This window comes from Kamptonema sp. UHCC 0994, assembly GCF_029167235.1.
Lineage (GTDB): Bacteria > Cyanobacteriota > Cyanobacteriia > Cyanobacteriales > Microcoleaceae > Kamptonema.
This window is the reverse complement of the sequence record NZ_JARFTR010000080.1, coordinates 5144-50505: the sequence shown is the minus strand read 5'-3', so window position 1 is coordinate 50505 and position 45362 is coordinate 5144. Positions and strand designations below refer to the sequence as shown.

Genomic DNA, 45362 nt, shown 5'->3' with positions numbered 1-45362 from the left:
CGAATTGATGTGTCTCCTTGTTCATAGGCTTTAACTATTTTTTGGCGAAACTCGATCAAATAAGGTTTCATTTTTTCTGCGATCGCTACTGAACATAGTGTACCACAGATACATGGAATTTGCTATATAGCTGGGAAGAGGGGCTAGGGGCTAGGGGATAGAATTAATGGTTTCAGCCATAAGCAAGTTTCCTAACTGTCTTGACGGTTTCTATATATGCCTTAATTGGCGAAAGCAGTTGTTATATTTACCAAGGACTGCCAATCATCACAAATGCCGACCAATAAAAAGGATGCGATAAACTCCGATCTCCAAGTTTTCGCAACGACTCCGGCAAATCAATACTCGTACCATTAGAACCCCGCAACTTACCTCCCTCCAAACGCACATCCCCCCGCATCATCGCAATTTGGGCCTGACGCAAAGCCGCTGCCTTAATCGGTGCGCCCCTCAACTGGCCATAAAACTCAGTCATTAGCCCCAAAGTACCCTCATCGCTGACATACCAGAGACTAGCCAACGCCGTCTTCACCCCCGCCTGTACTGCCAAACCCCCAAAACCCAACTCAGCATCCCCATCCCCCACCGCAGTCTTGCAAGCACTCAACACCAATAATTCCACAGCCGGGTTATTCAACCTTAGCTGCTGTAGTTGATCGAGCTGTAGCTTACTATCCCACAGTTGAATGAAAGAATTGCTGGGTATTCCTGGTTGAAATTCCCCATGAGTGGCCAGGTGAATAATCCCAAAAGGCTGAGTTTCCCGTTGTCGTTTCAAATTCTCCAGAGTAAAACCCTCATTGAGAAAACCCACTCCCGGCCATTCTGAGATAATCGTGGCTATCTCAATTGGAACTGCTGGTAAAGGGTTTAAATCAGTAAATTGTGAAGCTCCCATTGCCAAAACAGGGGAATTTTTAACATTCACATAGCGAGTATCTGTCAAATTAATACTGGGAATCAGACTGAGATTGTACTTTTCCATCAAAAACTTTTGCCCATCGTGCAAAGCAGCAATGGGGATACCTCGCAGGCCCCTGTCCATAGTAAATGCGATCGTATCAATGCCGCGCTCTTGCAGAGTTGGCTCTAAAGGTGCAACTATCCATTTGTAAAGTAGCTGTGCAGAGGCTCGGTAAATTGTGGTATTGCGGAAACGGGGATTAGTAATATCATTCCTGAACTCTGTAAGCACTTTTACTAACTCTTCCCGTTTAGCTTCTGGGACACTCTGGTGAACTATAGACCCCGATGATGTTACTAGCACTAATTCTAGTTGTTCTGTTCGGGAGAAAACATAAATTAAGCTCGGTTTTGTACCAGTTCGCTGTTCAATTATTTTCAAACTTTTCTGGATATCGCTGAGAGAAGAGAACCCCACAGTTAAGTTAAGTCCGAGGTATTCGCCAAATTCTTGAGTGAAGGATTTTTCGATCTGTCCTAATGCCTGAACGATATCACCTGAATTGAAACTTCGGTCGATATTGGCACGGAAAGTTGAGTTAAAGACAGGTTCTCTGGCGTTTTCGCTTGTCAGGTTGCGGAGGTTATTTCCTAACTCAATTAAATTGGGTTGTAAAGCAATTGAGGGTCTTTGTAGGTTGATGGAGATGTTGAGTGGGTTTTGACTTTGTTGCAGTATAGCCGATGGGTTCGCAATCGGTATTGAGGGAGGATTTGGTCGGCTCGGAGTTGGTGATATTGGAGTTAGCGGTATTGGAGTGGGAGTAAAAATTGGTATCGGAGTGGGAGTAAAAATTGGTGTAGGTGTGGGAATTGGTATGGGAATTGGTATGGGAATTGGTATGGGAATTGGTGTGGGAATTGGTATGGGAATTGGTGTGGGAATTGGTGTGGGAATTGGTGTGGGAATTGGTGTGGGAATTGGTGTGGGAATTGGTGTGGGAATTGGTGTGGGAATTGGTGTGGGAATTGGTGTGGGAATTGGCGTTGGAGTGGGAGTAGGAATTACTTGGTCAGTAGTAATAATTTGAATATTTCCCTGACTGTAAGAGTTGCTGAAAGATTGGCGGGGTCGAATGATATTATCACGACTGCTAGCGATCGCACCCGCAGTACCATTTACCGTCGCATCTCCCACCACAAAAGGCGTTACTGAGTCAGTATCTCCTCCACCATGCCTAATTACTATTGAGCCACCGCCATCTCCGCCAACAGTTGAAATACTTGCCTCTGTAACATTTTCGTCTGTAAAAGTACCAAAAGCTCGGAAAAAACCCGGAGTTCTGATATCAATGCTACCTCCAGGTGCATTAATAAATTCAAGGCTGATATCATTCTCAGCACTTAAGCTCACATTGTTGCCACCGCCCGTAGCATTTATGCTACCAAGTGAGAGCTTTTCCCCGGCCGAAATGCTCACATTGCCATTCACATCTATCCTGCCAATACTAACAGTACCCGTATTAGTGGTGACATCAACTGCATTACCTCGTAACGAGTCTACGGCCAAGTTTCCAGAAGCAGTCAAAGCGATCGCACTTCCAGCACTAACATTGATTCCACCCGCTTGAATATTTCCGCCGCTACTTGTCAGACGCACATCGCCGCCGTTACCAACACTGGAAATGTCATTAGTTAAAATATCCCCTGCTGCTTCCAGAGCGATCGCACCATTCGACTGTAGCAGACCCGCAGTTGTAATCGAGCCACCCGTTGCGATCGCCACTTCCCCACCGCTAATATCGCTGGTGACAATATCACCCCCCGCTGACAAAATCACCTGTCCATCTGCTGAGATTGTCCCTACTGTGATTGAGCTGGATGAAGATGGAAAAGAGGTAAAATTTGTATCGCCAATCGCAGCATCGGGAGGAAGATTAGGAGGATTTGCCAAACTTACCACCCCCGATCGCAAAATCAACGCCGGGCCACCCGTTAAGATTGAAATATCTGGATCGGAACCAGAAACCGTAACATCGGGCCCTGTAATCTCGATATTGCCTGCAATAATGCTCCCTTTCGCCTCCACTTTCAGCGAAACCCCTGTATAATCGCCAAAGACGACATCTCCCTCAGAACTGAATATCGGGTCGTATCTACTCACAAAGTTACCAGGCCCGCCTGACAAATTCCGAATCGAGAAACTACCGCCAGCCGCAAAGTGAGAATCACCGGAAATATTACCACCACTGACTAAACTCAAGTCTCCCCCGCTTTGGAATTGCGGCTCTGGCGCGATACCTGGAATCGGATTTAAGGCTAGGATATCAATACTGCGATCGCCCTGAATGTAAAGATTCCCTCCCGCTCTAGCAACAAAGGGATTAGCTATACTATCCCTAACTATCACCCCGTTTCGCGCTTGCAAAGTTAGGTTGCCAGTCGTGTATAATTGACTGCTTAACAAAGTGAGATTATTCGCACCATAAAGTATAGCCGATTGACCTTGAAGTGAGTTAGCGTCCCCCGCCGCAGGCATTGCAGAATTTGGTGCAATTACCACATCTCCACTTTCTACCTTCAAACCCGAACCGATCAAAACCACTTCCCCAGCACTATTAACAGCGAGTCCCGTAGCGTGACTACTACCAGTACCCGTTAATAACTGAGGTAAAGAAACAGGTGCGATTGCAGATTCTCCCTCTTGCGGAACCCTCACCTCTAAACTCAGCAATAGTCCTTGTTGACTGATGCGAACCACATTCTCACCAGAGACAGCAGCAACAATAATTTGACCCCCTGGTGCGGCTAGACTACCAGTATTGACAACAGTACCACCAAGCAAGGTTAAATTTTGTCCCGGCAAAACTGCTAACTGACCAGCATTAACTATACTTCCCGATCGCGCTCTACTAAAATCAAAACTACTAGGCGTTCCTACCAATGTAGCATAATTATTAACACCAACAGCATTAAACCAATTACTTCCAAACCCGATACCATTAGCAGTAGTAACAGTAAAACTACCCGGCACATTTAGACTCGCATTAGCACCGAAAACAATCCCCGCCGGATTGATTAAAAAAAGATTAGAATTCCCACCACTAACAGAGATTAAACCATTAATAATCGAAGCATCGCCACCCACAACACGAGCCAAAATATTTCTAATAGCTGGATTCGATAAAAAATTAGCAACTTGACCTTCACTCAAACCAAACTGTTGAAAACTGTGAAAAAGATTTGCTCCATCTTTTGAGATAGTACCGCCGTCAATATTGTAGCGGTTGCCTTCGGGAGTGACTAAAGTTCCCGTGCCATCCATCGCGGGTTTAATCGGCTGTGCTTCGGCAAAAGAATCAAAGATAAAAAAATAAAAAGGGAAAACCAAAAGCCCACATTTTTTAATATCTAACTTTAGATTCTTTATCATAAAATACACCTAAATACTAATTAGAACACAGATTTCAAAAAACGTTATAATTTCTAGAGTGGCGTTCGTCAACAAGCATCTCTAGCTATAAAAAACATTACTTTTTGCAGGAATCGCCCACTCTACGTTTAATTATATCCATCTACTTAAAGCCTAAGTTGGCAAGACAGATAGATCCTTCTAAAGTTCCCTAGAATAGGAGGACAGAATTTTTAAGAGGACTTACGCATGGGTACGATTTTCTGTCATTATGAGAGCCAAGCGCAGTGCAGTCAATTGCAGCGCAGTCAAGCGTAGCGCGTCAAGCGCAGCGCAGTTGCGAGGCGCGAAGCGTTGCGAGGCGCGAAGCGTTGCGAGGCGCGAAGCGTTGCGAGGTACGAAGCAATCTGAAGCAATAGTCAAGCAATCTGAGGAAAGAAGCAATCTGAGGAAAGAAGCAATCTGAGGAAAGAAGCAATCTAAGGAACAAAGCAATCCCAAGGCAATCTTAAACCTTGATTACTCATTATTAGTACACAACTCCTATTTTAATTACTGACCATCCTCAGTTCCTCTTAAGATAGAAGCTAAAACCAACTATAGGGAAAACCTCGCTCATGGTAGTCATTAACGGCACACTTGATGATGATAATTTAACTGGAACCTCACAGCGAGATGTCATCTACGGCAGAGCCGGTAGTGACTTGCTCAATGGTGCAGAGGGAGATGACTTGCTGTATGGTGGCAAAGGCAGCGACACAGGCAGCGGTAGCTTAGGTAACGACTATCTCTTTGGAAACTTAGACAATGATAGCTTGGATGGTGCAGACGGTCGCGATGTCATTTTTGGGGGTAAAGGCGAGGATACATTGCGGGGAGGAGAAGGTAGCGACTTGCTGTTTGGCAATCAGGGAAATGACTTAATTCAAAGCGATAGCGGGGGAGATACGAGCACAGGGGGTGAGGGAGCCGATACTTTTTCCTTTGGGCCCTCAAGTGGGAGTCTGAATCTAGTCAATGCACCAGTTATTACCGACTTTGGCAATGGCGAAGATGTCATTCGCCTAGCTAATGGCAGTGAAATATTCAGTCAAGGCAGAAGTATTATTGATTTAACAACGTTTAGCACTGCTACGAGTAAGGTTAATATTTTTCAAGGAACTGGCGAGAATGTTAAAAATGCAATCGTTCAAGACATTATAACACAAGAGTTTTTGGCAGTATTAAAGAATGTTTTAGTCCTTTCTTCGCCTTCAGGAACCCCTACACCTACACCTACTCCTACGCCGACACCTATTCCTACACCTACACCTACTCCTACGCCGACACCTATTCCTACACCTACACCTACTCCGCCGATAGCTGTGGCTGATAATTTGACAACATTTGCTGTGGTATCAGGTACTAATGGTCAGGATATAATTTTTACTACTCAAACAGGCAGCTATACTAGCGTTCTAAATATTCCAATTGTTGATTTACTACAAAATGATAGCCCTATAGGTGTTACAGTTAGTAATGTGAGCAATCCTATTAATGGCACTGCAAATTATAACCCCGGCGACACAAGTTTATTATTTACCTCCCAGGTTGGAATCACTACAGTTAGTTTTGAATACGCAGTTAGCGATGGCACTTTAACGAGTACAACTGTCCCAGTAACAGTCAATATCGAAGCATTTCAAGTTAGCGGGTTTGAAGGCGATGACACCATAGTAGGATCTTCTGGTAATGACTCTCTTGATGGTGGCAGTGAAAACGACCGAGTGCAAGGCGGTGATGGTGATGATAGTCTAGTTGGCGGATTGGGAAACGATACCATGATTGGCGACTTCGGCAGCGATACCCTAATTGGCGGAGAGGGTGATGACTGTCTCTCTGGTGGTGCAGGTGCTGGTTTGGTTGCGGATGGTAATGATGCGATCGCAGGGGGTAATGGTAACGATACCCTGGTTGGGGACTTTGGCAACGATACCATTACTGGCGGGACTGGTAATGACTTGATTCAGGGAGATGCAGGAGACGATTTTCTCTTTGGTGACACTGAAAACGACTTTCTGCTTGGCGGGGATGGCAATGATAGTCTCAATGGTGGTACTGGTGATGACACCCTTAGCGCTGGGATCGGCAATGACACTCTTATTGGTGATGGCGGTAGCGATCTGTTAGCCGGCGGTATCGGCAATGATTACTTTCAATTAAACTCTCCAGGTGACGGAATTGACTTCCTGAATGATTTCACTACTGGTAGCGATCGCATTCTCATCTCTGCTACGGATTTCGGCGGTGGTTTAACGGCGGGTACGCTTGCTGCTAGTCAGTTCGTTTTAGGTGTTACTGCATCTGACTTAATTCAAAGATTAATTTATGATAGTGGTTCTGCGAATTTGTTCTTCGATGCCGATGGTATTGGCCCAGCGCCGCAAGTTTTGATAGCTACGTTAGCTGCTGCACCTCCGTTGAGTGCATCTGATATTTTGATTATTTGAGTTAACTTAGGACTTACCCACACTAACACAATTCTGTCATTGCGACCGCAGGGAAGCCGAAGTTGCGAGGGTACAAAGCAAACCAAACCCAAACCTTAGATTTTTGGTAGAGCAAACAACTAACTACTAACAACTAACCACTAACTATTAACTACTAACAATTACCAACTTACTTGCGATCGCTCTTCAACAACCCGCTTATAAACCCACTCAGTATCATTCGCCAACTTCGGCCAGTTAAATCGCCGTTCCAAATCTTCATAAGCATTGTCAACCAACCACTTTGCATAGCCCGGATTTTTTAACACTTCCAAAATCCCCCAGGCCAAAGAATGCGGATTATTAGCGTGAGTAACCACCCCCGTTTTAGTGTGCTGCACCACTTCTGGCAGTCCCCCTGTATCTGAAACCACCACGGGCACCCGCGCCGCAAAACTTTCTAGAGCCACAATGCCAAAAGGTTCGTATAAACTGGGAAAAACCGCACAGTCAGCCACAGTTTGGAATTTATCGAGATATTCCTCAAACATAAATCCCGTAAACAAACACTTGTGCCAAATCCCCAATTCCCAAGCTTGATGTTTCAAGTGTTCCGTATGGCCGCCACCAATAATTATAAACTTGGTATTGCTCCCCGTCGCCCGCAGTACCATCGGAGCCGCATTCAGTAATACCGAAACACCCTTTTCATACGTCATCCGACCGACATAATAAACTATTTTCTCATGGTCGTGAGCAAATTTACGGCGGAAATTTAAAGCATCAAAATCACTCCAGCGAGGCTTTTTCTCTGGACGAATCCCATTGTAAATAACTTCTATTTTATTCCAAGGAGTAGCTAATACCCGTTCTACTTCCCGTCGCATATATTCGCTACAGACAATTACGCGCCAAGCGTTGTAGGCTAAATCATTTTCTTTACCGCTGATGTAGCGGTGTTCGTTGGAGTGGAGACCATTGTAACGTCCGTATTCCGTTGCGTGTATAGTCGTAATCAGCGGCACTTTAAAAGTGTGCTTTAGTGCTATCCCCGCATCTCCCACCAGCCAGTCATGAGCATGGATTAGATCGAATGGCCCTTCTTCCAGCACGATCTTACCACCGTGATGTCCCATGCTTTGATTCATGTTAACAACCCAGTGGAAAAAGTTATGGGCTGGTGACACAGGAACCCGATGCACTCGTATTCCCTCCACTACTTCATACATGGGGGCTTGGCCAAACTCTACAGTAATCAAGTGAACTTCATGCCCTAACTTGACTAGCTCAGGATATAATTCCGCTACATGACGAGCTATACCCCCTACAATTCGGGGCGGAAACTCCCATGCCAGTACCAAAATCTTCATCTGTACAACTCCCAGAAGTTTATATATCTCAAACTTTAGTGATTATTTACTGTATTATATAGTTATTAAACGTTAACATATTTATCTGGAAGGGCAGAAGAATTTAGTTATCTGGAATGGCAGAAGGCAGAAGAGAAAATATCTATCGAGCCTACTTTTCGTCATCGGTCTTTGATATTTTAGGTTTAATTATTTCCTCTTATTTAGCTTACACGCTTAACTTCTGTGAGCGAGTTTTCTATTTTAGTCAGAATCAAATTCAGTTTTATAGTAACCGCCAGGGCGGTTAGGGGCTAGGGGCTAGGGGCTAGGGGCTAGGGGCTAGGGAAAGAAGGGGCTAACCGCTGAAAGCGGTTGCGATATGCGATCTTAGCTGCCACTGAGAAGCAAATTTTATCCTAACTTAGTAAGAAAGGAAGAGTTCCGCTTCCAAATAACAGGGTTGGTTGCAGTAGCCAAAATACCTAGATTTACCTAGTATTGAATTAACGAATTGTGGGTATTGGGTGAAGATCGGTGAGTTGTTTTAGCGGAATTAAGTTATAATAAACTTGCGCTTGGTCAATGCGAGTTATTAAGGCTCAAGTAACTTGAGTGTTACTAAAACACCTGATCCGAATTGACTACACCAACTGAATATACAAACACCCAAAGGTTTCAAGCTCTAACAGAGGAGTAGTGGACAAGCTTATAAAAGCAAGCAGTAATGCAATATTACTTACCTTTGGTTAAGTTACACCGTAGACTTAGGCTTTTGCTCCTCTATTAGCGATAGTAGATTTGCATAGGTTTTTATAAGCGGTCAGAAACTACGCCATCACCTCAAAACTCAGTCAAGGCTGAAAGTTAATCATATAGGACTTACGCAAAAAAACGGTTTCTAGATAGGGCTTATGCACAGTTTACGTAACGCCGCCCTCTGGGCGGTATTTTTACCGCCCAGAGGGCGGCGTGACAAACAATTTTGCATAAGTCCTGTTCAAATTAAAGAACCCTCTAAACTTCGTAAATTTCCGATATAATAAACATCATGGAAAACCGAGTTCTCTACGTTCGTCTCCCTTGCAATCCCATTTTCCCAATTGGAGTTGTCTACCTCTCAGATCACGTTCACAAGCTCTTTCCAAGCGTTGAACAGCGGATTTTCGATCTGGGTGCGGTGCCTCCTTTAGATTTTAATAGCGCTTTAGATGCTTGTGTAGATGAATTTCAGCCAACCTTGCTAGTTTTCTCTTGGCGAGATATTCAGATTTACGCACCAGTTGGCGGTAGAGGCGGGAACCCGCTTCAGAATGCCTTTGAGTTTTATTATGCTAAAAATCCTTTGATTAAAATGCGAGGCGCATTAGGGGGACTGCGGTTAGCGACTTCCTACTATGCGGAACTCTGGCGTAATTTGGGTTTAATTAAACGGGGGTTGAAACGAGCCCAAAAATATCATTCCGATGCGCGTTTAGTGGTAGGTGGTGGTGCTGTCAGCGTGTTTTACGAGCAATTGGGCCGCAGTTTACCTGCGGGAACGATTGTCTCCGTAGGTGAGGGAGAGGCGCTGTTAGAAAAATTGCTGCGGGGTGAGGATCTTAGTAACGAACGGTGTTATGTTGTTGGCGAAACTACGCCGCGCGATCGCTTGATTCACGAAAAGCCAGCCAACATTGAAAAAACCGCTTGTAATTACGATTATATTGAAACCATTTGGCCGGAATTACAGTATTACTTTCAAGACCAAGATTTCTACGTTGGCGTACAAACTAAACGCGGTTGTCCTCATAATTGTTGCTACTGCATTTATACAGTAATTGAAGGTAAGCAAGTGCGGATTAATCCTGCGGATGAAGTAGTTGCAGAAATGCGGCAACTTTACGATAGAGGTATTCGCAATTTCTGGTTTACTGACGCTCAATTTATCCCCGCGCGTAAATACATCGATGATGCTGTTGAGTTATTACAGAAAATCCTTGATGCTGGGATGACTGATATTCACTGGGCCGCTTATATTCGCGCAGATAACTTAACGCCGCAGTTGTGCGAATTAATGGCGAAAACGGGGATGAATTACTTTGAAATTGGCATTACTAGCGGTTCTCAGGAACTCGTCAGGAAGATGCGAATGGGTTATAATTTGCGCGTAGTTTTGGAAAATTGCCGCGATTTGAAGGCGGCTGGTTTTAACGATTTGGTTTCGGTGAATTACTCGTTTAATGTGATTGATGAAACCTTTGATACGATTCGTCAAACTATTGCCTATCATCGCGAATTAGAACGAATTTTTGGCGCTGATAAGGTGGAACCTGCTATTTTCTTTATTGGGTTGCAGCCTCATACTATTTTAGAAGAGTATGCGTTTAAGAAAGATATTCTCAAACCTGGTTACGATCCAATGAGTTTAATGCCTTGGAATGCTAGGAAGTTGTTGTGGAATCCTGAACCTTTTGGTTCGTTTTTTGGGCAAGTTTGTTTAGATGCTTGGCAAAGAAATTCTAATGATTTCGGCCGGGAAGTGATGGCAATTTTGGAGGAAAAATTAGGATGTGCTGATTTGGAAGAAGCCTTAAGTGCGCCGGTGGAAGTGAAGGAGAAAAAGTTAGTAACGGTTGTTTAATCCTAACTGTCATTGCTACTTAATCCTACACTGTCATTGCGAGCGCAGCGAAGCAATCGCGAAGACTAGAGATTGCTTCACTACGTTCGCAATGACGGATGGGATGACGGATGGGATGACGGATGCAATTACAGATGCGATGACGGATGGGATGACAGATGCGATCGCAAAGACTAGAGATTGCTTCACTACGTTCGCAATGACGGATGGGATAGTTAACAACTAACAACTAACAACTAACAACTAACAACTAACAATTAAGCAGTTTCGTGCTGTTTTCGCCAAGCGGGATGCCAGAGTAATTCCGCAGTCGATCGCTTCTCCACCATTTCCTTAGTGATAGTACATCGAGCCACATCCTTACGGGAAGGTAACTCGTACATCACATCCAGCATCAACTCTTCCAAGATGCTGCGGAGAGCCCGCGCACCAGTTTTGCGACGATAGGCTTCCTGTGCGATCGCCTTCAGCGCATCCCCCTGAAAATCTAACTGCACATTGTCCATCTTCAGCAGCTTTTGATATTGCTTAACCAGCGCATTTTTGGGTTCCGTTAATATCTCCATCAACGCCGCCTCATCCAACGGTGAAATCACCGTTACAACAGGCATCCGTCCCACAAACTCAGGAATTAAGCCAAACTTCACTAAGTCGTCAGGTTGTGCGTGTTGCAAAATATCTGCTGCACGTTTATCCTTTGCCGGAATACCATTAGCTATACCTTCCGCTTCTTGGGGCTGAATAAAGCCCAAAGATTTCTTACCAAGACGCTGTTCAACTATTTTTTCCAAACCAACAAAAGCACCGCCACAAATAAATAGAATTTTGCTAGTGTCAAGTTGAATGAAATCCTGGTAAGGATGCTTGCGGCCACCTTGAGGGGGGACATTTACTACCGTTCCTTCTAATATTTTCAGCAAAGCTTGCTGTACGCCTTCGCCGGAAACATCGCGCGTGATCGAAGTGTTTTCGCTTTTACGGGCAATCTTGTCAATTTCATCAATGTAAATGATGCCACGTTGGGCGGTTTCTACATCGAAGTCTGCCACTTGTAGCAGCCTGAGTAAGATATTTTCCACATCATCACCGACATAGCCAGCTTCAGTCAGCGTCGTTGCATCCGCTACTGCAAAGGGAACATCCAGCATTTGCGCCAAACTTTGAGCAAGGAGGGTTTTGCCGCAACCTGTAGGCCCAACGAGTAAGATATTGGATTTTTGGAGTTCTACGGCATCATCAGGCGCAGACTTGGTAGCCTTATCTCGATCGACACTCAAACGCTTGTAGTGGTTGTAAACGGCCACTGAAAGCACTTTTTTCGCCGAGTGTTGACCGATTACATGGTTGTCCAAATGTTGCTTGATTTCTACTGGTTTGAGAATGGCAGTTGTAGAGGTTTTGGACTTACCGGGTTTGCGTGGTTGCGATCGCGTGGGGTTTGAGAGAGATTCTCGCATTTCTGAGTTGGACGTTCCCACAGCAGCTTTGCTTGAGTCAAAAAACTCCTCTTCTAAAATTTCGTTGCACAGTTCCACGCACTCATCGCAAATGTACACGCCGGGCCCGGCAATTAACTTACGGACATACTCCTGCGACTTGCCACAAAAGGAGCATCTTAATTGGGAGTCATATTTAGACATATCTGCCTCTTACATTACTGTTGCGGTTGTTTGTCCCGATGAGGGGAGCTCCGGCTGGATCGACTTTGCTGTGTCCCTTGGGAGTTAGGCTTTTCGCTCTCTACTTCTAAACTAGCACTGACTGCTATTTATTTGAGGAAAGAAAGTATTTACGGCTGCTGGGCTTGTTGTCTAGGAGGTACGTTGGCGAAGTCTGCTTTAGGCTCGCTGCTATTTCCTGGTAGAAAGGTGCGATCGCGTCTCAGTTAGCAAAACTCATATAATCTAAGTAGGAAAAGATCGAAAGGTAATTTTATATGAAAGAATTAAATAAATTAGAACTAGATGGAATTAAGAAAATGGGGGCAGTTTACACTCAGGTTAAGCTGACAAATGCAATAGATGAAGCTCTAGTCAGTAGGGGTTTGCTCGCACCTCGGCTATTGCGTGAGTGTGAAACGGAAGGTCTAGTAGATACAGGCTCAGTTTACCTAGTAATTTCAGCAAAGATAGTAGAGCAGCTAGGTTTACGAATTATAGCACAGCAGCTTGTCAAGTATGCTGATGGTCGTCAGGAAACTGTAGGAGTAACGGAGGCTATATTAATTGAAGTTGAGGGGCGTAGGACTACGGAGGATGCACTGGTGACAGGTGATGAGGTATTGATTGGTCAGGTGGTTTTAGAGAAGTTAGATTTGCTTGTGGATTGTAAAAATCAGCGGTTGATGGGGAATCCCGCTAATCCTGATTATCCTGTAACTTATATCAAGTGAAAAAAAGGGACTAGGGGCTAGGGACTAGGGACTAGGGAAAGAGGGGAGCCGGGGAGCAGGGGAGCCGGGGTAATTAGCGATTAGCGATTAGCGATTACCAATTACCAATTACCAATTACCAATTACCAATTAGAAATTTATCGCAAATTAACTTTAACTGATGTTTGTATTGATTTACTGGCCACTATCAGAATGCGGTAGACTCCAGACTGAGGCAATTTAGCTAAGGCTTCGCCGTCGCCTTGATCGAGCAGTTCTCCTGATGGAGATTCGATCGCTAGGTCTACATCTTTGGCAGTGACTGTCATTGTTTGCCCGACTTTCGCCTGAATTGTTAAAGGCTGGATTTCGTAGGCAGATAATTTAAGTTCAATGCTAGTATCTTTTGCTCCTCGCGCCATCGGGAGTTGGCGCTCTGGTTTATATGACCATATTGCTTTAAAATCACGTTCTAAAACAAAGCTAGTTCTCTGTTTTTTGGGCGTGATTCGCACTCGATAAAGACCAGACTCCGGTAATACCCCTACCCATTGGCTTACCTCTGTTTGAATGATGCCTAATCTTTGACCGCTGGGGCTAAACAGTTCTGCTGTCAGGCTTCCCGCCCACAGAGATAAGGTTAGTTCTCGCCCTTTAATTCCCTCAAAAATGTAGGTAGTAGGTTGAGCGATCGTCTCTCGAATTTCGGGGCTTGACATTCGCCGAATTGGTTCAATAGTCGAGGTTGTGGTATTGCCAAGTGCAGTTGTTGCCACAAATACGGCCAGTAGCCCTGACAGTATTAGTTTTTTCATGTGATGTCCCAGTTCTGATGGCATGAGGTGCTGTAGGACATTACTTAGGTTTGTCTGGCTACGCCGGAAAAAATGTGGCGATCGCGAACTGGGATAATGATGAGTTCTAGATGTAGGTTGAGCCGCTCAATTTGTCTCTTAGAAATAAAAACTTTAGGGCGGAGATTAACCGCCCTATGTTTAACCGCCTAGTTTAACCGCCTAGTTGCTGATGGTGCTGGGTTAGATCATTTTGCTAAGAGTTTTATCTTCAGCAGCCACCATAAAGACAGAATTATTGACGCTAATTTGGGAGGGGTCAGCGCTCATAATTACGCCGACTATATCGCCACAGGAACAAAGGATAGCGGTATCAGTAACTCCGTCTTTGTTGACATCTACAGCAGCGAAGCTAATTTGCTCCATACCTTCTACACCTTTAAGATTAGCAATTTTTATGCGATCGCCTTCAGCAGGATTGAAATCAAGAATTCGATCTGCATAAGCTGCTTCAAAGGAATTAAAATCACCTCGCAAAATAAAGTCATCAGCACCTTCTCCACCGCTGAGAAAGTCAGAGCCAATATCACCAATGAGGGTATCATTGCCAGCATTTCCATACAGAAAATCATGGCCTGCACCACCCCGAATTATATCATCTCCGCCTCCGCCAATCAGAGTATCTTCGCCTCGATTGCCATCAATTATGTCGTTTGCTTGACCGCCATTAATCAAATCAGCGCCATTACCGCCGCGCAGTAAATCTTCTCCACCTGCGCCAATGATTGTATCGTTACCGCTGTTGCCGTTGGCAGAATCATTGCTCTGAGTTCCGATTACACTATCGTTACCGCCATTCGCACGCAAAACTCCTTGCTGCTGCGAATCTTGGGAAGTAATTTCTACCAAGTTATCGGCATCATCTGCATCAACAAAACGACCTACCTGCTGCCCTTTAGTAAACCGATCCATTGTTGCATCGGTAATAATTTTGGCTTCGCTCAGAGTGCTAACATCAATGGTAAAGGGTATAGATTGAATGTTCTCGAAGTCAATAGCGTCTGTCACTCCTAGTATGGGAGAGTTTGCTATTAGACTATTGACGTTAATGTTAGTAACGTCTTTTTCAAGCTCACTCTGGAGGGTGCGGGTAAAGTGGGTGCTAATCTTATTTAGATCGACATCAGGATCTACACTTTGACCGCTTGGCGTTTGAATAGTCCCGCCTACACCCACAGTTAAATAATTGGCTCCTGTCACATTGGAAGACCCGCTCTTATTAGGGTCTACTTGTCCGCGCAAATCATCAGGAATCATATCTCCGATATGCAAACTGCGGATAGTTCCCTCAATTGGAGTTTGTTTTTTAGTCATTTTTAGGTTTTATTTGTGTGACTATGTAGTTGAATTTAGCATAAGTCTAAAATCATATTTATTTCCTGTACTTAGGTAAATTCTATGTATATCGATCGTAGATATAAGTTTTACGCTTTGTCTTTTGACAAAGGTGATATTATGGTAAAAAACAAGTTTTACAGTCTGTCTTTTGACATCGATATATACTTAATTTAAAATTAGAAACTTTGACAAAATATATTTATGTATTTTTGAGTATAAATATTTAGTTAAATTAATTAGTAGTAGTTGATTCAAGTTTGAAATTCAATATCCATTCGCCAGAATTAATTCCTAAAATTAATAAGTCCCCTTCAGATGATCTGAAGAGGACTTTGTGAAGAGTGGAGCGATCGCGCTTTGTGGAGGGCGATCGCGCGTAATCTAGTATCTAGGGGTAATGGATTACATCAAGCCCAACTGGGACAAAATACCTTGACCAGTCAGGAACTCAGTAGCAAGGCCAATCGCGAAGCCGAGCATGGCCAGACGACCATTCCAGGTTTCAGCGAAATCGGTAAAGCCCAATTTGGTTGTTTCTTTAGTTTCCATGATCGCGAACCTCGTTTAAATTCAACCTTGTTAAGTAATGTAACACAAGGATAGAAACAATGCAACATTTTTTTACATTTTTTGTCAAAGGCTTGCTATGAAAGGATCGGGGGAGTGGTCGGCTGGTTTCAACCTCTCCCCCAACTCATCTTCTAGAAGCAGAGGGGCTTAAATTCCCCTTCTTGAGCTATAAAGACAAATAAGGCATCTGGCGGTAAATCTGATGAAACTGATTAAACAAACTACTCTTCATTTCCAGGAAGCAGGTTCCGATAAGGTTTATGAAGTGGATCTGTGCCAGGTGGGGGAAGACCTTTATCTGGTAAACTTCCGCTACGGTCGCCGAGGTACGAACCTCAAAGAAGGGACAAAAACTGATAAAGCTGTACCTTTGGCACAAGCTCAAAAAGTATTTGATAAGTTGGTTGGGGAAAAGACGAAAAAAGGCTATCGCGACGTTACGAGTACAGGGATAAATGTTGCGCCTGCTGCACCGCAAACCGCCACAGTTGCAGAGATTTCAGTTGGAGATCCGCGTAAACAAGCTATTATCAATCGTCTCGCTGGTGGTAGCAATAGTAAATGGCCATTGGAACGTGCTATCTGGCGTGCGGGGGAATTGAAGATCCGGGAAGCTGCGCCGTTGTTAATTCAATTATTTCGTAGTGGCGATCGCTTAAGAGATTATTGCATTGCTTGGGCCTTGGGTTGGTGTGGCGATGAGAGTGCAATTCCGGCACTTCAAAGAATTGTAAACGGCGATTTGCTACCTAAAGAAGCAGCAATGCCCGAATTTGTTTGCCGCATTGCTTGGGAAGCAATTGTTAAATTATCCGATGAAGAAACCAAGGCAAAATTGCGCTCAGAAAAAATCGCGCAACTGCCATTAGAATTGCGAGAAATAGCACAAAATGGTTCAGCAGAGTCATTTTCAACAGCCTTAATTAGTTATCTTAATAACAGTGAAACTCAGCGTTTGTCCGTACTCGATACTATCTATCAAATTGATAACAGTTCAGTGCGTCCTGCCCTACTTAATATTTTATCGACTGCACCGCTAAAACCAAACTATTTTAAACAAATTCGTCACATCTTCAAGATGGCTGAATATCGCCATGATGCCGAAGTTTTTGCTATTCTTGCCCGTCGATTTGAAAAAGAATCGGCAATGTTTCGCAGCGATGGTAATTATATCGGACTCCCAGAAGGCGGGTACTTGACAAAATACGAATATCATTATAATCCCCAAACCCGCAAGCATGAAAGAGTTAAACTTAATGAATTTGTCCAGGAAATGGAGAGCGATAATGGGAGAATTGCCTACAGCAATAAAACTCGCGAATATCTACAACGGCGGGTTTGGCGAACTCTTAAACAATTAGGTGAAGAAAGTGATTATGATTATATAAAAATGGCTGTCACCCTTCTCCTTCAATATACAGATGCTGATGCTGGGGAAGTCAAAACAAGCAATTTTTATGTCTGGGATCGATCTAACTGGACTCAGATTCATTACAGTTATGATTGGGATGTCTATGCTAAAGATTTAACATTTAACCACATTTTATATGAGAATAGTCCCCGCTATGTTTTATTGCCAAATAACAAAGCATGGCGTTGTCAGGAAACCTATAAACCTGGAGATCCAGAACCAGAAGTTCGAGAAGAAGCATTTCCTCAACTGTGGCAGCAAAACCCAGAAGCACTACTACAATTGTTATTAGAAAGCAATTGTTTTCCTGTTCATAAATTTGCTGTTAAAGCCTTAAACTTTTGTCCCCTGTTTTTCCCTAGCATAGAAGTTGATACAATTATCAAACTTCTGAGTAAACCTTACGAAGTCACCGCCAAATTAGCTTTTGATTTGGTAATAAATGGTGGCTATCATCGACATCCAGCTAACAAACAATTAGTTTTAGCTGTAACTAACTGCGTATTTCAAGAGTCGCGAACATCAGCTTACCGCTGGATAGAAGAACAGCGCGAATATTTCTTAGAAGACAGCCAATTTATCGCAGCATTAGTTACTAGCGCACAAACAGATACTCGCCAATTTGTTCGTCGATTGTTGAGTTCATCCATTATTAATGATAACACTGCCAGAGTATTAATCGCACGAATTATTGCTGAATTGTTAGCTTTCCCAGGAGAAACAACCGAATTAGGGGAAATAGCGAAAGAAATTGCCGAAACTTTGCTAATTAGCTTTACGCCGCAATTGCGAAATTTAGGATTAGGAATTATCCTTGATTTACTCAGACACCCCCTACCTGAAATTCAAGAATTAGGGGCGCGGATTTTACTAAATCACGAAATCAACGCTGCTAATTTACCGCCAAATTTGATAGAATCTCTCTTAGAATCGCCCTATGAACAAGTGCGAGTAGTTGGAGTTAGATTATTTGGGCAATTACCAGATGAAACTTTGATCGGTTCTCAGAGTATTTTGATAATAGCAATGGCTGTTAATCCTGTGGCTGAAATTCGCAATGCGATTAGACCAGTCATTCGGCGTTTAAGCAGAGAATATCCAGCTTTTGCTACTCAGTTAGTGTCTGAGTTTATTGATGTGTTAATGATTCCAGAAAGACATCAAGGCGTTCACAGCTATTTAGTGAGTTTACTGCGAGAAGACATTCCAGAATGGATGTCTAGTATCGATCGAGATACCGCTTTGCGACTGCTTAAAGCTAAATCCTCTGCGACTCAAGAATTAGGAGGTTTTATCCTCGGAGTAAATTACCCAACTTGGGCAGCAGAATTTGATATAATAGACATAGTTAAACTGGCTAGTCACGAAATTTTGTCAGTGCGAGAGGCGGCGCGAAAAATGTTTGTAGCAAATTTAGATCGCATTCGCAGCAATTCCCAGGAAATGTTAGCGGCAGTGCGCCTACTTGAGTCAAAATGGGATGATTCGCGGGAATTTGCCCATCAAACTTTTAAGACAGAATTTTCTAGCGAAGAATGGACTCCAGAGGTGATGGTTAGCATCTGCGATAGCATTCGGGAAGATGTGCGCCAATTTGGACGAGACTTAGTGAGTCGCAATTTTCAAGCAGCTTACGGACAAGATTATCTGCTAAAATTTAGCGAACATCCTTCGGGAGATATGCAGTTATTTGCTACTAATTATCTAGAAAGTTATGCCGTCGATCGTCCCGATCGATTGAGAGAGTTAATGCCTTATTTTATCACCGTATTATCGCGCGTAAATCGGGGTAGAGTTGCTAAACAGAGAATTTTTGCCTTTCTGGATGCAGAAGCGCAAAAAAGTGAAGCAGCGGCGATGGTTGTAGCCGAGATTTTAACTCGACAATCTGCTACAATTGCTATTGGGGATAAGGCCGCTGCGATTCAAACTATGTTAAAAATTCACAAGGTTTATCCGCAGCTTAATTTACCTATTCAGGTGAAGGAAGTTGTCGAAGTTAGAAGTTAGTGTTTATTTTGATTCGGAATTGTACCATAATAATTTTTGTAGGGGCGGGTTCGCCCAAATCCATGCTAGAAGCCAAAATATTAAATAACCCGCCCCGAATACTGTTGCACAACTTTGGAGAATTGATATAACAGAGAAGAAGAGGAAAAATAAAATGATTTGTCACTATAGTATAATTATTCAATGGTCAGATGAAGATCGGTGTTTTGTTGTCAGCCTCCCTGAGTGGGGAAAATTTTGTCACACGCACGGAGATACATATCAAGAAGCGCTTAAAAATGCCCAAGAAGTCTTAGAACTTCTGATTGAGTCATCATTAGAAGACGGTAAACCTTTACCAAAACCTAAGATATTTGGAAAATCCCTTCAGGCAGTGGGAGAATGAATTATGAAAGATTATCACATTAATATTTTCTACAGCGAAGAAGATAAAGGTTATATCGCCGATATTCCCGACCTAAAATACTGTTGTGCTTTTGGTTTAACACCAGAAGAAGCACTTCTTGAGGTAATAATTGCTAAATCTGCTTGGCTTGAGGCCGCTATGGCCGAGAGTAAGCCTATTCCTAACCCCAAATATCGACCCGCAATTTACCAAGCTAGTTGAGGAAAAACAATGGAATTTAACTACTCTTACAAAGGCAACTCAGGTGTTAGTGAAAGTGGTGGAAATACCCAGATGTCTTTCTCCCCAGACACCAAACGCCCACCCACTTATTTTATCGGAGAATTGCGTCAAAATGTCGCATTTCGCGAGGCGATTAGTGCCTTACACGATGTCGTAGTCTCCGATATGCGATTCCAGCCCAAAGATAAAACTGCTTATAAAGAATGGCGGGCCAAACAGGAAAAAATTGACTGGCAAATTGTTGCCAATCAGCGTCAAGAATTAGCTGCAAAAATCCAGCCATTGCAGGCAGAATTAAACCAATTTTACCAGCGCCGTTCTGAACGTTTAAAACCTTATTATAGGGCGCGAGAAGCCTTCCGCCAGTATGTTTGGCAAAAAGAATTAGACTTTTATTTTGTCTTTGACCCAGTAATTACCGTCCATCCAGATGAAGTATTCTTTGAATGTTTCAGCGTAGATGAATCAAGCTATGGCCGTTTGGGTGCAAGCTACGAAGTGTTTAAAAACATCAATGAATTTGCTTGCGGCACTACCAATGTTGATTACTCAGCGGCCCTTTATGATGAATTTCAAAAAGTTCGTAGTTACAAAACCACCCTGCTACAAGTTGACCCCTCTGGCTTTGAAGTTCAGACTACTAATGAAGAGGTATTTAAAGAAGTTAAAATTGATTTACCTGACAGTTGGGTAAGAGGTTTTCTACAAGTTAGTTCAGCTATGTCCTTACCCGCGACGCAATTTGATTTGCATCCGATGGATATTCATAATATGTGTTTTATCCTGCGCCGCCATAAAGAGAAAAAAGGGCCACGCAGTCTGCGTTACCATCTGAAACCAGGGGAACCTGTGCGGATAATTTTTGAACCTTGGGGGACAGAAATAGTTTGTCACCGTTCGATTTATCATGGTTTGCAAGCACAAGAAGTTCGGGTTTGGGGCCGTCGCCGCCTGCACATTTTAGAGCGTTTAATTCCTGTAGCTAAAAAGTTTACCGTACATTTATTAGGTACGGGAATGCCGTCCTTTTATGTAGCTGATTTAGGCGATATGTCCTTTACCTTGGGATTATCAGGATGGAGTGCGAATGATTGGTCAAAATCTGGTAACTTTGATTTAATGGCTCCCCGTGCTGATGTTGATAGTTGGACACAACAACTTATTTTTGATGCTTTGCGGGAAAATTGGCGAGAAACTCCTGATAGTTTGGCCCAGCGACTTAAGTTAAGTCGGGCCGCAGTTTTAGGCGCTTTAAGTGCTTACACTCAGGCTGGAAGAGCTATTTACGATCTGAATAAACAGGTTTATCGGGTACGGGAATTAAGCCGAGAACCTTTGCCAATGGAAAGGTTACGTTTTGCTAATGAGCGAGAGGAGAAAGCTACTCGCTTTCTGAGTCAAAATGCAGTCCAGGTAACTGGGTCAAATATTGATGCGGCTGGTGCATTTACTTTACATGGAAATGTCAGGGACAAAGAAAAAAGTTTTGATCCCTGCTTGACAGTTGACGTAGATGAGCGTATAATTCAAGGAGAATGTAATTGCAATTGGCATCAGCAAAATAAGCTGTACAAGGGCCCTTGCGAACACATTTTGGCTCTGCGGATGCAATACAGCCGCCAAAGTCAATAAGTTAATAGTAAGTTAGTGAATTACGCGCCGTAAGTACCCGGTATTCCGTATCCTTACAAATGGTAAACAGCCTTGCAATCCGGGCGGTGGATCGCCGTCCTTGCGCTTAGTTCTAGCACGCATCACTAGCCTGCTCTTGACTGTGCGGGCTTTCAGTGCTACCTGCTATTCCGGTTTAAATTCTGTGAATTGAATGAGGCAGGTAGCACTGAGCCCGCTGGAGTTGAGCAGTCTAGTTCTGAGGTTTTACGAAGGGGCAACCAATTGGCGGCGCGTGATTTTTTTTATAGTAATAAAACGGAAATGATATTAGTTGCGATCTGTCATTGCGAAAAGCCGAAGCCGCGAGCGAAGCGTGGCGGGAAGCGAAGCATAAGCCCTTCGGGCAGGCTACGCCAACGCAAGGTGTTGGGATTGCTTCGCTTCGCTCGCAATGACAAGTGCTTCGCTCGCAATGACAAGTGCTTCGCTCGCAATGACAAGTGCTTCGCTCGCAATGACAAGTGCTTCGCTCGCAATGACAAGTATTTATTCGGACATGATTATGACTTCTAACGACACTGAACAACAAACTCCTACTGATACCTTACCTGCCGATGGTAATACTCGGATACGGCCCTGGGGTAAAGTTACAATCTTAGAAGAAGGCGAACGTTATCGGATTAATCGCATTGAAGTAAAACCAGGTCATCACATGAGTGCTCAGATGCACTATCACCGTAGCGAACACTGGGTAGTTGTCTCCGGTACTGCTAAAGTTATCTGCGACGGAAAAGAGAAATTTTTGATGCAAAAACAATCAACTTATGTACCGATGAACACACCTCACCGCTTGGAAAATCCAGGGGTAATTCCCTTAGTAATGATTGAAGTTCAAAATGGTGAATATCTAGGTGAGGATGACATCATCCGATTTCCAGAAGATCCTGAAGACGAATAAAAAATTAATCTCAAATCATAGCAAGGTGGGCATTGCCCACCTTGTATTTCTAATAACTTATAACTTAGGAACGCAGTTTTCCATCCGGCATTCTGGTATCTTGCATCGCTGCATCTCTAAGATTCACATTCGCGATGTTAGCATCTTTTAAATTAGCGCCTGTCAAATCTGAACTAACCAGATTTGCACCGCTGAGATTAGCACCAGTTAAATCTGCATCCCGTAGGTTAACTCCCATCACTTCCATCCCCAGTAAACTCCCACCCTTGAGACTGACATTAGTTAAATTCGCCATAGACTGGCGAGTATTCCTGAGATTTGCACCCACCAGATTTGCACTTTCCAAATTTGCACCCAGCAAATTTGCATAGCTGAGATTAGCACGATCCAGATTAGCAATCACCATGCCAGCCAGAGTCAGATTAGCACGGCTCAAGTTCGCCCGCTCCAAATTTGCACCGTGCAGTCTAGCTCCAATCAGAGTCGCACTCTGTAAGTTAGCCTTACTCAAATTTGCCTGATTCAGCTTCGCTTCATTAAGATTAACCCCTGTAAGGTTTGCACCGCTGAGGTTTGCACCGCTGAGGTTTGCACCGCTGAGGTCAACTCTTGCAAGTTTTGCTCCCGTCAAGTCGCATCCCGGACAATTTTTGGTTTCAAGTAACTGCTTGAGATGCTCCGCATTTTCCGCTTTCACTGGAGCATTTAAACCGAGTGTCAATAACAATCCTGCTGTTGCCAAAATACCAACTCTCATCTCCCCAACCTCACCAATGTCTCCTTATTTTAAATATGCACTATTTTTTGAGGCTTAGGGGTGATTGTAATCTTTGGGGAGTGTGACAGTAATCACTTATTGATAATTGTTAGTAGTTAATAGTTAGTTGTTTTAATTGGATAGGGAAATACTCCTGCTATCCGCGATCGTCTCACTTGTTTCTATGATTGTAACAGGTTAAGTAAGAATGGTTGGGGGCGGGTTGTCACTTCCCCACCTCTAGTTTAAGTCCTAAAAGTGTTAAAATTGCCGTTGTCCGCCTTACTCAACCAACTTTGAGATTTTACCATGCTGAAGCTTTATCACCAGGCGATTTCTTTCAACTCGCGCCGCGTTTGGATTACACTGCTGGAGAAAGGCATTGAGTTTGAACTGGTAGAGGTAAAATTAGATGGGGATCAGTTTAAACCAGAGTTTTTGGCGATTAATCCCTTCCATCACATTCCAGTTTTGGTAGATGACGGCTTTAATGTAGTTGAATCTTTGGCAATGCTGGATTATGTAGAGGCAAAATATCGCACGCCTGCGATGTTACCAAAAGATGCAAAGGAAGTCGCGATCGTGCGGATGGTGCAAATGGTGACAGTAAATGAGTTGTCTCCTGCTGTGATGGTACTGTCTCCAAAGATGTTAGGTTTGCCAGCAGGAGATGCGGAAAAAATTGAGCTAGCATTGCAGAAAATTTCTACAGTGCTAAAGTTTTTTGAGAGTTTATTAGGCGATCGCTCTTTCTTTGGTAGTGAAAACTTAACTCTAGCCGATGTTGTTGCGGGTACTGTTATACCTTGGCTACCGAGAGGCGGTGTTTCTTTGAGTGACTATCCGAAATTGAATGCTTGGTGCGATCGCTTAATCGCACGTCCGACGTGGAAAGCTACTGAACCGACACCAGCAGCTATAGAATGGATAAAATCTCGCATAGCAGCTCGAATGGCGCAGTAGAATTGAGTTTAAAGGATTATGGCGATCGCATTAACTCAATTTCCTTAGCTTTTTCTGGTAGTTTCGCTTCCCTTTGTCCCCGCGATCGGGCCCAAACGTTGCACAAACCAATGGGAGTATTGAATAATTCTGCCAGATTTGCTTTGCCCGCGATCGCTTTGGGAGATGCGATCGGCAATTCCTTCAACAACCACCGCGCTACTCGATAAATATATTCCCCTACCGTCAATTCTCGCATCAAATCAACACCGTACAGTTGGTGCAAATATCTATTTGACTCACCATAACGCCGCCATTGACTTTGTAATTGCTGGAAGCTAGATCGGTGTCGATGATGAACGATCGCACCTTCGGCAAATTCCAATTTATAGGATGTCTCTCGCAGAATTCGCCAACACAAATCAGCGTCCCCACCAGTGGTAAGATAAGGGCGAAATAATCCTACTTCTATTAATATTTCTCTGCGGATAGCTAAGTTTGCCGTTTGACCGTAGGGACAGAAAGAATGAGCTAAAGTATGTTTCTGGGAAAGAGTATTCTCAATGGCGGCGTGTTGTTCCCAGAGGGTTTTACCCGGAATAGGAAGAATTTCACCAGCAACAATTCCCACATCGCGATCGGCAAATGGTCTAATTAAAGTTTCTAACCATTCTGGTTGTGGCCGACAGTCGGCATCGGTAAAAGCAATTATATCGCCTTTGGAGGCACGAATGCCTGTATTTCTGGCAGCGTAGGAACTTTGAATTTTGTTTTCTGTAAGCAATTTAATTATAATTGTAGAGCAGGTATCATGCCTGCTTTCTTCTTCTACTGCTTGAATAATAGCCAAAGTTCGATCGCTACTTTTATTATCAACCAGTAAATACTCTACTTCCTCGGCTGGATAAGTTTGAGCTTTCAGGCAATTAATTAAATCTGGCAAATCCGTCTCGCCATTATAAATAGGAACTACCACCGAAATCATTAACCAAACCTCCATATTAGTCCGCGTAGGCGGACTTTGTTTGTGTAGGCGCGATTTCAATCGCCAGGACATTTTTGCTTAATCAATAGGAATAGTAATTATAAACTCCGTTCCTTTACCAAATTCTGATTCACAGGTCAAACTCCCCTGATGTTTTTCTACCACAATTTGATAGCTAATAGATAAACCCAAACCCGTCCCTTTCCCTACAGCTTTTGTAGTAAACAAATAATCAAAAACTTTCTCTCTAACCGTTGGCGGCATTCCAACTCCATTATCTCTGATGCGAATTTCAACGCAATTACCTTCATTAATAATGGCTGTGTGAATTGTAATTTGATTAGGATTTACTTTAATATCTGAGAGTGTACGACTTATATTCTGTTCTTCTAAGGCATCAATCGCGTTAGTCAAAATATTCATAAATACCTGATTTAATTGTCCTGCGTAGCACTTAACTAATGGTAAATTTCCATACTCCTTAATTAATTTAATTTCTGGACGATCTGGATTAGCTTTGAGGCGGTGTGCTAGAAGCATCAACGTACTGTCTAATCCCTCATGAATATCAACCTTTTTAACATCAGATTCATCTAATCTCGAAAAAACTCGTAAAGACATCACAATCCCTCGGATACGTTCTGCTCCGACCTTCATGGATAAGAGTATTTTTAGTAAATCTTCTTGAAGAAATTCCAGTTCCATTTCTTCAATTTTATCTTGGATTTGAGGACTTACTTGTGGGAACTCAGTTTGATAAATTGCAATTAAATCTAGTAAATCTTGAACATATATTCTAATATATTCTAAATTGCCATAAATAAAGTTAACAGGATTATTAATTTCGTGGGCAATTCCTGCTACAAGTTGGCCTAAACTGGACATCTTTTCAGTCTGAACTAACTGCGCTTGAGCGTATTTTAAATTGCTCAGAGCTTCTGACAATTCAGCGGTGCGTTCCTCCACGCGGCTTTCTAGATCGCGAGTGAGTTGTTGCAAGGCTGTTTCTGCTCGCAGTCGCTCTCTAATTTCCTGCTGAAGTTGCAGGTTTTGTTTGTCTAGTCCTGCTTCCGCTAACTCCCGACTCTCTTCGCTTAGCACTAACCACCAAGTACCAATACCAGCTAATACTAATAACAAACCATATTGTAATACAAAAACTCCGATTAATGCCTCAGCAGTCGTTGTCGGAATTTCAGGAGAGCGGACAACTCCCAGATAGTAAACCAGACCAAAGATTGCCCCGGTCAAAGAAGATATTAACAGAAAAATTTCTAGAAATTTTGCAAGCCGAAGACCTAACTTAGGGGAAAACTTTTCTTTAAAAATAGATTGCCCAATGGCTATAGTCATAGTTTCTATTGTCGCATTTGAGGTCTTGCATTTATCTCCACAACGAGCATCTAGACTACAGCATAGGGAACAAATTGCCCCGTCATAAACGGGACAAAATGCCATATCTGCTGGCTCATATTTCTGCTCGCAAATGCAGCAAGAGATTAAAGAATCAGGACTTATGGAGAGTTCCCCCGCACCCCTCTTAAAAATGGGGGTTAAGATTCCTCCCTTAAAAAGGCGGGTTAGAGCTGATTGAGATTTAAGACTCTTAGTTCGTAAGTGCTGAGAGTCAAAAACAGAGTCAAACTTCGCTCCTTGGCGATAAATGTTTTCTCTAGCAAGATAATACTTGCTTTTAGTAATTATCGCTATAATAGGAGAGAGAATAAAGGCTACTCCTAAAGCAATAAAAGGTGCATAAGCTTGGGCATAAATGCCAAAAGCTCCGACAAAAGCGATGATTGAAATAATTGAGGCGATGGTCATCGAGCCAAATCCTACAGGATTAAAATTGTAGAGATAAGCTCGTTTAAATTCAATGTATGATGGACTTAAGCCTAGGGGTTTATTAATTACTAAATCGGCGACTAAAGCTCCAATCCAAGCAATCGCGACATTCGAGTATAGTCCCAAAACTGCTTGTAGGGTTTCAAAGACTCCCATCTCCATCAATAATAACGCAATCGCGACATTAAAAACCAGCCAAACAACTCTCCCCGGATGGCTGTGAGTAAGTCGAGAAAAAAAGTTTGACCAAGCTAACGATCCTGCATAGGCATTGGTAACATTAATTTTGATTTGGCAAATAATCACAAACAGTGTTGCAATAGATAAAACCACGCTGGGGTTAGAAAATATATAGGCAAATCCGGCCGAATACATTTGAATTGGCTGTTTAGCACTGGCAATCGCCACGCCATGACTAATTGCCAAAGATGCTAAAAATGCTCCTCCTAACTGTTTTGCTACTCCCAAAACTATCCAGCCTGGGCCAGCTACTATTACTGCTATCCACCATCGAAAACGATTATTTTTTTCCTGATTAGGTAGAAAACGTAGATAGTCAACCTGCTCTCCTAATTGAGCAATTAAAGAAAAAGATACCGTTGCTGCCGAACCAAATAATAAGGGGTCAAATGCCGCTCCGCTAGGTGATTCTCCGGCAAATTTAAACCAATTTGTAAGAGCATTAGGCTCTTTGTAAAGCACAAAAATATAGGGAACAATCATTAATATTAGCCATATGGGTTGAGTCCACAACTGCAACCGGTTAATTAATGTCACTCCGTAAAAAACTAAGGGAATAATAATTAGGGAACAAAGTACATAGCCAATTGGTAAAGATAGGTGAAAATATAGTTCCAATGCCTGAGCCATAATCGCCGCTTCTAAGGCAAAGAAAATAAATGTAAAGGAAGCATAAATCAGCGAGGTGATTGTAGAGCCGATGTAACCAAATCCTGCTCCTCTTGTTAATAAATCTATATCAATATTGTATTTTGAAGCATAGTAGGCAATTGGCAACCCTGCAAGAAAAATAATTGCACCTACAGTAATAATTGCCCAAAACGAGTTAGCAAAACCATAACTAATCATCAGGGAACCGCCAATTGCCTCTAGAGCAAGAAAAGAAATGCCTCCTATAGCAGTGTTGGCAACTAGAAACTCTGACCATTTCCTGAAGGATTTGGGAGCGTAGCGGAGGGAATAATCTTCTAGGGTTTCATTCGCTACCCAAGTGTTGTAGTCTCGCCGCTCTTTAACAATCTTGCGGTTTGGTGCAGCCATAATTAATGATAAGTTTACTCACTTAAAAAATATGAACTCTGCTGTCAATAAGTTTAACGATATGCTGGAAAATGCAGAGGTTTTAGTTATTAGTTAGCACCCTGAATTTAAGCATATATCTATAATGTTATATATTGCAGTATCCTGCAACACAAATCATAGTAAATCCGATCGGAAAACTATACTTTTCCTGGCGATTATAAATCGCTGCTATACAAAAAATTCGGCCTACGCGGACTCAAATCATACTTAGCTTATTGCAGAGCATGGCAACAGATCGTGTAACAAATTTAACTGATTTTATTATACCAATTCTGAAAAGTATTGCTACAATCTTGATGTTGGGTTTCACTTCGTTACAACCAACCTACGGCTATTATTATTGCATAACTTTTCAGAATTGGTATTACCAGTTAACTGTTAACTGTTAACTGTTAGAGGTTTAATGACTGATAACTAAGCTGATGATAACTAGAATCACATTAATTGCGTAAAAGCTCCCAACAACTTGAGTTTCTGACCATCCAGATAGCTCTAAATGATGGTGTAACGGAGCCATTTTTAACAAGCGTTTACCCACACCGTCAGGCCCTTTCGTAGCTTTGTAATACCCAACTTGGGCGATTACTGACATCGTTTCCACAAATAGAATGCCGCTGATAATTAAGAGTAGCCAGAGAGTATTAGTTAATAGCGCAATCGCCGCTAAAGCGCCTCCTAAAGCTAAGGCTCCTGTATCACCCATGAACACGCGGGCAGGGTTGCGGTTCTGAGTAACAAAGCCTAAGCAACTGCCGCTAATACAGGCGCAAAAAATCATTAATTCTGGCGAAATCTCTGCGACAGATGCACCTAAACCTAGGAAAGCGATCGCACCTAAACCGCCCATTAATCCGTCAATACCGTCCGTAATATTTGTAGCATTACTCTCAGCTACTAATACAAATGTAGCTAGCGGCCAAAACAATAAACCCAAAGGTAATGCTAGACCAAAAGGCAAGGAAACAGTTGTGAGAATTGCAGGTTGGCGAAATGCTAGCCACAGACAAAATAAGACAGCGAAACTAATTTGTAATGCCAATTTCATCTGCGGTGAAATACCTTTATTAGACTTGCGGCGTAGGATTTGCCAGTCATCTAGCCAGCCGATGAAAGCATAAGCTAAGGTTACAACTGATACAGCAATAACATCGGAGTTAAATTTAGACCATAAAAGAGCGATCGCTACCCCCGTTGGCACGAAAAATATGCCGCCCATTGTTGGCGTTCCTGCTTTTTGCAAGTGAGCTTGCGGGCCGTCTTCACGAATAATTTGCCCTGCTTTGAGTTGCTGGAGTAAAGGCACTATCCAGTAGCCCAAAATAGCTACAGTGACAGCAGAAATAGCTAAGGGTAGAAAGATCGATCGCTCTATATCTAAAAATCTCCCAGCAGTCCAATCTAAACCGATGGCGGAAGCGCTTAAGCACAGCCCCAGCAACAATAATAGATTTGTTCCTGAAAGATTAAAAGGCTTGCTCAATGATAGTTTTTCGTCCACAAAATCTTCCTCACCGCTCCATAATACATATTCATTGGGAAATCAAAAAATTAGGAATTGGGAATTGGGAAATAGAAGGAAAGGAAAAATTAATTAGTTAAATCTAATCTTCCTTCTTCCTTCTTCCTTCTTCCTTTTTCCTTCGTTCTTACATATCGTCGTCTACTTCAATCGCGTCCTCAACATCATCATCCATATCATCGTAAGGACTATCATCACCGCCCATCAAATCTGTGATTTCTGGTTCTGCATCGAGCACATAATCCGGTTCTTGATTATCCCGCGCCAACAGACGACCTGTTGCTTCCAACCACTCTAAAAGCGAAGATTCTTGCTTTAGTGGAATGACCTCAGCCGGTTCATGGCGAGGTATTTGACGCAGAGAAGGGTTATACATGATTATTTGTCCAAAAAACGCGATAGGGTAGAAGGCATCTAGCTTATGGTGTGGGTCTTAGGAATTGGGATTGTTGAATATCCGCGCATCCGCGTCGTGCGGTCAGTCCCTAGTCTCCCTCAGCCGATTTGCCCCTAGATATTTTAATCTAACACTATCCTATCGGACAATAAATTAAAAAATGACTATTAGTGCGGCTATTTGGTACACAAAGGACGGTTACGACACCAGCGGAACTAGACTTCTCGGCCGCCATTCCGCAGGAGAAGGGTTTCTCAAAAGCTTAGTGCAATACGGAACTGGTGAATCTTTGTACTGTTACACCGAAAATCAAGGAACATTTAGCGAGTTTTGCGAACGCATCCGTCCTTGGCTACAACAACCTCGAAAAGTGCGTTGGATTCCAACCATAGAATCCCAATTGTTAGCTCAACCTGGTATACTTTATCGACCCGATCCAACCCTCTCAGAAATGGCATGGGCACGTCGATTTGCAGACCAAAGAGCTTACAGTATTTGCGGCGTTACTCACACGATAGCAACTAAGTATGTGATGGAAAGAATTGGCGATTTACTAATAGCACCAGTTCAACCTTGGGATGCTTTAATCTGTACTTCTGTAGCTGTTAAGATGGCAGTAGAAGCAGTGTTAGAAAATTGGGCAGAATATTTAGCAAATCGCACTGGTGGCAAACCCCAAAATTTAGTAAAATTACCGATTATCCCCCTCGGAGTTAATTATAGTTCTTTTCCGCAGGGGGTTGAAGCAATCAATGCTCGTAATCAGCAGCGGCAAGCACTTGGAATTGCTGATAATGATATTGTGGTGCTGTTTGTGGGGCGATTAACCTTCTCTGCAAAAGCTCATCCAGTACCGATGTATATGGCTCTAGAAAGAGCTGCCAAAAAGGCAAATACTAAAATTCATTTAATCCAGGCTGGTTGGATTGAAGATCCCAGAGAAGAGCCAGAATTTAAAAGTAGTGCTCAGGCTTTTTGTCCCTCTGTAAATCATATTTTTGTGGACGGACGCAAACCGGAAATTAGAGTAAATATCTGGTCGGCGGCTGATATTTTTATCTCGCTTTCTGACAATATTCAAGAAAGTTTTGGGCTAACGCCAATTGAAGCAATGGCAAATGGATTGCCAGCGGTTGTTTCAGATTGGAATGGATACAAAGAATCTGTCAGGCATGAAATAGATGGTTTCAGGATTCCCACACTGAGTCCCGCAGCAAATTCTTGCTTAGATTTGACGGTAAATTATCTCGACAGTAGCTTAAATTGGCCAACTTATATGGGGCATACTTCGATGGCGACAGCAGTTAATATTGATGCCTGTACGGAGGCATTGAGCAAATTAATTGCTAGTAGTGAATTAAGGCGTAGAATGGGAGAAAATGGGCGGCAACGGGTGAAGGAGATTTATGATTGGAAAGTGGTAATTGCTGCTTATGAACAGTTGTGGAAGGAATTAGCTGAAATAAGGGCTACTATGCCGGAATCTGTGCCTTTAAAACCAGAGATATCACCTTATCCGCTTTGCGACGATCCATTTAAGGCATTCAGCCACTATCCGACTAAAACGCTAAGCAATGAAATGGTAATTAGTTGGGGGAAAATGGCGACACCGGAACGTTTGAAAGAAATTCATAATATGTGGATAACTAGCTTTGGTTCAGAAAGGAGAATACCTATTAGTATTCAGATAGATATTGTGGATGCAATCAAGCAAGAGGGTGGTATGAGTGTGGGAGAAATTCTCAGACGCTATGCTAAAAATGAGAAAGAATTAGCCTATCTTCGTCGGACTTTGCTTTATCTGATGAAATTTGATATCTTAGTTACTAACAACTAACAACTAACAAAAATTTATGATTGGAAAAGCTGCACTATTAGAGGCGATCGCGGGTAAGAATCGTGGTTTGCTGGCTACGGAGACGGACAAACAAGCGATTTTGGCTGCGATCGCGCAACTGGAAGACTACAACCCCACGCCTCGCCCTGTGGAGGCTACTGAACTCTTAAATGGCGATTGGCGTTTGCTATATACTACCAGTAAGGGATTATTGGGATTTGATAAATTACCATTGATTAAATTGGGACAAATTTATCAATCTATTCGTGCTAATGAAGCTAAAGTTTATAATATTGCTGAGCTTTACGGTTTACCTTTTTTTGAAGGAATAGTTAGTGTAGCTGCTAGATTTGAGGTGGTTTCAGAAAAGCGGGTGCAGGTTAAGTTTGAACGCGCAATTGTGGGTTTACAGCGGTTGATTGGTTATGAATATCCGGGAGATTTAATTGATAAAATTGAGGCGGGAAAAAAGTTTGCTGCTGCTGATTTTAGGTTAGATAGTCGGGAACAACAGGGATGGTTAGATATTACTTATTTAGATAGTGATTTGCGAATTGGGCGGGGGAATGAAGGAAGTGTTTTTGTGTTGACTAAAGGCTAAAGTTATGTTGCGATCGCAAGTGTTATAATCGCCAGAAAAAGGAGAGCAATTTATGGTTGGGGCAATTGATAAGGTAAGATGAGTTACGATCGCTTTTTCGCTTATAAAAAGGGAGTAGGTGAAACCAAAAGGGTGATATTATAAATGCCAACAACATAAACAATTTCGCCCGGTTCTAGGGTAATTTCTTGTTCGCATCGTGCGGGCCACCAGGTAGCTTGGAAATAGACTCGACCGCTGCGGCGGGGGTAAATTGGTTCATCAACGATCGCTTCTTCGTTGAAATTATAGTTAATGCCCTTTTGGCTAGAGTTAGAGTTAAACATTGGTGAATGACTCCCGATTGCTTATATAAATCTATCTGGGGTGAGGGGCTGTTTTTATGCAGATTGAGGAGTGCGATTTCTAAGGCTGGCACGCCTACGCATTTCTTAACGCACTACTTTAGAATCATCTAGGGTGGGCGCTGTCAGAATCTAGACACTGAACATGAGAAATATTGTTCGCTGGAAGCGCCCACCCTACTAATGTCTATTGCGGACAGTAAGCTTTACCGTCTGATGAATCGCATACTGTACAACTCTTGGTTTTCGTTTGTTCTTGAGCAATTTTAGTTAGAAATACTGGCATTCCCAATGTAGATTTGGTCGCTGCGATTAGCATCAACAGCAATACAATTGAAATAGCAAGTTTCATGCTTTTTTCCCTGATTAATTCAATAATAGAAAAGCCAGTTAGCGCTAACTTTTTTCTCAGTTAATGGCTTATATCTTTCCAGGTAATTGTGAAGCGATAAAGTTGAAATAATAGGTAATATATGCAACAAGAAACATCTGGGATTCCTAGAATAAAGAAGAAAAAGTCAGGTTTAGTCAGGTGGCTTGACAAAAAAGTATGGAAAAGTCAGGATTGCTCCCAAACTCTAGTCTCGAATTAACCATTGATATATGATATGTAAGTAGTGAAACTGGGAAGGACAATGAATTCAGAATCACAATTTACCTGGGATGAAGCTTTAAAAGTTGCCGATGCAGCCATATATGAAAAAACTGGCAGTCACCTGAGTGATATCGAGGTTAAAGTGCTGAGGGGTGCTTGGGATGGCGACAGTTACGAGCAAATTGCCGAAAAATTTGGTTATTCTGTAAACTATATCAGGGCTGATATTGGTAGTAAATTATGGGAAAAACTTTCTAAAGCGTTACCAGAAGAAGTAACGAAAAAGAAATTTCAAGAAGCATTAAAAAGAGAATCAGAAAGGCGAAAGCACCGCCCTAACTCACCGCCTCCCTTAGAAGAACCGCTAGAATATCCCGATGGTCAAGTTCCTCTAAATTCGCGCTTTTATGTTGAGCGTCAACCCATTGAATCTGACTGTTACAAAGAGATTTTAAAGGCAGGTTCTCTAATTCGGATTAAAGCCCCGAATCAAATGGGGAAAACATCTTTAATGGTAAGAATTTTAGCTCATGCTGAGACTTATGGATATCGCACAGTGCGATTAAACTTGCAGCAAGCAGAAGCCACAGTTTTTACTAATTTAGATAAACTTTTGCGGTGGCTTTGTGCCAATATTAGTCGGCAATTAGGACTACAACCAATGCTTGATGATTATTGGGATGAAGAGATTGGTAGTAAAATTAGTTGCACTACATATTTTCAGGCTCATTTGTTAGAAAAAATAGATAGTCCCTTAGTTGTAGCTTTCGATGAAGTCGATCGCGTTTTTCATTATCCCGATATTGCCGGGGATTTTCTGCCACTACTGCGAGAATTCCACGAAGAAGCTAATAATCTCGAAATATGGCGGCGGTTGCGATTAGTTGTTACCCACTCGACAGAAGTTTATATCCCCTTAAATATCAATCGTTCGCCTTTTAATGTAGGATTACCCATTAAGTTACCAGAGTTTACAGAAAAGCAAGTACAGGAGTTAGCAAATCTTCACAAACTCGATCTAAAAAGCGAGGAAGTTAAACAATTAATGGCGATAGTTGGGGGACATCCTTTTTTAGTAAGACTGGCTTTTTATCACTTACAACGTGAGGATATAAATTTAGAAAATTTGCTGTCTGAAGCTGCTACTCAAGCCGGAATTTATAGCGATCATTTGCGACGACACTTAGGATATTTTCAAAAGCAGCCGGAATTGATAGCGGCGATGAAAAGAGTTGTAGAATCAGACAAAAGCGTACAGTTAGAGTCAAGGCAAGCCTATAAATTAGAGAGTATGGGTCTGGTGAAATTGAAGGGAGATGAGGTAATTTCAAGTTGTGAATTGTATCGTCGATATTTTTGCGATCGCTTGTAATTCCCCCTTTTACTCGGCGATTGAAATCGCTTCTACACAAACGAAGTCCGCCTACGCGGACTAAGAAATAAGAGGCATATTTAAGCCAAGTTTGGTATAAAGATGTAAGGAGATAATTATGAACACAGTACAAAAAGTAGAATATGAATATAAAGTTGGTGGGAGTTTGCCACCGGATGCTCCCAGTTATGTAACTCGGCGTGCTGATTTTGAACTATTAGAAGCGCTGAAAGCAGGTGAATTTTGCTATGTTTTGAACTCGCGGCAAATGGGCAAATCTTCCCTCCGAGTGAGAACTATGCAACGCCTGAAAGCCGACAATTTTGCTTGTGCAGCCCTCGATATGACAAAAATTGGTAGTAAAGAAGTTACAGCAAATCAGTGGTATAAAGGGATTATTTCTGAGTTAATCAGAGGGTTGGATTTATTAGGAAAAGTTAATTTAAAAGCTTGGCGAAGCGATCAAAATGGGTTATCGCCAGTTCAGCAATTAAGTCGGTTTATTGAAGATGTCTTACTTGTCAAAGTTCCCGGTGAAAAAATTATTATATTTGTGGATGAAATTGATAGCGTTCTCAGTTTGAATTTCTGTCTTGATGATTTTTTTGCTTTAATTCGGTGGTGCTATAATCAGCGAGTAGATAATCCTGAATATCATCGCCTCGCATTTTGTTTATTGGGAGTAGCAACGCCATCAGATTTAATTGCTGATAAAAGGCGCACGCCGTTTAATATTGGTCAAGCAATTGAGGTGAAAGGGTTTAAGTTAGAGGAAGCTAAATTATCATTAACTCAGGGATTGGCGGCCAAGGTAGAATATCCTGAAATTGTTTTAGAAGAGTTATTAGATTGGACGGGAGGGCAACCATTTCTTACTCAAAAGTTGTGTAAGTTGGTTGTCGATAAGGCAGAAAGTAGAGTGCCGCATATTGAGGGTTTAGTTACACAATATATTATTGACAATTGGGAATCCCAGGATGAACCGGAGCATTTGAGGACAATTCGCGATCGCATTCTCAATAGTAAAGAACTCACCAGTCGGTTATTGGGTTTATATCAGCAAATTTTGCAGCGGGGAGGAGTGGATGCTAGTTATTGTGCTGAACAAATGGAGTTGCAGTTATCGGGATTAGTGGTTAAACAGCAGGGTAAGTTAAGAGTTTATAATTTAATTTATCAATCTGTTTTTAATGGGAGTTGGGTAGAGAAGGCATTAGCTAATTTACGTCCCTATAGTGAGGCAATATCCGCTTGGTTAGCCTCTAGTTGTCAGGATGAATCGCGGTTGTTGCGAGGGGAGGCTTTGCAGGATGCACTGGTTTGGGGAACAGGTAAAAGTTTGAGTGACCATGATTATCAGTTTTTGGCAGCTAGTCAGGCGTTGGATAAGCGAGAAATTCAAAAAGCATTAGATTTAAAAGAAGAAGAAAGTCGGATACTAGCTAAAGCTAATGAAGAAGCAAATAGAAAAATTAAAAGAGCAAATATCAGCATAGGATTTGGATCTGCTGTACTATTTATTATGTTAATTGTTGCCGCGATCGCAGGCACACAGACGTGGCAACAAATCAAGAAAGCTAAGCAAGCTGAGCAAGAGGTGGCTGATGTTAACCAAAAGGCAGTTGAGGCGCAGAAACAAGTCAAAATGGCGGAACAAGCCAGAAATTTTGCTGAGGCTCAATTAAGAGAAGCAGAGGCAAAGTCAAAAGTAACTCAGCAGGAAATTCAAAAGGCTAATGAGGAGCTAGGTACTGTTAAACGGGAACTAGAAAAAGTTATAGAAGATGCAGAGCCGAAGCGTCAGGAAGCGATGCAAAAAGTGAGTATAGCAGAGGAAAAAATAGTTAATCTTCAACAAGAAGCTGTCAAAGCAGAGGAGAGCAGTGAGGAAGCGGCTCAAAGACAGAAAACAGCAGAAGAACGAGCATTTGCAGCCCAACAACAGGTCGCTAAGGCAGAGCAAAAAACTCAGGAAGTAACTCAGAAACAGAAGGAAGCCGAACAACAAATAGCAAAAGCTAGGCAAGAAGCTACTATTGCCAAGAAAGAACTAGAAAACATAAATTTGGAATTAAACGCAGGTGAGATTGAACTCAAGGCTAAAGAATTTACTGTTTTAATTGGTGGGGAGGATGGTCGCGGTTCAGGGGTAATTATTGGTCGTAAAGGTGACACCTATCTTGTCCTTACAGCCTATGATGTCGTGTCTAAACCTGGAGGATATCAAATCCAGACACCCGATCGAAAACGCTATCCTATTGTCTCTGGTCATCTAATAAAAGAGGTGAACTTAGCAGTTGTGCAGTTTACTAGCACTCAAGAATATCGAGTTGCTGAATTAGGTAATTCTGATGAATTGAAGGAGGGTACAAGAATTTATTATGCTGGATATTCTAGCCCCGGATTAGTGGTGCCACAAAGCGTCTATTATTTTTTCATCGCCCGTATTACTGAGCGTTGGCAAATGCAAAATAACGGTTATGAACTAGCTTTTAATGGGGTCGGGATACCAGGAATATCTGGTGCACCTATGATAGATGCCAATGGTAGGGTTATAGGAATTTCCGGGAAAGCTAATATCAATGAAAATATCAACCAAATGGTAGGGATTTACGGCGTTGCGATTCAGGCATTTGAGAGATTACGAGCAGAACAGATATCTACTGCAACACCTGTAACATTACTTCCAGTTCCTGCATCTGCTCCACCATCAAATATCAGCCGTAGGACATTTTTCTGCGGAATGAGCCAGGGAAGACCAGCAACCATTGTTCGTACTCCGAGGGGGCCAATGACACTTATTGTCTGGACTAACGAGGACTATACTGCATCGGGTTGGACTCCTGAGCGTCGCTGTAAGGAAATTTCCGCTAGATTTGAAAGACTTAATAGTTCTGGTCAATTAAAATATCTTAAAGCAGGAACTATTAGTGGTCAACCTATTATATGCGGTGCGATTTCTAGGAATATTTCTTGTTCTCGTGATACTGTGTTATTCACTCTGCCTTCTGGTACTGACGCTAACGCTGTCCTAGACAGACTATTAAATACAAGAGCTGGTGCCGAGTCAACACCAATATATTTATGAAGGGATGATAGCTACTGTTCTGATGATGGTAAGATTGTCCGCCATGAGTGAAATTGAAAGCGCGATCGCTTCCTCATCCTTGTTATGTTATTATTTCTATGTTTAAGTCTATCTCTGCTGACGCTACAGGTTTTTACTAAATGGAGTAATGGAAGTCCAACCGAGAGAAATTCAAACTTATGAAACCAACGAAGGGAGAATTCCTTTTGAAGAGTGGCTTGATTCTTTGCGCGATCGCGAAGGGAAAGCTAAAATAAAAGGTAGACTTCAGCGAATAGCTCTAGCTAACTTAGGAGACTGTAAATTAGTAGGAGAGAACGTTGTTGAATTAAGAATCGACTACGGCCCCGGCTACCGGGTTTATTTTGGAGAAATAGGCTCAACAGTCGTACTCCTCCTCTGTGGTGGTGATAAAAGTACCCAAGATCGAGATATTCGCAAAGCTAAAGAATACTGGATAGAATTCAGGAGTAGAGACAATGCCTAAAACTCGCAGCTACCATGACTATCTAATTCAATCTCTCCAAGAAATTGAAGAATCTGCTGCTTATATTCAAGCCATTTTAGAAGAAAAAGAACCTGAACCTGAACTTTTACTAATGGTACTCAAAGATGTAGTTAAAGCTCAAGGTGAAACTTCTAAAATGATTCAAGAAGATCGACAAAATTGGGAGCAACTTCAGCAATTGCTGAAAGCATCAGGGGGAGAGGAGATTTACCGCTTTATTGCTTTATTGAAGGCTTTAAAATTAAGGACAGAGATTACAGTTATTGAGGGCAAAACAGCCGCTTCAATTATGTCAGTCAAGTAGCTTGTAGTAGGGTGCGTCAGTTAGCAATGGTTTCGTCTCGGACACCGATATTTCATTCCTGCTTATACTGCTAATATTATACCCAATGCTCAGGCGATCGCACCCTCCCCAAAAAAGCACAATCGCCCTCTCAACCCCAACCCAAAAAACTATGATTCCTTTAGCTTATTAATGCGATCGCGAATATTCTCCTCCATTTCTTTCAGCAACTCAGGAGTATCGGGAAACGGATACCTTACAGCATCTTTATTGTCCGCCTTCAAGCGGTCAACAAGTGTATAGAAAGCCTCATTATCATCCCTGTGAGCGAGGTAATAAGCTCGTAACTCAGCCTTGCTCATCGTCTCAAAATCAGGTTTGATTAATATACCTCCATAAACCATTACGGGCAACTTGGATTTGCAGTTCTTCCCCTGCAAAAATAAAAATCGTGCCATCGCCTCATACAAAATCTGGCTTTATTCCCTCTTTTTATTTTAGTCCGCGTAGGCGGACTTTGTTTGTATAGCCGCGATTTCTAATCGCCCGGAAAATTCAAGTTTTCAAACCAAAATTGGCATCATTTACCAAGCACGATCGCCTACAATTTAATAAACACCAAACAGAAAAATAACAATGTTTAGACTATCCCAAGGACAACTCAACTTACTAACAACCTGTCCCCGCAAATTTCAACACACCTACATCGAACAACTAGCAACCCCCTACTCCCCAGAACAACAAGAAAAACTCGCTTGGGGTAGTAAATTTCACCTGTTAATGCAGCAGCGAGAACTCGGATTACCAATCGAATCCCTGATTGAAGAAGACGCAGAAATGCACAATTGCCTCACCGCCTTCATCAACACTACACCCGAACTTTTCACTCCCCTAGAAAACAGCGATTCTAGTTTCCGCCAAGCCGAACATCCTCGTACACTCATCTTCCAAAACTACTTATTTACTGTAATTTATGACCTTTTTATAGCTGAACCAACACAAGCTAAAATCTTCGACTGGAAAACCTATCCTCGCCCTCAAAACCATAAATTATTAGCACAAAATTGGCAAACTCGCCTTTATTTATATGTTTTAGCAGAGACCAGCAACTATCTACCAAAACAAATTTCGATGACCTATTGGTTCGTACAATTGGCAGGTGAAAATAATCCTCAAAGTCTTAACTTCTCTTACAGCAAAATAAAGCATGAACAAACTAGAAAAGATTTAACTATAATCTTAAACCAACTAACAAAATGGTTGAATTTATATCACGAAGAAGGCGAACCATTTCCGCAAGTAGAAATTACATCTAAAAATTGCGATCTTTGTCAGTTCATCACTCGTTGCGATCGCACTCAAGAAACCGAAGAAAATTATTTAAATAATATCATTGCCGACATTGCCAATAATAACATATATAGCAACCGCCAGGGCGATTAGGGCAAGTACAACTGTTACCTTTAGTCTTGAATCCTTTACAGAGTAACCTCTTCCCTCTTCCCTCTTCCCTAGCCCCTAGCAAGAGAGTGCCTAGCCCAGGGCGGTTTCATTCTCGGGTGCGATCGCTAAAAATAAAAGCGATCGCGCTATCTGATAGGATTTTTAGCGATCGCTATTCTATAATAGATTGGATGCTTTGCACTGTCAAAAAGAGACAACTACGTTAATTACCGAGTCTAAAAATGATTATGTTATCGCTCTTAAATGCAATCAAAAAAAATTGTTTGAACAGGTTGTGAAAATCACAGAAAATCAACCACCTAAAAGTAATTTTTAAGGAAGATATATGGCCTCGACATAACTACATAGCAGTCACTAATTTATCACTCCTAACCACCGTCGCTCTTAATCTTTACCGATTTTTAGGCTTTTCATCATTAACTTGCGGTCAAAGATGGCTAAACTACAAGCTAGAAAAGCTGATAATTTTACTCAATTAAAAAGGTAGATTAGCTCAATTATTCAATAATAATTACCCAGCTAAACTTCTCCAACCCATGTACAGCAACAAATTCGCTTTATTCAACTATAAATTTTATTGATAGTTGAATTTTTAGTGTTCGCGGATGACTTTAATATTTTCATTCAGAATTTTAGCTCTGCTAAAATTCGAGAATGAAACAGCCCTGGGTTGAAACCCCTGTCTCATAGAGAAAGTCCTCTGAAGAGGACTAAAAAGTTTTTGATCTTCAGTCGGTTTTAACCGACTTTCGCTATTAGACGGGGGTTTTAACCCCCGGCGGGTTAAGTATGAGGTGGGAAAATTATTATCAACGGGGACGGAATCTGCGGGAAATTTTGAAAATTAAGAAGGGAATAAGTGGGACTAATCCGATGCCGATACTTAACCAAAAAGCTACATTTGGGGAAAATAAATTATTTGACTTCACCTGAGTTGAAATAATACTGGAGGCGACACCGCTGGTAGCTAGTCCCACACTGGCAATAAAGATTGTAGTATTTAAGGCGCGATCGCTCTTGGTCTGCTCTATTTCAATTATACCCTCAATTGTCTTAATAGCATTTTCTAATAACCTTAGTCCAGAACTCAAGCTGGCACGATCGGCTTCAATCTGAGGTAGATATTTTTCGTTAGCAAAATCGCTGAAGCTTTCCAAAAAGTCTAACGGTTGAGTTGAGTTAGGATTGGGTTCTAATTTAGCAATGGTTTTAAGTCGTATTTGATAATTAGTAAGATTAGATTTAATTGTGTTCTGTTGCTCTTCTAAACGGCTTATATAGTTAGCATAAGTTGATAGAATTGTCAAGGTGTCAACTAAGTTTTGCTGTAATTCTTTTAAGTCAATCTTAGGGGCATTTACCTGTTCTGGTAGTTTACTCACAATTTTTTGAATTAATTGTGATGCTTGTTTCATATCAGATTTGAGGTGACGGCTTTGATGATAAGCCCAAATGACTTTATTACGGAATCTAAATAATTGAAGCAACTGCGGGTAAAGCTTTGTCATACTTTGTCCAGCAACTGCTATCGACTCCCCTTGATTGTAATCGAATAAGCAAATTAAGACGTGATGATTTTGGTTAACAGTGCCTCTATCGGAAGGCATTAGCCAAAGTTCATAAAAATTTGCTCCTAAAAATTTACCTTGGGCTTTTAAGTCTTTATCCCATTTAGAAGCAGGAACTAATTTTAATTCTTTGTAGCAGTTTTTAGCGGTTTCCGTTGCGTCTTGATCGTCAGCAGCTAGTTTACCCCAAATTAGCCAACTTTGACCGATAGTACCTGGTTGATTGTTAACCTGTTTGTTAATAGTTTCCTGAATAGTTGCTAAGAAATTAACAGGTTTTGGGCTATATTTCTCGGTAGTTGGTTCTTCATTTCCCGAACAGTCTACTTGTAAGCTGTAGGTATCTCCTAGTTTTAGAGGATAGTAGTAGCCATCTAGGGGAGAAACAAAATTTTCAACTTTTTTATCGCCTAGTAGTTCGATGTAATCAGAAGTTTCTTCTTCAGCTTTTTTGAGGTTTTCTAGTAGCTGTTCCGTTTTTGCACCATAGACTTTTTGCCAAAACTGCTTGCGGCTTTGGTTAATTTTATCTTCCTGTTGTCCTAACCCTTCGGCTAGATCGTAGAGGAACAGATCGATAGTGGGATAGATTAGCCGATTAGGGTCACTCATGGCTAGGCAATTTGAATTAAGGCAAACATAGCATCTTTAGCTGATTGTACAGGATCGGAGGTATTGAAAATCTCTGAGCCAAGTGTAACTAGATTTTTATGATCTAGTCTTTCCTCAATTTTAGCGAGAATTTCTGGTAAACTTTTCAAGTCTTGGATATCGCTGGAAGCGTTATCAATTTCAGTGTTGTTTGTGTTATCCTTTTCTGAGCTAGAACTTGGTAAAAAATCCTTCCCTTTATTGCGCGTGCTACTGTGTTGTACTAACCACTTATGAGCTGCTTCGTAAGAGCTTAGCAGAGGCGCGTGTTTCTCTGCAATACTTTCGATTTTGTCTGTATTAAGAGTTTTTCCAAGGCTATTTAATTCATTTTGCACATCGGCGGGTAAGGGTTTTTCTTGCTGAGTTAATGCAGCAATAAAGGCTTTGAGGATATCGGCTTCTGTGTCTTTCATAGTCCGGTGAGGGTAAAGGCAGCCCAGTAGTAAGGATGCTGATAAGGTTGATTTAATTCTATTGTAGCGATCGCGTCTTTGCTACTGCTGAAAAACCGCCGCAGGGTGGCCCTGGGGTTTTTGTCAATTTCGGCTTGATACCAGGCGGCTAAATCTTCGCGGGTGGCATCTCGCAGCCATTTTTGCGCGATCGCTAAGGCTGTGGCTTCGCGGTGGCCGGCTTGGAGTTGTTGGTAAAAGTAAACGATTAATAAGGCGCTGGCTGCTGACTCTACCGGCCAGAGGGTACTGAGGACGTACTTAGCTTTGGCCCCCATAAAGGCGCTGACGAGGCCGACGTATTCAGTGATGATGGTTTGGTTGCCTGTGACAGCGGTTTCGCAGGCGGAAAGGCATACCAGTTCGTAGTTGCTGAGGTCAATGCCGATAATTTCTTGGACGGTGAGGCGATCGCTTCCGCTTAAAAATAAGGCTGATTTTTTGGGATCGAAAAATTCATAGCTGCCGTGTCCGGTGAAGTGCAAAATATTGTGCGGTTGTTGCAGTTCAGTTATTACGCGATCGCGAGTTGCTTCGTTTTCTCCGATGCGGTTGGAGTTGGCAAACATTTGGCAAATCATTTCTGATTCTATATCGGCCGCTGGCAGAGAGGGAAATCTTTTTTCGCGATCGCCATCTTTAAAGGTACTGTGGGGATTTTCTAAACTTAGGACGGTTTTAGCAATGGGTTGGGGTGAAGCATTGGGGTTAAAGTTTATGGGTGAAGTCTGAGGTTTATTGTCTAAATTGTTGGCTTTTAGTAGGTTAATACCGATTTTAGCACTAGGCAAATAGCTGATGATGAACTCATCACCAAATAAAGCATGAATGGGAAACCGATGCAAGTCCCGATGGGGAATTAAAATTAAGTTCTTAATCCCCCTTACTTCCTCTTCTATGGCCGCAATATTGAGAATATTGCCCAACTTTTTGAGGGTTTCTTCCAAGTTATCGCGCCAAGTTTGCGCCCCGCCTTCCTGTTTCTCTCCTTTGCCTTTGCCATATTCTTGATTCCACTTTTTCACCCATTTTTCAAATTCATCTAGGCGAGTTAAAGACGCTGTTTCTGACTCAATAACGATAGGTGTAGATTCCCCATATTTAATGATAAAGGTGTGGAGGGCGTAAGGGCTGAGATGCCAGTAAACGGCGGCTGTTGCGGGATTTAAAAGTTGCTGAATTGCGGGATATTTGGGTGAGTTATCATTGCTGAATAGCCAATATAAGCAGGTATTTTTCCCCTCTTCTGCGGTTTCTAGGGCTTCTATCAATTTCCCGGATTGCACTAAAATATCTACTGTTAATTGATCGAAACTGGCTAATTTGAGTTTGATTTTTAGTTTTTGTTGCTGAGTTGGATGTTTGGTTTTAGCAAGCAAGTAGCGCGACAAATCTTTGTTGTCTCGCTGTAATTGTGTAGCTTGAGCGGTTTGATGTAAACTTAGCAAGGATTTGAAGTAGTCTTGCAAAACCTCTAAACGTTCTTCGGGGAAGTCCTCTTTCGTCAGGGTTTTGAGGGCGCGATCGTAACTGATTATGGCTTCTCTGCATAAATTGGCAAAACGGCGCTTGTCGCTTAGTGCTTTGAAGTAGTGAGCTTTGCCGATCGCATGATGTAATAATCCCCATCCTTGTAGATTTTTGTCTTCCAGAACGTACTGCAATCCTACTTGCAAGCTGGCTAATTCTCCTTGATAACCTCGCTGGTTTAGGGTGGGATTTTGTGAGGTGATGGCAGTGGGAGAAAAGGGATATAAGTATGAGTTTATGCTTCCTACTACAATACCTCGACTAATCCAAGCTTCGTGGTCGTCAGGTTTGATTTCAATAGCTTTGTCGTAAGAGGCGATCGCTTCTTCAAATCGCCCTAAATTATACAGCGCATTACCCCGGTTATACCAAGCTTCGTGGAAGTCAGGTTTGATTTCAATAGCTTTGTCATAAGAGGCGATCGCTTCTTCAATTTGCCCTAAGTTAAACAGCGCAATACCCCGGTTATACCAAGCTTCGTACTTGTCAGGTTTGATTTCAATCGCTTTGTCGTAAGAGGCGATCACATCTTCAATTCGCCCTAAGTTATACAGCGCATTACCCCGGTTATACCAAGCTTCGTGGTCGTCAGGTTTGATTTCAATCGCTTTGTCGTAAGAGGCGATCGCTTCTTCAATTCGCCCTAAGTCATCCAGCGCCAAACCCCGGTTATACCAAGCTTCGTACTTGTCAGGTTTGATTTCAATCGCTTTGTCGTAAGAGGCGATCACATCTTCAATTCGCCCTAAGTTATACAGCGCATTACCCCGGTTATACCAAGCTTCGTGG

34 protein-coding genes are annotated in these 45362 nt (G+C 42.2%); 17 read left to right on the top strand and 17 right to left on the bottom strand.

The window, feature by feature from the left end; all coding sequences use genetic code 11:
• Positions 1–247: 247 nt before the first annotated feature.
• Positions 248–4336 carry a CHAT domain-containing protein gene (locus PY364_RS08215; protein WP_275521751.1) on the bottom strand — a complete coding sequence of 1363 codons (4089 nt, stop codon included), beginning with the start codon at positions 4334–4336 and terminating at the stop codon, positions 248–250.
• 596 nt (positions 4337–4932) lie between these two features.
• Here PY364_RS08215 and PY364_RS08210 point away from each other — a divergent pair.
• Positions 4933–6804, top strand: coding sequence for a calcium-binding protein (locus PY364_RS08210; RefSeq protein WP_275521750.1), 1872 nt, complete (start codon positions 4933–4935; stop codon positions 6802–6804).
• Positions 6805–6965: 161 nt separating this feature from the next.
• Here PY364_RS08210 and PY364_RS08205 read toward each other — a convergent pair whose 3' ends face one another.
• On the bottom strand, positions 6966–8153 hold the full coding sequence (locus PY364_RS08205) for a glycosyltransferase family 4 protein (protein ID WP_275521749.1): 1188 nt from the start codon (positions 8151–8153) through the stop codon (positions 6966–6968).
• A gap of 1030 nt (positions 8154–9183) precedes the next feature.
• On the opposite strand from PY364_RS08205, the gene PY364_RS08200 reads away from it, so the two are divergent.
• Positions 9184–10755, top strand: coding sequence for a photosystem II high light acclimation radical SAM protein (locus PY364_RS08200; protein ID WP_275521748.1), 1572 nt, complete (start codon positions 9184–9186; stop codon positions 10753–10755).
• Positions 10756–10846: 91 nt separating this feature from the next.
• Positions 10847–10981, top strand: coding sequence for a hypothetical protein (locus PY364_RS08195; RefSeq protein WP_275521747.1), 135 nt, complete (start codon positions 10847–10849; stop codon positions 10979–10981).
• A gap of 31 nt (positions 10982–11012) precedes the next feature.
• Here PY364_RS08195 and clpX read toward each other — a convergent pair whose 3' ends face one another.
• Positions 11013–12395 (bottom strand): ATP-dependent protease ATP-binding subunit ClpX, encoded by a 1383-nt coding sequence (gene clpX / locus PY364_RS08190; RefSeq protein WP_275521746.1) that lies wholly within the window; start codon positions 12393–12395, stop codon positions 11013–11015.
• A gap of 296 nt (positions 12396–12691) precedes the next feature.
• Between clpX and PY364_RS08185 the strand changes: the two genes are divergently transcribed.
• Positions 12692–13147: an aspartyl protease family protein gene (locus PY364_RS08185; RefSeq protein ID WP_275521745.1), complete on the top strand. Its 456-nt coding sequence runs from the start codon at positions 12692–12694 to the stop codon at positions 13145–13147.
• 137 nt (positions 13148–13284) lie between these two features.
• Here the strand turns inward: PY364_RS08185 and PY364_RS08180 are convergent, their stop codons facing one another.
• From PY364_RS08180 to PY364_RS08170, 3 genes are all read right to left on the bottom strand, one after another.
• Positions 13285–13965: a hypothetical protein gene (locus PY364_RS08180; protein ID WP_275521744.1), complete on the bottom strand. Its 681-nt coding sequence runs from the start codon at positions 13963–13965 to the stop codon at positions 13285–13287.
• Between the two features lie 198 nt (positions 13966–14163).
• Positions 14164–15294 carry a calcium-binding protein gene (locus tag PY364_RS08175; protein ID WP_275521743.1) on the bottom strand — a complete coding sequence of 377 codons (1131 nt, stop codon included), beginning with the start codon at positions 15292–15294 and terminating at the stop codon, positions 14164–14166.
• A gap of 426 nt (positions 15295–15720) precedes the next feature.
• Positions 15721–15867 (bottom strand): chlorophyll a/b-binding protein, encoded by a 147-nt coding sequence (locus PY364_RS08170; RefSeq protein WP_272034844.1) that lies wholly within the window; start codon positions 15865–15867, stop codon positions 15721–15723.
• 223 nt (positions 15868–16090) lie between these two features.
• Between PY364_RS08170 and PY364_RS08165 the strand changes: the two genes are divergently transcribed.
• The 5 genes from PY364_RS08165 (at position 16091) to PY364_RS08145 (ending at position 22509) form a co-directional block, all read left to right on the top strand.
• Positions 16091–19309 (top strand): WGR domain-containing protein, encoded by a 3219-nt coding sequence (locus PY364_RS08165; RefSeq protein WP_275521742.1) that lies wholly within the window; start codon positions 16091–16093, stop codon positions 19307–19309.
• Positions 19310–19463: 154 nt separating this feature from the next.
• A complete protein-coding gene (locus tag PY364_RS08160) occupies positions 19464–19694 on the top strand; it encodes a type II toxin-antitoxin system HicB family antitoxin (RefSeq protein ID WP_275521741.1) in 231 nt (76 codons plus the stop codon).
• Between the two features lie 3 nt (positions 19695–19697).
• A complete protein-coding gene (locus PY364_RS08155) occupies positions 19698–19916 on the top strand; it encodes a type II toxin-antitoxin system HicB family antitoxin (RefSeq protein WP_275521740.1) in 219 nt (72 codons plus the stop codon).
• 9 nt (positions 19917–19925) lie between these two features.
• Positions 19926–21569: an SWIM zinc finger family protein gene (locus PY364_RS08150; protein WP_275521739.1), complete on the top strand. Its 1644-nt coding sequence runs from the start codon at positions 19926–19928 to the stop codon at positions 21567–21569.
• A gap of 544 nt (positions 21570–22113) precedes the next feature.
• Positions 22114–22509, top strand: coding sequence for a phosphomannose isomerase type II C-terminal cupin domain (locus PY364_RS08145; RefSeq protein WP_275521753.1), 396 nt, complete (start codon positions 22114–22116; stop codon positions 22507–22509).
• A 64-nt stretch (positions 22510–22573) separates the two neighbouring features.
• On the opposite strand, the gene PY364_RS08140 is transcribed toward PY364_RS08145, so the two are convergent.
• Complete coding sequence (locus PY364_RS08140) at positions 22574–23266, bottom strand: pentapeptide repeat-containing protein (protein WP_275521738.1); 693 nt, start codon at positions 23264–23266, stop codon at positions 22574–22576.
• 309 nt (positions 23267–23575) lie between these two features.
• On the opposite strand from PY364_RS08140, the gene PY364_RS08135 reads away from it, so the two are divergent.
• Positions 23576–24229 (top strand): glutathione S-transferase family protein, encoded by a 654-nt coding sequence (locus PY364_RS08135; protein ID WP_275521737.1) that lies wholly within the window; start codon positions 23576–23578, stop codon positions 24227–24229.
• Between the two features lie 16 nt (positions 24230–24245).
• On the opposite strand, the gene PY364_RS08130 is transcribed toward PY364_RS08135, so the two are convergent.
• The 4 genes from PY364_RS08130 to PY364_RS08115 all read right to left on the bottom strand — a co-directional run bounded on the left by PY364_RS08130 (position 24246) and on the right by PY364_RS08115 (position 30256).
• On the bottom strand, positions 24246–25193 hold the full coding sequence (locus PY364_RS08130) for a glycosyltransferase (RefSeq protein WP_275521736.1): 948 nt from the start codon (positions 25191–25193) through the stop codon (positions 24246–24248).
• A 78-nt stretch (positions 25194–25271) separates the two neighbouring features.
• Positions 25272–28319, bottom strand: a complete 3048-nt coding sequence (locus PY364_RS08125; protein ID WP_275521735.1) for an ATP-binding protein — start codon at positions 28317–28319, stop codon at positions 25272–25274.
• 442 nt (positions 28320–28761) lie between these two features.
• Positions 28762–29859, bottom strand: coding sequence for a phospho-N-acetylmuramoyl-pentapeptide-transferase (gene mraY / locus PY364_RS08120; RefSeq protein WP_275521734.1), 1098 nt, complete (start codon positions 29857–29859; stop codon positions 28762–28764).
• Positions 29860–30007: 148 nt separating this feature from the next.
• Positions 30008–30256 carry a DUF3134 domain-containing protein gene (locus PY364_RS08115; protein WP_275521733.1) on the bottom strand — a complete coding sequence of 83 codons (249 nt, stop codon included), beginning with the start codon at positions 30254–30256 and terminating at the stop codon, positions 30008–30010.
• Positions 30257–30437: 181 nt separating this feature from the next.
• Here PY364_RS08115 and PY364_RS08110 point away from each other — a divergent pair, with 181 nt between their 5' ends.
• Both PY364_RS08110 and PY364_RS08105 read left to right on the top strand, forming a co-directional pair.
• Complete coding sequence (locus PY364_RS08110; protein ID WP_275521732.1) at positions 30438–32114, top strand: glycosyltransferase family 4 protein; 1677 nt, start codon at positions 30438–30440, stop codon at positions 32112–32114.
• Between the two features lie 16 nt (positions 32115–32130).
• Positions 32131–32715 carry a PAP/fibrillin family protein gene (locus tag PY364_RS08105; protein ID WP_275521731.1) on the top strand — a complete coding sequence of 195 codons (585 nt, stop codon included), beginning with the start codon at positions 32131–32133 and terminating at the stop codon, positions 32713–32715.
• A 101-nt stretch (positions 32716–32816) separates the two neighbouring features.
• Here PY364_RS08105 and PY364_RS08100 read toward each other — a convergent pair whose 3' ends face one another.
• Positions 32817–33041, bottom strand: a complete 225-nt coding sequence (locus PY364_RS08100; protein WP_275521730.1) for an NfeD family protein — start codon at positions 33039–33041, stop codon at positions 32817–32819.
• A 205-nt stretch (positions 33042–33246) separates the two neighbouring features.
• The gene (locus PY364_RS08095; protein WP_275521729.1) at positions 33247–33411 is read right to left on the bottom strand and encodes a hypothetical protein; all 165 of its coding nucleotides are present in this window, start codon (positions 33409–33411) and stop codon (positions 33247–33249) included.
• Positions 33412–33694: 283 nt separating this feature from the next.
• Here PY364_RS08095 and PY364_RS08090 point away from each other — a divergent pair, with 283 nt between their 5' ends.
• The 4 genes from PY364_RS08090 to PY364_RS08075 all read left to right on the top strand — a co-directional run bounded on the left by PY364_RS08090 (position 33695) and on the right by PY364_RS08075 (position 38926).
• Entirely contained in the window at positions 33695–35026 is a 1332-nt protein-coding gene (locus tag PY364_RS08090) for an AAA-like domain-containing protein (protein ID WP_275521728.1), read from the top strand.
• Between the two features lie 118 nt (positions 35027–35144).
• Positions 35145–38114 (top strand): COP23 domain-containing protein, encoded by a 2970-nt coding sequence (locus PY364_RS08085; RefSeq protein ID WP_275521727.1) that lies wholly within the window; start codon positions 35145–35147, stop codon positions 38112–38114.
• A gap of 148 nt (positions 38115–38262) precedes the next feature.
• Positions 38263–38601 carry a type II toxin-antitoxin system RelE/ParE family toxin gene (locus tag PY364_RS08080; RefSeq protein ID WP_275521726.1) on the top strand — a complete coding sequence of 113 codons (339 nt, stop codon included), beginning with the start codon at positions 38263–38265 and terminating at the stop codon, positions 38599–38601.
• Positions 38594–38926 (top strand): transcriptional regulator, encoded by a 333-nt coding sequence (locus PY364_RS08075; RefSeq protein ID WP_275521725.1) that lies wholly within the window; start codon positions 38594–38596, stop codon positions 38924–38926. Before PY364_RS08080 ends, PY364_RS08075 begins: the two co-directional genes overlap by 8 nt.
• A 149-nt stretch (positions 38927–39075) precedes the next feature.
• Here the strand turns inward: PY364_RS08075 and PY364_RS08070 are convergent, their stop codons facing one another.
• Complete coding sequence (locus tag PY364_RS08070; RefSeq protein ID WP_275521724.1) at positions 39076–39363, bottom strand: hypothetical protein; 288 nt, start codon at positions 39361–39363, stop codon at positions 39076–39078.
• Positions 39364–39541: 178 nt separating this feature from the next.
• Between PY364_RS08070 and PY364_RS08065 the strand changes: the two genes are divergently transcribed.
• A complete protein-coding gene (locus PY364_RS08065) occupies positions 39542–40348 on the top strand; it encodes a PD-(D/E)XK nuclease family protein (RefSeq protein WP_275521723.1) in 807 nt (268 codons plus the stop codon).
• An 830-nt stretch (positions 40349–41178) separates the two neighbouring features.
• On the opposite strand, the gene PY364_RS08060 is transcribed toward PY364_RS08065, so the two are convergent.
• From PY364_RS08060 to PY364_RS08050, 3 genes are all read right to left on the bottom strand, one after another.
• The gene (locus PY364_RS08060) at positions 41179–42549 is read right to left on the bottom strand and encodes a hypothetical protein (protein WP_275521722.1); all 1371 of its coding nucleotides are present in this window, start codon (positions 42547–42549) and stop codon (positions 41179–41181) included.
• A 2-nt stretch (positions 42550–42551) separates the two neighbouring features.
• Positions 42552–43004, bottom strand: a complete 453-nt coding sequence (locus PY364_RS08055) for a hypothetical protein (RefSeq protein WP_275521721.1) — start codon at positions 43002–43004, stop codon at positions 42552–42554.
• The coding region (locus PY364_RS08050) for a tetratricopeptide repeat protein (RefSeq protein WP_275521720.1) at positions 43001–45362 on the bottom strand (2362 nt) is incomplete at its 5' end. The genes PY364_RS08055 and PY364_RS08050, both read right to left, overlap by 4 nt.

Coding starts and splice junctions, on each gene's coding strand:
- PY364_RS08215 (WP_275521751.1), bottom strand. CDS start 4,336: ATGATAAAGAATCTAAAGTTAGATATTAAAAAATGTGGGCTTTTGGTT.
- PY364_RS08210 (WP_275521750.1), top strand. CDS start 4,933: ATGGTAGTCATTAACGGCACACTTGATGATGATAATTTAACTGGAACC.
- PY364_RS08205 (WP_275521749.1), bottom strand. CDS start 8,153: ATGAAGATTTTGGTACTGGCATGGGAGTTTCCGCCCCGAATTGTAGGG.
- PY364_RS08200 (WP_275521748.1), top strand. CDS start 9,184: ATGGAAAACCGAGTTCTCTACGTTCGTCTCCCTTGCAATCCCATTTTC.
- PY364_RS08195 (WP_275521747.1), top strand. CDS start 10,847: ATGACGGATGGGATGACGGATGGGATGACGGATGCAATTACAGATGCG.
- clpX (WP_275521746.1), bottom strand. CDS start 12,395: ATGTCTAAATATGACTCCCAATTAAGATGCTCCTTTTGTGGCAAGTCG.
- PY364_RS08185 (WP_275521745.1), top strand. CDS start 12,692: ATGAAAGAATTAAATAAATTAGAACTAGATGGAATTAAGAAAATGGGG.
- PY364_RS08180 (WP_275521744.1), bottom strand. CDS start 13,965: ATGCCATCAGAACTGGGACATCACATGAAAAAACTAATACTGTCAGGG.
- PY364_RS08175 (WP_275521743.1), bottom strand. CDS start 15,294: ATGACTAAAAAACAAACTCCAATTGAGGGAACTATCCGCAGTTTGCAT.
- PY364_RS08170 (WP_272034844.1), bottom strand. CDS start 15,867: ATGGAAACTAAAGAAACAACCAAATTGGGCTTTACCGATTTCGCTGAA.
- PY364_RS08165 (WP_275521742.1), top strand. CDS start 16,091: ATGAAACTGATTAAACAAACTACTCTTCATTTCCAGGAAGCAGGTTCC.
- PY364_RS08160 (WP_275521741.1), top strand. CDS start 19,464: ATGATTTGTCACTATAGTATAATTATTCAATGGTCAGATGAAGATCGG.
- PY364_RS08155 (WP_275521740.1), top strand. CDS start 19,698: ATGAAAGATTATCACATTAATATTTTCTACAGCGAAGAAGATAAAGGT.
- PY364_RS08150 (WP_275521739.1), top strand. CDS start 19,926: ATGGAATTTAACTACTCTTACAAAGGCAACTCAGGTGTTAGTGAAAGT.
- PY364_RS08145 (WP_275521753.1), top strand. CDS start 22,114: ATGACTTCTAACGACACTGAACAACAAACTCCTACTGATACCTTACCT.
- PY364_RS08140 (WP_275521738.1), bottom strand. CDS start 23,266: ATGAGAGTTGGTATTTTGGCAACAGCAGGATTGTTATTGACACTCGGT.
- PY364_RS08135 (WP_275521737.1), top strand. CDS start 23,576: ATGCTGAAGCTTTATCACCAGGCGATTTCTTTCAACTCGCGCCGCGTT.
- PY364_RS08130 (WP_275521736.1), bottom strand. CDS start 25,193: ATGATTTCGGTGGTAGTTCCTATTTATAATGGCGAGACGGATTTGCCA.
- PY364_RS08125 (WP_275521735.1), bottom strand. CDS start 28,319: ATGGCTGCACCAAACCGCAAGATTGTTAAAGAGCGGCGAGACTACAAC.
- PY364_RS08115 (WP_275521733.1), bottom strand. CDS start 30,256: ATGTATAACCCTTCTCTGCGTCAAATACCTCGCCATGAACCGGCTGAG.
- PY364_RS08110 (WP_275521732.1), top strand. CDS start 30,438: ATGACTATTAGTGCGGCTATTTGGTACACAAAGGACGGTTACGACACC.
- PY364_RS08105 (WP_275521731.1), top strand. CDS start 32,131: ATGATTGGAAAAGCTGCACTATTAGAGGCGATCGCGGGTAAGAATCGT.
- PY364_RS08100 (WP_275521730.1), bottom strand. CDS start 33,041: ATGTTTAACTCTAACTCTAGCCAAAAGGGCATTAACTATAATTTCAAC.
- PY364_RS08095 (WP_275521729.1), bottom strand. CDS start 33,411: ATGAAACTTGCTATTTCAATTGTATTGCTGTTGATGCTAATCGCAGCG.
- PY364_RS08090 (WP_275521728.1), top strand. CDS start 33,695: ATGAATTCAGAATCACAATTTACCTGGGATGAAGCTTTAAAAGTTGCC.
- PY364_RS08085 (WP_275521727.1), top strand. CDS start 35,145: ATGAACACAGTACAAAAAGTAGAATATGAATATAAAGTTGGTGGGAGT.
- PY364_RS08080 (WP_275521726.1), top strand. CDS start 38,263: ATGGAAGTCCAACCGAGAGAAATTCAAACTTATGAAACCAACGAAGGG.
- PY364_RS08075 (WP_275521725.1), top strand. CDS start 38,594: ATGCCTAAAACTCGCAGCTACCATGACTATCTAATTCAATCTCTCCAA.
- PY364_RS08070 (WP_275521724.1), bottom strand. CDS start 39,363: ATGGCACGATTTTTATTTTTGCAGGGGAAGAACTGCAAATCCAAGTTG.
- PY364_RS08065 (WP_275521723.1), top strand. CDS start 39,542: ATGTTTAGACTATCCCAAGGACAACTCAACTTACTAACAACCTGTCCC.
- PY364_RS08060 (WP_275521722.1), bottom strand. CDS start 42,549: ATGAGTGACCCTAATCGGCTAATCTATCCCACTATCGATCTGTTCCTC.
- PY364_RS08055 (WP_275521721.1), bottom strand. CDS start 43,004: ATGAAAGACACAGAAGCCGATATCCTCAAAGCCTTTATTGCTGCATTA.